General features: G+C 46.2%; 50 protein-coding genes and 2 pseudogenes (1 of these 52 running past the window's edge). 40 read left to right on the top strand and 12 right to left on the bottom strand.

Annotation, left to right across the window (positions count from 1 at the left end; genetic code table 11):
* Positions 1-1,066 carry the 3' portion of a non-hydrolyzing UDP-N-acetylglucosamine 2-epimerase gene (wecB, locus tag ACHA8N_RS15970; protein ID WP_393966298.1) on the top strand. The gene continues 71 nt to the left of window position 1, outside the view, so 1,066 of the gene's 1,137 nt are visible here — the last part of the coding sequence; the start codon falls outside the window, past its left edge; it ends in the stop codon at positions 1,064-1,066.
* A gap of 84 nt (positions 1,067-1,150) precedes the next feature.
* On the opposite strand, the gene ACHA8N_RS15965 is transcribed toward wecB, so the two are convergent.
* On the bottom strand, positions 1,151-1,939 hold the full coding sequence (locus ACHA8N_RS15965; protein ID WP_393966297.1) for a pentapeptide repeat-containing protein: 789 nt from the start codon (positions 1,937-1,939) through the stop codon (positions 1,151-1,153).
* Between the two features lie 685 nt (positions 1,940-2,624).
* Here ACHA8N_RS15965 and ACHA8N_RS15960 point away from each other — a divergent pair.
* The 14 genes from ACHA8N_RS15960 (at position 2,625) to ACHA8N_RS15895 (ending at position 14,420) form a co-directional block, all read left to right on the top strand.
* Complete coding sequence (locus ACHA8N_RS15960; protein ID WP_012371548.1) at positions 2,625-2,843, top strand: AtpZ/AtpI family protein; 219 nt, start codon at positions 2,625-2,627, stop codon at positions 2,841-2,843.
* Positions 2,840-3,226 carry an ATP synthase subunit I gene (locus ACHA8N_RS15955; protein WP_147510255.1) on the top strand — a complete coding sequence of 129 codons (387 nt, stop codon included), beginning with the start codon at positions 2,840-2,842 and terminating at the stop codon, positions 3,224-3,226. The genes ACHA8N_RS15960 and ACHA8N_RS15955 overlap by 4 nt, the downstream gene beginning before the upstream one ends.
* Before the next feature lie 8 nt (positions 3,227-3,234).
* Positions 3,235-3,978: a F0F1 ATP synthase subunit A gene (gene atpB, locus ACHA8N_RS15950; protein WP_026827347.1), complete on the top strand. Its 744-nt coding sequence runs from the start codon at positions 3,235-3,237 to the stop codon at positions 3,976-3,978.
* A 75-nt stretch (positions 3,979-4,053) separates the two neighbouring features.
* A complete protein-coding gene (gene atpE, locus ACHA8N_RS15945) occupies positions 4,054-4,266 on the top strand; it encodes a F0F1 ATP synthase subunit C (RefSeq protein WP_012371545.1) in 213 nt (70 codons plus the stop codon).
* 132 nt (positions 4,267-4,398) lie between these two features.
* Positions 4,399-4,932, top strand: coding sequence for a F0F1 ATP synthase subunit B (atpF, locus tag ACHA8N_RS15940; protein ID WP_147510256.1), 534 nt, complete (start codon positions 4,399-4,401; stop codon positions 4,930-4,932).
* Complete coding sequence (locus ACHA8N_RS15935; RefSeq protein WP_393966296.1) at positions 4,932-5,465, top strand: F0F1 ATP synthase subunit delta; 534 nt, start codon at positions 4,932-4,934, stop codon at positions 5,463-5,465. The genes atpF and ACHA8N_RS15935 overlap by 1 nt, the downstream gene beginning before the upstream one ends.
* A 19-nt stretch (positions 5,466-5,484) precedes the next feature.
* Positions 5,485-6,993: a F0F1 ATP synthase subunit alpha gene (gene atpA, locus ACHA8N_RS15930; RefSeq protein ID WP_014971399.1), complete on the top strand. Its 1,509-nt coding sequence runs from the start codon at positions 5,485-5,487 to the stop codon at positions 6,991-6,993.
* Between the two features lie 57 nt (positions 6,994-7,050).
* Positions 7,051-7,902 carry an ATP synthase F1 subunit gamma gene (atpG, locus tag ACHA8N_RS15925; protein ID WP_147510258.1) on the top strand — a complete coding sequence of 284 codons (852 nt, stop codon included), beginning with the start codon at positions 7,051-7,053 and terminating at the stop codon, positions 7,900-7,902.
* Between the two features lie 35 nt (positions 7,903-7,937).
* Positions 7,938-9,356 (top strand): F0F1 ATP synthase subunit beta, encoded by a 1,419-nt coding sequence (gene atpD, locus ACHA8N_RS15920; protein WP_147510259.1) that lies wholly within the window; start codon positions 7,938-7,940, stop codon positions 9,354-9,356.
* A 26-nt stretch (positions 9,357-9,382) separates the two neighbouring features.
* Complete coding sequence (locus tag ACHA8N_RS15915; RefSeq protein WP_147510260.1) at positions 9,383-9,796, top strand: F0F1 ATP synthase subunit epsilon; 414 nt, start codon at positions 9,383-9,385, stop codon at positions 9,794-9,796.
* A gap of 319 nt (positions 9,797-10,115) precedes the next feature.
* A complete protein-coding gene (locus ACHA8N_RS15910; protein ID WP_147510261.1) occupies positions 10,116-10,349 on the top strand; it encodes a DUF1146 family protein in 234 nt (77 codons plus the stop codon).
* A 234-nt stretch (positions 10,350-10,583) separates the two neighbouring features.
* Entirely contained in the window at positions 10,584-11,888 is a 1,305-nt protein-coding gene (murA, locus tag ACHA8N_RS15905; protein WP_147510262.1) for a UDP-N-acetylglucosamine 1-carboxyvinyltransferase, read from the top strand.
* Positions 11,889-12,055: 167 nt separating this feature from the next.
* Positions 12,056-13,039 carry a rod shape-determining protein MreB gene (mreB, locus tag ACHA8N_RS15900; protein WP_393966295.1) on the top strand — a complete coding sequence of 328 codons (984 nt, stop codon included), beginning with the start codon at positions 12,056-12,058 and terminating at the stop codon, positions 13,037-13,039.
* A 184-nt stretch (positions 13,040-13,223) separates the two neighbouring features.
* Entirely contained in the window at positions 13,224-14,420 is a 1,197-nt protein-coding gene (locus ACHA8N_RS15895) for a multidrug efflux MFS transporter (protein WP_147510264.1), read from the top strand.
* Between the two features lie 59 nt (positions 14,421-14,479).
* Here ACHA8N_RS15895 and ACHA8N_RS15890 read toward each other — a convergent pair whose 3' ends face one another.
* Positions 14,480-17,320, bottom strand: coding sequence for a sensor domain-containing protein (locus tag ACHA8N_RS15890; RefSeq protein WP_393966294.1), 2,841 nt, complete (start codon positions 17,318-17,320; stop codon positions 14,480-14,482).
* Positions 17,321-17,551: 231 nt separating this feature from the next.
* Between ACHA8N_RS15890 and ACHA8N_RS15885 the strand changes: the two genes are divergently transcribed.
* Positions 17,552-18,352 (top strand): flagellar hook-basal body protein, encoded by an 801-nt coding sequence (locus tag ACHA8N_RS15885; RefSeq protein ID WP_393966293.1) that lies wholly within the window; start codon positions 17,552-17,554, stop codon positions 18,350-18,352.
* A gap of 15 nt (positions 18,353-18,367) precedes the next feature.
* On the top strand, positions 18,368-19,147 hold the full coding sequence (locus tag ACHA8N_RS15880) for a flagellar hook-basal body protein (protein WP_393966292.1): 780 nt from the start codon (positions 18,368-18,370) through the stop codon (positions 19,145-19,147).
* Positions 19,148-20,056: 909 nt separating this feature from the next.
* Here the strand turns inward: ACHA8N_RS15880 and ACHA8N_RS15875 are convergent.
* Positions 20,057-22,600, bottom strand: a complete 2,544-nt coding sequence (locus ACHA8N_RS15875) for a HAMP domain-containing sensor histidine kinase (RefSeq protein ID WP_393966291.1) — start codon at positions 22,598-22,600, stop codon at positions 20,057-20,059.
* A 284-nt stretch (positions 22,601-22,884) separates the two neighbouring features.
* On the opposite strand from ACHA8N_RS15875, the gene ACHA8N_RS15870 reads away from it, so the two are divergent.
* The 3 genes from ACHA8N_RS15870 to ACHA8N_RS15860 all read left to right on the top strand — a co-directional run bounded on the left by ACHA8N_RS15870 (position 22,885) and on the right by ACHA8N_RS15860 (position 25,170).
* Positions 22,885-24,042: an AI-2E family transporter gene (locus ACHA8N_RS15870; RefSeq protein WP_393966290.1), complete on the top strand. Its 1,158-nt coding sequence runs from the start codon at positions 22,885-22,887 to the stop codon at positions 24,040-24,042.
* Between the two features lie 73 nt (positions 24,043-24,115).
* Positions 24,116-24,439, top strand: a complete 324-nt coding sequence (locus ACHA8N_RS15865) for a winged helix-turn-helix transcriptional regulator (protein WP_147510270.1) — start codon at positions 24,116-24,118, stop codon at positions 24,437-24,439.
* A 107-nt stretch (positions 24,440-24,546) separates the two neighbouring features.
* The gene (locus ACHA8N_RS15860; RefSeq protein WP_393966289.1) at positions 24,547-25,170 is read left to right on the top strand and encodes a hypothetical protein; all 624 of its coding nucleotides are present in this window, start codon (positions 24,547-24,549) and stop codon (positions 25,168-25,170) included.
* 30 nt (positions 25,171-25,200) lie between these two features.
* On the opposite strand, the gene ACHA8N_RS15855 is transcribed toward ACHA8N_RS15860, so the two are convergent.
* Both ACHA8N_RS15855 and ACHA8N_RS15850 read right to left on the bottom strand, forming a co-directional pair.
* Positions 25,201-26,130 (bottom strand): class F sortase, encoded by a 930-nt coding sequence (locus ACHA8N_RS15855; protein WP_393966288.1) that lies wholly within the window; start codon positions 26,128-26,130, stop codon positions 25,201-25,203.
* Between the two features lie 92 nt (positions 26,131-26,222).
* Positions 26,223-27,593 carry a copper amine oxidase gene (locus ACHA8N_RS15850; RefSeq protein ID WP_393966287.1) on the bottom strand — a complete coding sequence of 457 codons (1,371 nt, stop codon included), beginning with the start codon at positions 27,591-27,593 and terminating at the stop codon, positions 26,223-26,225.
* A 305-nt stretch (positions 27,594-27,898) separates the two neighbouring features.
* Here ACHA8N_RS15850 and ACHA8N_RS15845 point away from each other — a divergent pair, with 305 nt between their 5' ends.
* From ACHA8N_RS15845 to ACHA8N_RS15835, 3 genes are read left to right on the top strand one after another with little or no spacing between them, the layout of a single operon-like run.
* Complete coding sequence (locus tag ACHA8N_RS15845; protein WP_147510273.1) at positions 27,899-28,195, top strand: DNA-directed RNA polymerase subunit beta; 297 nt, start codon at positions 27,899-27,901, stop codon at positions 28,193-28,195.
* A gap of 28 nt (positions 28,196-28,223) precedes the next feature.
* Positions 28,224-28,646: a 3-hydroxyacyl-ACP dehydratase FabZ gene (gene fabZ, locus ACHA8N_RS15840; RefSeq protein WP_012371522.1), complete on the top strand. Its 423-nt coding sequence runs from the start codon at positions 28,224-28,226 to the stop codon at positions 28,644-28,646.
* 7 nt (positions 28,647-28,653) lie between these two features.
* Entirely contained in the window at positions 28,654-29,076 is a 423-nt protein-coding gene (locus ACHA8N_RS15835) for a hypothetical protein (RefSeq protein WP_147510274.1), read from the top strand.
* A gap of 50 nt (positions 29,077-29,126) precedes the next feature.
* Here ACHA8N_RS15835 and ACHA8N_RS15830 read toward each other — a convergent pair whose 3' ends face one another.
* Positions 29,127-30,689, bottom strand: a complete 1,563-nt coding sequence (locus tag ACHA8N_RS15830; protein ID WP_393966286.1) for a S8 family peptidase — start codon at positions 30,687-30,689, stop codon at positions 29,127-29,129.
* Between the two features lie 158 nt (positions 30,690-30,847).
* Here ACHA8N_RS15830 and ACHA8N_RS15825 point away from each other — a divergent pair, with 158 nt between their 5' ends.
* Positions 30,848-32,281 (top strand): SdrD B-like domain-containing protein, encoded by a 1,434-nt coding sequence (locus ACHA8N_RS15825; RefSeq protein WP_393966285.1) that lies wholly within the window; start codon positions 30,848-30,850, stop codon positions 32,279-32,281.
* Between the two features lie 378 nt (positions 32,282-32,659).
* The gene (locus ACHA8N_RS15820) at positions 32,660-33,088 is read left to right on the top strand and encodes a helix-turn-helix domain-containing protein (protein ID WP_393966284.1); all 429 of its coding nucleotides are present in this window, start codon (positions 32,660-32,662) and stop codon (positions 33,086-33,088) included.
* A gap of 67 nt (positions 33,089-33,155) precedes the next feature.
* Here the strand turns inward: ACHA8N_RS15820 and ACHA8N_RS15815 are convergent, their stop codons facing one another.
* Complete coding sequence (locus tag ACHA8N_RS15815) at positions 33,156-33,398, bottom strand: hypothetical protein (RefSeq protein WP_147510277.1); 243 nt, start codon at positions 33,396-33,398, stop codon at positions 33,156-33,158.
* Positions 33,399-33,514: 116 nt separating this feature from the next.
* Here ACHA8N_RS15815 and ACHA8N_RS15810 point away from each other — a divergent pair, with 116 nt between their 5' ends.
* The 7 genes from ACHA8N_RS15810 (at position 33,515) to ACHA8N_RS15780 (ending at position 42,917) form a co-directional block, all read left to right on the top strand.
* Positions 33,515-34,756 (top strand): UDP-glucose dehydrogenase family protein, encoded by a 1,242-nt coding sequence (locus ACHA8N_RS15810; RefSeq protein ID WP_393966283.1) that lies wholly within the window; start codon positions 33,515-33,517, stop codon positions 34,754-34,756.
* Positions 34,757-34,821: 65 nt separating this feature from the next.
* Entirely contained in the window at positions 34,822-35,235 is a 414-nt protein-coding gene (locus tag ACHA8N_RS15805; protein WP_393966282.1) for a hypothetical protein, read from the top strand.
* A 158-nt stretch (positions 35,236-35,393) separates the two neighbouring features.
* The gene (locus tag ACHA8N_RS15800; protein WP_393966281.1) at positions 35,394-38,072 is read left to right on the top strand and encodes a glycoside hydrolase family 70 protein; all 2,679 of its coding nucleotides are present in this window, start codon (positions 35,394-35,396) and stop codon (positions 38,070-38,072) included.
* 885 nt (positions 38,073-38,957) lie between these two features.
* A complete protein-coding gene (locus ACHA8N_RS15795; RefSeq protein WP_393966280.1) occupies positions 38,958-41,651 on the top strand; it encodes an Ig-like domain-containing protein in 2,694 nt (897 codons plus the stop codon).
* A 163-nt stretch (positions 41,652-41,814) separates the two neighbouring features.
* A complete protein-coding gene (locus tag ACHA8N_RS15790) occupies positions 41,815-42,126 on the top strand; it encodes a hypothetical protein (RefSeq protein WP_393966279.1) in 312 nt (103 codons plus the stop codon).
* Positions 42,127-42,206: 80 nt separating this feature from the next.
* Positions 42,207-42,467 (top strand): hypothetical protein, encoded by a 261-nt coding sequence (locus ACHA8N_RS15785; RefSeq protein WP_393966278.1) that lies wholly within the window; start codon positions 42,207-42,209, stop codon positions 42,465-42,467.
* 315 nt (positions 42,468-42,782) lie between these two features.
* Positions 42,783-42,917 carry a hypothetical protein gene (locus ACHA8N_RS15780; protein ID WP_393966277.1) on the top strand — a complete coding sequence of 45 codons (135 nt, stop codon included), beginning with the start codon at positions 42,783-42,785 and terminating at the stop codon, positions 42,915-42,917.
* Positions 42,918-43,048: 131 nt separating this feature from the next.
* Here ACHA8N_RS15780 and ACHA8N_RS15775 read toward each other — a convergent pair whose 3' ends face one another.
* Both ACHA8N_RS15775 and ACHA8N_RS15770 read right to left on the bottom strand, forming a co-directional pair.
* Positions 43,049-44,125 (bottom strand): YheC/YheD family protein, encoded by a 1,077-nt coding sequence (locus ACHA8N_RS15775; RefSeq protein ID WP_393966276.1) that lies wholly within the window; start codon positions 44,123-44,125, stop codon positions 43,049-43,051.
* 311 nt (positions 44,126-44,436) lie between these two features.
* Positions 44,437-44,676: an integrase core domain-containing protein gene (locus tag ACHA8N_RS15770; protein WP_393966275.1), complete on the bottom strand. Its 240-nt coding sequence runs from the start codon at positions 44,674-44,676 to the stop codon at positions 44,437-44,439.
* Positions 44,677-44,824: 148 nt separating this feature from the next.
* Between ACHA8N_RS15770 and ACHA8N_RS15765 the strand changes: the two are divergent.
* Positions 44,825-45,131 (top strand): annotated as a pseudogene (locus tag ACHA8N_RS15765) (transposase); the annotation flags it as partial.
* Between the two features lie 204 nt (positions 45,132-45,335).
* On the opposite strand, the gene ACHA8N_RS15760 reads toward ACHA8N_RS15765, so the two are convergent.
* Positions 45,336-46,568, bottom strand: a complete 1,233-nt coding sequence (locus tag ACHA8N_RS15760; RefSeq protein ID WP_393966274.1) for an McrC family protein — start codon at positions 46,566-46,568, stop codon at positions 45,336-45,338.
* Between the two features lie 40 nt (positions 46,569-46,608).
* Positions 46,609-48,129: an AAA family ATPase gene (locus ACHA8N_RS15755; protein WP_393966273.1), complete on the bottom strand. Its 1,521-nt coding sequence runs from the start codon at positions 48,127-48,129 to the stop codon at positions 46,609-46,611.
* A 1,383-nt stretch (positions 48,130-49,512) separates the two neighbouring features.
* Between ACHA8N_RS15755 and ACHA8N_RS15750 the strand changes: the two genes are divergently transcribed.
* The 7 genes from ACHA8N_RS15750 (at position 49,513) to ACHA8N_RS15720 (ending at position 56,664) form a co-directional block, all read left to right on the top strand.
* The gene (locus tag ACHA8N_RS15750; protein ID WP_393966272.1) at positions 49,513-51,057 is read left to right on the top strand and encodes a dynamin family protein; all 1,545 of its coding nucleotides are present in this window, start codon (positions 49,513-49,515) and stop codon (positions 51,055-51,057) included.
* Complete coding sequence (locus ACHA8N_RS15745; RefSeq protein ID WP_393966271.1) at positions 51,054-51,779, top strand: hypothetical protein; 726 nt, start codon at positions 51,054-51,056, stop codon at positions 51,777-51,779. The genes ACHA8N_RS15750 and ACHA8N_RS15745 overlap by 4 nt, the downstream gene beginning before the upstream one ends.
* A 24-nt stretch (positions 51,780-51,803) precedes the next feature.
* A complete protein-coding gene (locus tag ACHA8N_RS15740; protein ID WP_393966270.1) occupies positions 51,804-52,556 on the top strand; it encodes a hypothetical protein in 753 nt (250 codons plus the stop codon).
* Positions 52,553-53,167 (top strand): hypothetical protein, encoded by a 615-nt coding sequence (locus tag ACHA8N_RS15735; protein WP_393966269.1) that lies wholly within the window; start codon positions 52,553-52,555, stop codon positions 53,165-53,167. Before ACHA8N_RS15740 ends, ACHA8N_RS15735 begins: the two co-directional genes overlap by 4 nt.
* A 179-nt stretch (positions 53,168-53,346) precedes the next feature.
* The gene (locus tag ACHA8N_RS15730) at positions 53,347-53,961 is read left to right on the top strand and encodes a dTMP kinase (RefSeq protein ID WP_393966268.1); all 615 of its coding nucleotides are present in this window, start codon (positions 53,347-53,349) and stop codon (positions 53,959-53,961) included.
* Positions 53,930-54,436, top strand: coding sequence for a GreA/GreB family elongation factor (locus tag ACHA8N_RS15725; RefSeq protein WP_393966267.1), 507 nt, complete (start codon positions 53,930-53,932; stop codon positions 54,434-54,436). The genes ACHA8N_RS15730 and ACHA8N_RS15725 overlap by 32 nt, the downstream gene beginning before the upstream one ends.
* On the top strand, positions 54,433-56,664 hold the full coding sequence (locus tag ACHA8N_RS15720; protein WP_393966266.1) for a riboflavin biosynthesis intermediates N-glycosidase: 2,232 nt from the start codon (positions 54,433-54,435) through the stop codon (positions 56,662-56,664). Before ACHA8N_RS15725 ends, ACHA8N_RS15720 begins: the two co-directional genes overlap by 4 nt.
* 267 nt (positions 56,665-56,931) lie before the next feature.
* On the opposite strand, the pseudogene ACHA8N_RS15715 reads toward ACHA8N_RS15720, so the two are convergent.
* A pseudogene (locus tag ACHA8N_RS15715) lies at positions 56,932-57,208 on the bottom strand (IS3 family transposase); the annotation flags it as partial.
* Between the last annotated feature and the right edge of the window lie 463 nt (positions 57,209-57,671).

The following is a 57,671-nucleotide window of genomic DNA, read 5'->3' as shown; positions in this document are numbered from 1 at the left end:
CTTAAAACAAAATCCTGCGTTTGATGTTCATGTCACGATCACGGCGCAACACCGGGAAATGCTTGATCAAGTATTAGAGCTGTTTGAGATTACACCCGATCACGATTTGAATATCATGAAGCCCCGCCAAACGTTAGTCGATATCACGACGCGTGGTCTCGAAGGATTGGATGCGGTCATGAAAGAAGTCCAGCCCGATCTTGTGTTAGTCCACGGCGATACGACGACGACGTTCGTCGGAAGCCTTGCCGCTTATTACAATCAAATCAAAGTCGGGCACGTCGAAGCCGGACTCCGTACATACGATAAATATTCACCGTTCCCGGAAGAAGTGAACCGGCAGTTGACGTCGACCTTGGCTGACCTGCATTTCGCACCAACCGATCAGGCGGCAGCGAACCTCGCGTCAGAAAACCGGAAGACGGGTGTCTACGTCACGGGCAATACGGCGATTGATGCCTTACAGACGACGGTCCAACCCGATTATGTCCATCCTGTGCTTGAGACGGTCGGAGACAGACGTCTTGTTTTAATGACGGCGCACCGGCGTGAAAATCAGGGCGTGAAAATGCATCAGATGTTCCGTGCGATCCGGCGTCTTGCAGATGATTACCCGGATATCCATATCGTTTATCCCGTCCATTTAAATCCGGTTGTCCAAGAAGCAGCCAAGGATGTGTTCAAAGGGCACGACCGGATCACCTTGATTCCGCCGCTTGATGTCTTCGACTTCCATAACTTCGCCAGTCGGGCGCATCTGATTCTGACTGATTCCGGCGGTGTCCAGGAAGAAGCGCCGTCGCTTGGTGTTCCGGTTCTCGTCTTACGCGATACAACGGAACGTCCGGAAGGCGTGACGGCAGGAACACTGAAACTCGCGGGCACGGACGAAGACACAATCTACCGTCTCGCGAGCGAGCTGCTGGACGATAAAGTCGCCTATGCGGAGATGGCACATGCTTCAAACCCATATGGGGACGGTCATGCCTCGGAACGAATTGCAGCGGCGATTTTAGAACATTTTAACCACAAAGCGACGTTTGAACCGTTTCAGGTAAATAACTGAATGTCGTATGAACAGCCGAACCAAAAAACTACCCGTTTCTCGCACTCCGGCAAGAGGTGCATGAAACGGGTGGTTCGCGTGTCGTTACGACCAGTGTGACGGTCGAAGCAATCGTTCCGGAAGACGTGTTCCGGCGTCTCCTTGAGCGGCATTGATTTGGGCCTGCGTTAAAAACAGGGCATCCGTCAGGTCGGCGCCCCGCAGATTACAATCACGCAAGTCGGCGCCGAGGAAATTGACGCCGCGTAATTGACAGTGCGACAGATTCGTTGCCAGTAAAAACCGTCCCCGAAGGCTACAACCGGATAAATTCTGCCGGGAAACGTTTTTACCAATCCAGTCGTTTGGAAGTGTCCGTGGCTTTTTCCGGTACGGCGCTTGGACAAGTGTTTCGATTTGCGCGAGGAGCGGCAGGATCGTCGAGCGGAGATGGTCGACGTCGAGTGTGGCAAGTTCAGCCGGAGGTAACCCGGTCTTCACATTGAGTTCCTGGAGTTTTGTTTCCAAGGCATCATGAATTGAACGGGTTTCCGGTCGGATACCGTCGGTGAGATACCACATCATTTCCTGAAGGTGGACCATCTTCGGATAGAGGGTGTACATGAGTGGTTTCGTTGAATCGTCATAGACGCCTGAGAACGTCACTTGCGAAATCTGTTGACCGGCTCCGAAACAATCATAAACGGTGCACCCTTTATAGCCGCTTGGACGTAGTCGGTCATGAATCTTGCACCGGTAATCGGCATCGAGGTTCCGGCATGGGGTTGCTTCCGGCTTATCGTGTCCGAAGTCGCTGGATGCGGAAAATGCGAGTGCCGTGCAGCATAAGCCAAAACAGTCGGTGCACCGGACGCGAAAACGTTCTGTTTCCATTTTTTCACTTCCTTCTGATGTTCTGTCTTCTTTTTACCATAACGATCCGTCTGTCGACAATCGTCCGAAAACGTTATTGTTGAAACGAATTAACCGGACGACCGATAGGGCAACTCATCTAAAAAAAAGCGTGAGAATCAAAACAGTCGGGTGAAATGTATGGTTTTTGTTAAAAAATCAACTGCCGGATGACCTCAAAACGATGAAATCAGATCTGACATTTTGGGCTGTGACAAGGCACACACGAGATGAATTGGAAATCGCCTGCGGTCTTTGTTACAAACAGATGTCAAAGGCGTTTTTCTGTCCCAAAACGAAAGCGTTTACAATTGTGAATAAAAATTGTTTTTTCACAAAATCGACACAAATCAAATTTAGGCGGCTTGTTTCTCATTACAAAACACGATATAACGTTACTGTTCAATGGTTTTGTTCACCTAGTGAACCATCTCGATAAACGTTGATAGCACTACATATTTTCTTCACATCTTCGTGAAAAGAGTGGCACGGGATACTTCTGTGAAAACCTTATCAATTGTTGATATACAATGGTTTCGACGGTCCATTTTAATTGTGAATTCATTTGACTATGAAATGGTTCTCATTGTATTCTTGACTAGTATGAAAATCCGCAAATTGTGGGAAAGAAAAAGAACTCACAACTGGGAAAAGGGGGTCGTCTCTAGTGCGCCAAAAAGGGCTCGCGACGAGTATGGTTATGGCCTCGCAAATTTCGACGGCACTGGCCGCACCGATCGTCATCGGCTTTCTTGTTGGGAACTATGGGGAACAGCAGGACTGGTGGCAAAAAATGGGGGCGACGTTTGCAGTGTTCATCGGGATTTTCATCGGCATTCTCTGCATGATCGCAATGATCAGGCACTTGTTAGGAGACAAGACATGAACATCATCCTTCAAGATGCGTTGTATCGTGCGTACTTAAGATGGTTCGGACTCTATTATGGAATCCTTGCCGTCCTGTTACTTGTCGGTTATCCGAGTGATCCAGTGATTTATGGGCTGGCATTAGGTGGGGCAGGTAGCTTCATGATTCTGACGCTGCAACGATTAAGCGTCGATCGAATGTATCGTGTAATCGAACGTGGGCGCAAGCCGATGTCTCGAGGGACCGTATCACGCATGGCGGTCGCGGTACTTTGTGTGATGATCGGTTTGAAGTACGAGACCGAATTGTCATTAACTGCGGTGGTAATAGGCCTTCTCGCCGGCCACGTCATACAATTTTGTGAGTATTTTACTCACGAACTTAAGCGGGAAAAGAGGTGAATAGTCAAATGAACCACGAAATGCCACTTTACGAAATCCCACTCTGGGGCGACTTCGTTCTGTACGGTAGCTGGACAAACTTGATCACAGTGCTGATTGCAGCTGCTCTCGTTTTCCTGATTGCCGTGGCCGGTACGCGACGTCTTGTGATGAAGCCAACCGGTGCTCAAAACGTGATGGAGATGTTCCTCGAGTTCGTTCGCGGAATCATCAGCAGCACGATGGATTGGAAAACAGGGGGTCGCTTCCTAACTTTCGGAATGACACTGTTCCTATTCATCATCGTGTCCAACTTAATGGGTCTTCCCTTTAACGTTGTAACGGGTCACTACATTTGGTTCAACTCACCAACTGCAGATCCGTACGTGACACTGGCACTTTCATCTATGGTAGTGGTCATGAGCCATTATTACGGTGTGAAAATGCGCGGCTTCGGCTCGTATGCGAAAACGTTTATGACGCCGATGTTTATTATTACCATCATCGAAGAATTCGCAAACACGTTGACACTAGGTCTTCGTCTTTACGGTAACATCTTCGCGGGTGAGATCATGATTGGTATCATTCTCTCGATCGGTATCATCTCTGGAACGAACGATTTCCAATTCCTCGGACCAGTCGGTGTGATCCTGTCAGCGATTCCAATGCTGATCTGGCAAGGATTCTCGCTCTTCATCGGAGCCATCCAAGCGTATATCTTCCTTATCTTAACGATGGTTTACATCGGGCATAAGGCAGCGCACGACCATTAATTCGAAGGTAAAGCATCTGCTTTTCCGATAACCGCACGACCAAATTTCGAACACAATCTAGGGAGGCAATTCATAATGGAACTTATTGCAACAGCGATCATCATCGGACTCGGCGCACTCGGCGCAGGTATCGGTAACGGTCTTATCGTAAACGGTACAGTATTAGGACAAGCACGTCAGCCAGAACTCAAAAACGAACTTCGTCAAACAATGTTCATCGGTATCGGTCTCGTTGAGGCACTTCCAATCATCGGTGTAGCGGTCGGTTTCCTTCTCCTCAACTCTTAATCCGTATTTTACGTATCAAGAACTGAGCTACATAGGGCGTTATTCGTTCCATTAGAGTGAACCGTCATGGGGGCTACGGCTCCCTTATGTAGATACTAGAAGTAGGACCAACCACGAGGGGAGTGTAATCGAATGAATCTCACGTATCTTGCGGCAGAAGCAGGCGGCGAAAGTAGTCACCTCTTACTTGCTAACATGATCGTCACGATCGTCGTTTTCCTCTTGCTCCTCATCCTCTTGAAGAAATTCGCATGGGGCCCGCTCGTCAACATGATGAAAGCGCGGGAAGAGCATGTGGCTAGCGAGATCAATTCGGCTGAAAAAAGCCGGAAAGACGCTCAAGTCTACGTAGAACAACAACAAGCAGAACTCAACAAGGCACGTACGGAAGCACGTGACCTGTTAGAAGCATCACGCCGTCAAGCTGAGGCAGAACAAGCACGTGCGATGGAGCAGGCACGTGTCGAAACAGAATTGAGTAAGGAAGAAGCCCGCCGTGCGATCGAACGCGAACGCGCTGAAGCACAAGCTGCTTTGAAGAACGATGTTGCTCTTCAAGCAATCGCTGCAGCACGCCACGTCATGAAAACACAGCTGGCGACAGACGAAGCGGCACAACGTGCACTCGTCGACCAATTCCTTGCTGACACTAAGGGCACGAACTAATGCGTGACCACGTAGCGGGACGCTACGCAAAAGCGCTCTTCGATCTTGCACTCGAACACCATGTGCTCGAACAAGCAGAAGCTGATGTGCGAACGCTCGGCGAAGTGCTCCACGCAACACCAGAGCTCGCATCGGTGTTAGAAAACCCATCGATTTCTGCAGAAGAGCTGAAGCAAGTCCTTCATACGAGCTTCACAGGCTTCAATACGATTGTCTTAAATACGATCCTCGTCATGGTCGAAAACGACCGGGCATCGGAAGTATTGGCATTGCCGGGGCATTTCATCGCGTTGTTGAACGAATACCGTAACGTGGCGACAGCAATCGTCACAAGTGCATACAAACTGTCGGACGAAGAACTCACGAACGTGAAGGAAACGTTTGGCCAAAAATCAGGTAAAACGCTTGAAGTAGAAAATGTTGTGGATACGAATGTAATCGGTGGACTTCGTGTTCAAATCGGTTACACGACATATGACGGCACGATCGAAACGAAACTAACGCGACTTGAGCGTGAGCTGTTAAAAGCGTAAGAAAATAGGGGTGAAACGCATGAGCATTAGAGCTGAAGAAATCAGCGCCCTGCTTAAAGCGCGTATCGCGCAGTACGGTTCTACGATGGAAGTGAACGAGACAGGTACAGTCATCCAAATCGGTGATGGTATCGCTCGTGCACACGGACTCGACAACGTCATGTCGGGAGAGCTCGTAGAATTCGCTAACGGCACAATGGGCTTGGCGCAAAACTTAGAAGAAGGCAACGTCGGTATCATCATTCTTGGTGACTACCTTGAAATCAAAGAAGGCGACTCTGTTCGCCGTACGGGGCGCATCATGGAAGTACCAACAGGAGACGCACTCCTCGGACGTGTCGTCAACCCGCTCGGTATGCCGATCGATGGTCTTGGTCCAATCGAAACAGAACACTATAACCCAATCGAGCGTAAAGCTTCTGGTGTTATGGCACGTAAATCGGTTCACGAACCACTTCAGACGGGAATCAAGGCAATCGATGCCCTCGTTCCAATCGGTCGTGGACAACGTGAGTTGATCATCGGTGACCGTCAGACGGGTAAAACGTCGATCGCCATCGATACGATCATCAACCAAAAAGAAGAAAACATGATCTGTATCTACGTCGCAATCGGACAAAAAGAATCAACAGTCCGTGGTGTTGTTGAAACACTCCGTAAAAACGGTGCACTTGATTACACGATCGTCGTTTCGGCAGCTGCTTCACAGCCGGCGCCACTTCTTTACCTCGCACCATTCGCTGGTGTAGCGATGGGTGAACACTTCATGGATCTCGGCAAGCACGTTCTTGTCATCTATGATGATCTTTCGAAACAAGCAGCGGCATACCGTGAGCTTTCGCTTCTTCTGAAGCGTCCACCAGGCCGCGAAGCCTACCCGGGTGATGTCTTCTACCTTCACTCACGTCTCCTTGAGCGTGCAGCGAAATTGAACGACGGACTTGGTGGCGGTAGCTTAACAGCACTTCCATTCATCGAGACACAAGCGTCGGATATCTCGGCTTACATCCCGACAAACGTTATCTCGATCACGGATGGTCAAATCTTCCTTCAATCGGATCTCTTCTTCTCAGGTGTCCGTCCAGCGATCAACCCGGGTCTCTCGGTATCGCGTGTAGGTGGTTCGGCTCAAGTAAAAGCGATGAAGAAGGTAGCGGGTACGCTCCGTCTTGACCTCGCCTCTTACCGTGAGTTAGAAGCCTTTTCACAGTTCGGATCTGACCTTGATAAAGCGACACAATCGAAGCTTAACCGTGGTGAGCGGACAGTAGAGGTTCTGAAACAGGATCTCAACCAACCGTTGACTGTCGACAAGCAAGTCATCATCATCTATGCCTTGACTCGTGGTCACCTTGATGATGTTGCTGTTTCGGATATTCGTCGTTTTGAAAAGGAACTCAACCTTTGGCTCGATCAAAACCGCAAACAACTTTGCGACGAGATCCGTAAAACAGGTAACCTTCCAGCTGACGAAGAAATCGTTACTGCAATCTCAGAATTTAAGAAAACGTTCCAACCGACGGTCTAAGAGATTTCTCTTAGACTCGGTCGGACGCTCTTGATACTAACAAGGTGGTGAATCGAAATGGCATCGTTGCGCGAGATACAAACGCGGATCAACTCGACGAAAAGTACGAAACAGATCACGAAAGCGATGAACATGGTTTCGGCGTCGAAACTGAACCGCGCTCAAGCACATAGCGCGAAGTTCCAGCCTTACATGCTGAAAATGCAGGAGGTGCTCGGAACCATTGCGAATGGCACGACAGGTGCTAGCCATCCGATGCTCGAAAAACGTCCTGTCAAAAAGACAGGCTATATCGTCATCACATCGGATCGCGGCTTAGCTGGTGCATATAACGCCAACGTGCTGCGTGAAGTCTACCGGGAAATCAAAGAAAAGCATACTACGGACAGTTACGTCTTGTTCGTGGTCGGTAAAGTCGGTGTCCAGTTCTTCCGTTCACGCGGAATTACGGTCACGGATGCGATCACAGGACTAAACGATTCTCCTTCGTATGTCGATGTCGCAGAAATCGTGAAGCGTACAGTGAGTGCGTTCACGCTCGGCGAAATCGACGAACTCAAGCTGTGCTACAACCATTTCTTGTCTGTCATCAGCCAGGAAGTGAAAGTCGAAACCCTTCTCCCGCTCGGAGAAATCGAAGCTTCGTCTTCGACGACTTATGAGTACGAGCCAAGTGAGGAACAAATCCTCTCTGAACTCCTTCCGCGTTATGCGGAGAGCTTGATTTTCGGTGCGCTTCTTGACGCGAAAGTAGCAGAACATGCGTCACGTATGACAGCAATGCAAAGTGCGACAGATAACGCAGATGACTTGATCGGTCGATTGACTCTCGTCTACAACCGGGCTCGACAAGCTGCAATCACGCAAGAAATCACAGAGATCGTCAGTGGAGCCGCTGCCCAGCAGTAAGCCACTCGGCGTAATGATAGCTAGGAGGAAACACGATGAACGAACTCGGTTTAAAAGGCCGCGTCGTCGCGGTCATGGGACCTGTCATCGACGTTAAGTTCGACGGACACTTGCCGAACATCTACAACGCGCTTCGTATTCAATATACGCCGCAAACAGTAGAAGAAGTGGCTATCGACTTGACGCTTGAGGTCGCCTTGCACCTTGGTGACGACGTCGTCCGTACCATTGCGATGGATTCTACGGATGGTGTACGCCGCGGAGTGGAAGTACTGGACACTGGTGCTCCAATCTCGGTACCTGTCGGAGAAGCAACGCTTGGTCGCGTCTTCAACGTACTCGGTAACCCAATTGATGAAAAAGAACTCGATGCAAGCGTGGAACGTCTTCCGATCCACAAAAAAGCACCGACGTTTGATAACCTTTCAACAAAAGTTGAAATCCTCGAAACAGGAATTAAAGTCGTTGACTTACTCGCTCCTTACATCAAGGGTGGTAAGATCGGTCTCTTCGGTGGTGCCGGTGTAGGTAAGACCGTCCTCATCCAGGAATTGATCAACAACATCGCCCAAGAGCACAGCGGTATCTCGGTATTCGCAGGTGTTGGTGAGCGGACGCGTGAAGGTAATGACTTGTACCATGAGATGACGGATTCAGGCGTTATCAAACAAACGGCGATGGTCTTCGGTCAGATGAACGAGCCGCCGGGCGCACGTCTTCGTGTTGCCTTGACTGGTTTGACAATGGCGGAATACTTCCGTGATGAGCAAGGACAAGACGTTCTTCTCTTCGTCGATAACATCTTCCGTTATACACAAGCAGGTTCAGAGGTATCGGCCCTTCTCGGTCGTATGCCGTCTGCCGTTGGTTACCAACCGACACTTGCAACAGAGATGGGTATGCTTCAAGAGCGTATCACGTCAACAAACAAAGGTTCGGTTACATCGATCCAAGCGGTTTATGTACCAGCCGATGATTATACTGACCCGGCTCCTGCGACGACGTTTGCTCACTTAGATGCAACGACGAACCTTGAGCGCCGTCTCTCTGAGATGGGGATCTATCCTGCCGTGGATCCACTTGCGTCGACATCACGCGCCCTTTCACCGGAAATCGTCGGGGAAGAGCACTACGGTATCGCGCGTCAAGTTCAGGAAACACTTCAGCGTTACAAAGAACTTCAAGATATCATCGCGATCCTCGGTATGGACGAGTTGTCTGAAGAAGACAAATTGACTGTACACCGTGCGCGTCGTATCCAGTTCTTCTTGTCGCAGAACTTCCACGTAGCTGAGCAGTTCACAGGACAAAAAGGATCGTACGTTCCAGTTAAGGACACGATCCGCGGCTTCAAAGAAATCCTCGACGGAAAACACGATGATTTGACGGAAGAAGCATTCCGTCTTGTCGGTCCGATCGAAGATGCGATTGAAAAAGCGAAGACGCTTGTCTAAGTGACAAAGCATAAGGGGGACTTGAGATGAACACACTTCATGTCAATATCGTCACCCCGGATGGCGAAGTGTATGATGGCAATGTCCGTATGGTCGTTGCGAAAACGATATCTGGTGAAATCGGGGTCCTCCCGCACCACGTACCGCTCGTAACACCACTCGACATCAGCATCTTGAAGTTGCGCCACGAAGATGGCGGACGCACGTTGATCGCTATCAGCGGTGGCTTTATGGAAGTGCGCCAGGATACAGTGACGGTTCTTGCTGAAACGGCTGAAGCGGCGGAGAAGGTCGATTATGACCGTGCCTCTGCTGCGAAAGTCCGGGCAGAACGTCGCCTCCAGGACACGAAATTATCAGATCTTGAGTTCAAACGCGCTGAGCTTTCATTGAAACGCGCAATCAACCGTCTCAACCTAAAAGAGTACGGTCGCGATTGACCCAAGTCAAAACCCCGGTTTCCGTCATGGAAATCGGGGTTTTTTTGAGTGAAGGTCAATGATTAACAGGAAGACAACCGTTTTCCCACAGGATTCAGGAGATTCATGTTTAACATAGGTCAAAAATGTAAAAGTACATTATATGTGTCCTCTTCTCACATTTTTTAATCTTATTATGCGAAATTTACCATAATCCTCTTTCCATAATATATTTTATACGCTAAAATAAATTATCTTGTGTCTTTTTGTTTGCGCAATCATTCATTGTATGAAATCATAGTAAGGTTGGAAAAACCTAAAAAGAAGAGGTGCAAGAGCAGTGACGTCAATCGGTTTAAGTGCATTAATCAGTATGCTCGTCTATTTGACGGCCATCATTTTTGCCTGGTGGGCACTCCTTCCGGTGAAATGGGAAAAATTCCTGCAACATCCTAGAGGGGCACAAGCTGTCGTATTGCGTGTGTTACTGGCCGTTGCGCTCGGTTCACTCGTCGCCCGCTTTTTCCTCGACTATTCCGGATTCGCGCAGCGTCTCCAGTTCTTAGTCGGGTGAACTTGTAACTTCATTGTAAACCCTAAATCGTCAATCTGATTTAGTATGGAACAGGATAGTATTCTTATAATGAAGAAACATCATCATCGTCAAGCTGAAAAGTCGTGTTGGATTCAGAATGAGAGATCAACTACAGGGTGTTTCTCTTCTATCATGCGTTGGGCTTCAACTATGATTCACACCAATCGCGAATTAAAATAATAGAACAGAAACGAAAGCAGAGGAGTATGCGTAATGGAAAAAATTGTTGTCCGTGGCGGACGTAAATTAGCTGGAACAGTAAAGGTCGAAGGTGCAAAAAACGCAGTCTTAAAAACATTGGTCGCAACATTGCTTGCTTCAGAAGGAACATCGGTCCTTCAAAACGTCCCACGTTTGGCAGACGTCTATACGATTAATAACGTCTTGCGGAACTTAAACGCAGAAGTCACATTCGATGCCGAAGCAAACACTGTCTCGGTCAATGCAGAAGCAGACTTAAAAGATGAAGCACCACTTGAATACGTTCGTAAAATGCGTGCGTCGATTCTCGTCATGGGACCACTCCTTGCACGTCTCGGTCGTGCGCGTGTCGCAATGCCGGGTGGTTGTGCTATTGGTTCCCGTCCAATCGATCTTCACTTAAAAGGATTCGAAGCGATGGGCGCGAAAACAATCATCGGCAACGGATTTGTGGAAGCACACGTCGACGGTCGTCTCCAAGGTGCTAAAATCTACCTCGACTTCCCGTCAGTCGGAGCAACAGAAAACATCATGATGGCTGCGACACTGGCTGAAGGCACAACTGTCATCGAAAACGTCGCGAAAGAACCGGAAATCGTCGACCTCGCCAACTTCCTCAACGCGATGGGCGCAAAAGTCCGCGGTGCGGGAACAGAAACGATTCGCGTCGAAGGTGTCGAGAAGCTTCACGGCGGCAACCACTACGTCATCCCGGACCGGATTGAAGCCGGTACGTTCATGATTGCAGCAGCGATCACAGAAGGCGACGTTGAAGTCATCGGAGCAGAACGTGAACACCTCCGTCCATTGATTTCAAAAATGGAAGAGATGGGTGTTAAAATCTCGGATACAGAAGAAGGTCTTCGTGTCATCGGACCAAAGAAACTCGTTGCAATCGACGTGAAGACAATGCCGCACCCTGGTTTCCCGACAGACGTTCAAGCACAGATGATGGCGTTGGTCTTAAAAGCAGAAGGCACATCCGTCATCACGGAAACGGTCTTTGAGAACCGCTTCATGCATGTCGAAGAATTCCGTCGTATGAACGCTGACATCAAGATCGAAGGTCGTTCATCGATCATCACAGGCGGGGTCCAACTCCAAGGAGCAGAAGTCCTTTCAACGGATCTCCGTTCAGGAGCAGCACTCGTCACGGCTGGTCTGATTGCAGAAGGCGAAACACGTGTCGGTGCGTTGCATCACATCGATCGTGGATATGTCGATTTCCACTTGAAATTACAAGCACTCGGCGCAGATGTCGAGCGCATTACGGAAGAAACAGTTGCCATCGAAGAGACGGCAGCAACGAAGCTTTAAGCTATCATTTCATTCCAATACATTCTTGACGACTTTCTTAAAAGAAAGTCGTCTCTTTTTGTTCCCCTGTGCTAGAATTGAAAGGTATGTATACATAAATGGGTTAGACGTCCAAACGACGTACTAAATTTTGGAATAAAAGCCAGCGGACAAAGGAGATACACGAGATGTTTTTAACAAAGGATATCGGAATTGACTTGGGGACGGCAAATGTCGTCATTCACGTAAAAGGAAAAGGCATCGTACTGGATGAACCATCCGTCGTCGCCATCGATAAAGCAACAGGGAAAATTCATGCGGTCGGAACGGAAGCACATCAAATGGTCGGTCGGACACCGGGAAACATCGTCGCGATTCGTCCGTTACGTGATGGTGTCATTGCAGACTTTGAGATGACGGAAGCAATGCTGCGTCATTTCATTGATAAAATCGACGTCCGGAGTATGTTCGGCAGCGTCCGGATGCTGATCTGTACACCAGCCAGCATCACGACAGTCGAGGCGAAGGCGATTCGTCAAGCCGGTGAAAAATCAGGCGCTAAAACCGTATTCCTCGAAGTCGAGCCGAAAGTCGCGGCTGTCGGAGCAGGCATGGACATTTGGATGCCGGCCGGACACATGGTAATCGATATCGGCGGCGGAACGACGGACGTCGCGGTTCTCTCGATGGGAGACATCGTATGCGGAGAAACGATCAAAGTCGCGGGAGACCGGTTTGATCAAGACATCATCCGGGCAATCAAAGACAATCATAAATTGATCATCGGCGAACGGACCGCTCAAAACGTCAAAATGACGGTCGCAACCGTGTCAAACGAGGGACGTCAAGAAGAGATGGACATTCGTGGTCGTAATCTCGTGACGGGACTCCCGGACAACATCACGATTTCTTCACAAGAGATGCATGAAGCGTTGAGAGAAGCCGCAATGGAAATCGTCGAAACGACGAAACGAGTGCTTGAAAAGACGCCACCTGAGCTTGCGGCGGACATCATCGACCGTGGGATCATCCTGACGGGCGGCGGAGCCTTGCTTGACGGTATTGATCAATTACTCGCGAAAGAACTCGGACTTCCCGTTTTGATCGCAGAAGATCCGATGTTATGTGTGGCACGCGGAACGGGTGTCATGCTCGATAATTTAGGAAAATAAACGATCATCTGATCGGTATGACTGCAGACGACATCTAATTGTGGATTGTCGTCTTTTTGTGCGGAGGAAGGCATGGAGAAACGGAGCAAATCAATTCAAATCCTAGACATTTCACTTTGTGAAGTGTATATTAGAAGTTGTTGTATTGAAACGGAATTACCATTAAAAAGGAAGTGATGCCACAATGCCATTGTGGAAACGAAATTTAGTTGTTGTTTGGATCGGTAGTTTTTTGACCGCTGCCGCCTTAAGTTTAGTCTTACCGTTTTTGCCCTTATTCATTGAAGAACTTGGCGTCGATGGACGTCAGGAAATCACGACCTGGTCGGGTGTAGCATTTGGAGCCACGTTCCTCGTCGCGGCAATCGTTTCACCGATATGGGGACGATTGGCGGATAAAAAAGGACGGAAGTTGATGTTACTGCGTGCCAGTCTCGGTATGTCGATCGTCATGTTCTTGATCAGTTTCGTTCAAGATGTGTATCAACTTGTGTTTTTACGACTCGTCATGGGAGCTGTTTCCGGATTCATTTCTGCCGGCATCACCTTGATCGCGTCACAAACCCCGAAAGAGAAAAGTGGCTGGGCGCTCGGTACCTTATCAACCGGTGGGATTGCCGGTGGATTACTTGGACCTCTGATTGGAGGATTCCTTGCCGATATGATTGGGCTTCGACCCGTTTTTCTCTTTACGAGCATTCCGCTCTTCCTAACGTTCCTCGTCACGTATTTTTTCGTCAAAGAAGAATTTGTGCCTCTGCAAACGAAGCAGATGGCGTCAGCGAAAGAAATCATTCAGTCATTACGTCATCCGGAGCTGATTTTAAGTCTCTTCTTGACGACGTTTTTGATTCAGTTTGCGGCACAATCGATCAGTCCGATCTTATCGTTGTACGTCCGGGAACTCAGTCCCGGTACGGAACGCTTGGCGTTACTGTCCGGTATCGTTGCATCCGCACCCGGAATCGCGGCATTGATTGCAGCGCAACGGCTCGGTCGGTTATCGGATAAAATCGGGGCAGAACGGGTCTTGTTCTTCGCCTTACTGGTGTTCGCCGCCTTCTTGATTCCGCAAGCGTTCGTGACGGATACGAGTCAATTGATTGTCCTGCGGATGGGAATCGGCTTTGCGACTGCGGCCTTGATGCCGTCGGTGCAGGCGTTACTCCGGAAACATACACCGGCGAATGCTTCCGGTCGGATTTTCGGGTACAATCAGTCAGCCCAGTTCATGGGGAATTTCCTCGGACCACTCGCGGGTGGTCAGATTGCCGGTCACTTCGGTTTTGAAGCATTGTTCCTGTTTACCGGTCTGATCGTCATCACGAACGCGGTACTTGAACGGACCCAAACGGCTGTCCTCAGCAAAAAACATTCTTAAGACACGTTAAAAATGCGGTGTCGCCTCATCAGGCGGCATCGCATTTTTTTTGAGATGAGTTAAGACAGCAGGAAGACATCATCGAGTTTCAATTGCTCGGAGTGTTCAAGAGCTTTGATGACATGTGCGGACTGTGCCCGGACTTTATAATCCGCCGCATAATGGAACAAGCCGTTATCGAGTTCGGTCAGGCTGAGCGGCTCGATTAAAATTCTCGGATGCACGACATCCGTCAGTTGCAGGGACAGTTCGATTTGATGATTGATCGGCAAGCGGATCGACGCATAAAAATGAACAGACCGGTTCGTACTGCGCGTGATCAAAACAGATGACGCACCGACCGTAATAGCCTTTCCATTCAGACGGGTGATGGAAATGTGCCCGTGGAGTGACAGCAACGGTTTTTTCGGCGGCTGATGAATTGCTTCCATCGGTTGAAGGGTCGATTGTGTCAACAGCGGAGCGATTTGGTCGGCATGGACCGGACGGCTGAACAAATAGCCCTGAACCGCATGACATTCCAGATCGCGAAACCGATCGAGCTGTTCCAGTGTCTCGACCCCTTCGGCGACGACGAGTAGATTCAGCTCTTTCGCAAAGTAGGTAATGCCTTTGATGAAGGAGCCGACAGCCGGATCTTCTGTGAGCCGGGCAGCAAAGGAACGATCAAGTTTCAGACTGGTCAACGGATAATCAAACAGACTCGTCAACGACGAAACACCGCTCCCGTAACTGTCCAATATGATTTGAACACCGGCTTGATGCAGGTGTCGTAACGTGTCTTTTACGAGCTCAGAGTCGTGCAACAAGGCATGTTCCGGAATCTCGAGCTTCAACAGCCGAGACGGGACATGATGATGCTGCAAGGCTCCGATGATCGTTTTGGCGAACTCACTGTGCAACAACTGTTTCGGAGAAACGTTAATGGAAATCGGAACGACCGGCAAGTCGTCGCGCAAGAGCTGTTGCAGCAGGGAACAGACGGTTTTGATGACCCAGTTGCCAATCGGCTGATAGCAGTCGCTTTCTTCCGATAAGGGAATAAAATCTTTTGGCGGAATCCGTCCCCATTCCGGATGCTCCCAACGAATCAATGCTTCAAATGACAACAGACGACCGTTCCAAATATCGACTTTCGGCTGATATTCGAGGAACAGTTCTTCCCGTTCAATCGACTGCTTCAGACTGACTTCAAGCTGATGACGGCGGTACATCTCAAGGTTCAGCTGTGACGTATAGAACTCATAACCCGGTCGTTTGTTCAGTGTCGCCCGTGTCAAAGCCCGGTTCGCGCCATGCATCAACTCGGAAGCGGACGTTTCCGTACCGTCAAAATGATTGATGCCGATCTTTAAGTCAGGCGAAATCGTATAGCCGTCAATGGCAATCCGTGTCTCATTGAGTGCAAGCAGTTTCTGACAGAGCAGCTTCAAATGGGATTCGTCAAACGGATCGGTCAGGAGAAGAGCGTAGTGATCGCCGGAAATCCGGGTACAATAGGCGTCCGGAAGATAGTCTTGCAACAGTTCCGTTGTTTTTAAAAGCCACTGGTCCCCGATCGTATAACCGATGTGCGCATTGACTTGATCCAGCTGGTTAAAATGGAGTGCCATCAGGGTGCACGGGGATTGTCTTAAAATCCGGTGTTCGAGCTCTTCCAAAAACAACAGCCGGTTCGGCAGTCCGGTCTTTTGATCAAACGACGAGAGTGTCCGAATTGTTTCTTCCTGTTGCTTGAAGACGGTGATATCGGACACGATGCCTTGATGCCCGGTTGTGGCGGTGTCCTGTTCATTCCGTAACGGCATTCGGATTTCATCCAACCAGGTCCACTCTTGATCAATCAGAAAACGATACGTCAATTGGACCTGTTCACCCGCGAGGATCTGTTCATTGGCATCAGCGAGCTTCGGCAGATCATCCGGATGAATGAGTTCATGGACGGTAGAAGGACGATTTTGAATCTGTTCCAGTTCAGACGGGTGGGTTTGTAAAAAGCCGTGAGCAAAAAAGAAGAACTGTCCGCTCTCATACTCTGTTTGATAAATGGCGGTCTCGACACGCGAGAAAAAAGAATGCGAAGCGGCAGGCGGTGCGGAAGACGGGTGAAGAAGGGGCGGGCTCGTATGGAAGATGAAGCTGAATACGTCCTGCTGACCGTCTTGAAACTTCAGTCCCTCGCATTGCACGTATTTGGAATGAAGCAGCTGTTGATTCATGCGTAACTGACAGGAAACCGGCACAGTGCCGCCCTTTTTTAACAGTTCAATTTGTTTTTTAAACAGATGCCGGTCGTCGGGATGGATTTCTTGAATAAATTCTTCATAATTCATGGAAGTGAGACGGTGTTTGGATACATCGAGCAGTGAGGCGAAGTGCGGTGACAGGAAGATACGATTCGTCGACGGAACATAATCCAAAAAAGCGATACTGTGGATCGATTCCGTCAGTTGTTGTTTCATGGATAACTGCATGTGTTGAAAACGCAGCTGAATGTGTTGCGTAATATCGCGGGCGATGCCGTAGACGCCGATGATGACACGATTTTCATAGATCGGAATGTTCGTGACGTTCATCGTCAAGAGGTGTCCGTTCCGGTGCGAGACTTCTGCCGTAAAATGAACGGTTTCTCCCTGCAAGGCCTGTTGTTTGAACGGTGCAATCCGAGCGGCTTCCGCCGGGCTCAGGAAATCACTGAAATGTTGCTGGTGCAGCTTCTTGCCTTCATACCCGAGCAGAAGCGAGAGCTTTTGATTAAACGAGACGATATAACCGTCCAGATTTAACGTATAGACGGCATCCGGATGATTTTCTAAAAAATGAGTGGCATCTACCAGTTGTTTAAAATCGAGTGAGCCGTTGATGAAGGATTCCGTGTTCTTCTTCTTAAAGAAGGGCATGCTGTCACCTCATATCTACATCTTTTTTAAAATTATAACAATTTATGGGATTCGCGCCTATCAATCCTCTTGAAATTTAAGCAAATGTCTTTTGAAACAAAAAGGCTAGGTCTTTCGATGCATCTCTCTCGGGCATTACCTTTTTTTTCAAAAAATATTCATTTTGATTAAAATAGACCGATATACTGATAGAAGAGAATTGAACATGAAGTCAATAAGGAGCGAATATAGATGCTACGAGGAATGTATACGGCGTCCAACGCCATGCAAGCGTTACAACGGCAACAAGAGATGTTGAGCAATAACCTGGCGAACGTCAGAACACCCGGTTTCCGAGCTGATCAAGCGTCTCTGCGGACATTTCCGGAGATGTTGATTCAGCAATCGGCGGTAAATGAGCGGACGGGTGTCCGGTCAAAAGGAACGGTCGGTACACTGGCGACCGGTGTCTTCATGCAGGCAGCGACACCGAACTTTGCCCAAGGATCGATCACGGAAACCGGTAATGCGACGGATTTACAGATCAGTTCAGAAACAGGCACACCGATGTTTACGGTATTCCGTGAGAATTTACAGGAATTCGGAACAGCCGAACGGGGAGAAACCCTTTATACGACGAATGGCCAGTTTTCTGTCGGCACGGATGGTTTATTGCGGACGACGGATAATGAGTTAGTGCTCGGTGAAGACGGGAATCCGTTGAATGTCGTCAACGAAGATTTTATCGTGAGTGCGGACGGTGCCGTCACGGACGGGAACGGACAAGCGATCGGCCGATTGGGACTCGTTGTGACAGGAAACCCGGAAGAATTGGAACGGGTCGGGAATGGACGTTACCGTTCACCTGAACCACTTGAGGCAGGGGCTGTCAAAGTCGATCAAGGTGTACTCGAACTCGGAAATGTAGAAGTTGAGCAGACGATGGCCGAGATGAATGCCGGTCTGAGACAGTTCGAGGCGAATCAAAAAGTTATTCAAGCGTATGACCGGACGGCAGAGAAAGCCGTCTCGGAAATCGGACGCGTCCGTTAATCTGAGGAGGAATTCATGCAATCACTCTATACATCCGCGAGCACGATGGCGCAGCTTCAAAAGCAACTCGATACAACGGGGCATAATCTGGCGAACGTAAACACGAACGGCTATAAACGCCGTGATGCCCAGTTTAACGAGCTGCTCGTCCGTAACATCCAAAATCAGCCGCCGGGACTGACGACCGGTCCGTTGACGACACCGCAAGGATTGCGGTTAGGGGTAGGCGGATATGTGGCGAATGAAGCGACACGTTTTACGAACGGGACGTTTAAAAAAACGGATCGTGCACTTGACGCGGCACTTTCGAATCCGCATCACTTCTTTATCGTCAATGATGGTGGAGTTGCAAAAGCGACGCGCGACGGCAATTTCCAATTGTCCCCGCAGGACAATGGTCAGATTCTGTTGACGGATGATGCCGGTCGTTCGGTGTTAAATGCGGCGAATGATCCAATCGTCTTACCGGCAGGAGCGACCGGTGTGGAACTCAATAAAGACGGTAACGTGACGGGAATCGTCAACGGAGAACGACGTGTCCTCGCACGGATTGGCGTTGCCTACGTCGAGAATCAGGATGACTTAACGGATGTCGGCGGCGGTTTATACACATCCAATGCAGAGTATCAAGAAGTCCAGGGGAATCCATTGACGGTCGGGACACTGGAGACATCGAACGTCGACATGGGAACTGAGATGACAAACTTGACGCAGATTCAGCGGGCGTACCAGTTCAACTCGAAAGCCTTGATGACTTCCGATCAGATGATGGGGATCGTCACATCGCTTAAATAATGCTGTTACTTTTCAGGTATGAGGTTTTAAAAAAGAGCGGGCAGAATCGGGTTTTAATCGATTCTGTCCGCTCTTTTTATGAAGTGACATAATTTCGATTGATCCAGTGATGGAAAATGATTTGTTTGATCTTCGATATTAGAAGAGCAAACAGGGTAATGGTTAATGAATAGAAATATTCTATTTACTAGTTTTTTTCTTTCCTGTATGGTGCGGCACGGATTATACGAAGCAGAGGCAAAGGGAATAATCAGGGTTCATATTCCGATTTTTTTAGGATTAGCAGATGAGACCGATGTCTGCTTCATGAAATTGGTCGGTAAGCACCCAATCACACTCCGTCAATGTATAACAGATCATCATTCGATTTGGGTAAGTGAAGGGAGGGACGACGCATATGATTACTCATGAGAGAGCGGTATTCGTTCGTCAGTGTATCTTCGATTATTACCATCGACTGAACATCAACTGTCGAGTGACGATTTTTACGGAGCAACCGTTACAGTTATTATTAGATTTCGATTCGAAGAGAGAAGAATTATTCACACCACGACGCCGAAGTCACTCTTGCCGTCATCTTCATGCTCACCTCGTCTCCGCGTTAATTACCTTTGATGAGTTTTATACGCATGTGTACATGACGAAAGCTCCTTTTTCATCCATGACACGTTATTGTCTCTTGGTGGTTTGATGAATGAACAGGAGACGTCTGCTCATTTTCAGGGGAAGAACATTCAGGGGTCTAATTGAATGCTTGGATTAGGATCGTATTTTCCATTCTTTTCGGGCATGTTAAAGGAGTAAACCGCAACCGCGTCAATCAATCTTTTTTCAGCTCTTCTCTTACACTCATCTTATACTGCTATACAAAAAACGTGCCCTGTCCATTGCGACAGCGGCACGTTGTGTTTAATCTTCGTACGTTAAAATCGTTGAGATGACAGCAATCGGGAACCGGATCGTAAAGGTGGATCCGAAACCGACTTCTGATTCGACGTCGATTGTTCCGTTATGATGCTTGACGATTTCTTTACAGATCGACAAACCGAGTCCGGTTCCACCGATCTTGCGTGTTTCTGAATTGTCGACACGGTAAAACTTATCAAAGAGTTTGGACATCGCTTCTTGCGGAATTCCGATACCTTGGTCGCGGATTACGATTTCAGCAAAGCCATCTTGATTTTGAATCTGGATCGTGATGTCACCGCCATCCGGTGAATACTTGATCGCATTACTGAGCAAGTTGTTCAGCAACTGCTTGATTTTTTCCGCATCGGCGTCGATCATGATTGGACCGATTGCTTCGAACGACAGTTGATGGGTCGTATGAGACGCATCGTGGAAATCAATCAGTTCACTCGCCAGCTGGACAAGATCAAATGTCGCCATCTGATAACGCTGTTCACTCGATTCCATGCGCTGGACGTCGAGGAAGTCATTGACGAGTGTCGTCAACCGACCGGTTTCCGAGTGGATCGTCGTCAAGTATTTCCGTTGTTTCATCGGATCAATTTCCCGGTTGAGCATCAGTTCCGTAAAGCCGAAGATGGACGATAACGGAGTCCGCAATTCGTGCGAGACCGTCGAGACGAATTCTTCTTTCATCCGGTCGGCTTCCGTTTCTTTCGTGACATCCCGCAAGACGAGCATCGTACCGACCCAAATCTGATTGATTTGGATTTTCTCGGCATAAATCTGGATGAACGCACTTTGCGAGCGGATCGAGACGACGAGACTGTCTTTCGGTAAGGTCTGTTCGACGATTTGTTCGATATACTGCTCAAACGGTTCCGGCTCGTCCATGATCGCGGACAGGGCGGACATCGCCTGACGGAAGGACGACAGGTTGCTTTCGTCCTGATATTCCGTCTGGACTTCCGGGAACAGTTTCATCAACGGATCGTTGACGAGCAGTTCATCCGATTCGTGTTCGATGTAGACGACCGCTTCACGGATCGAGTTCAGGAGTTGACCGGTCTTGTTTTTCTCGTGCATCATTTTTTCATAAATCCCCATCCGCATCAGAGAAAGCGACAACTGGTGCGAGAACGACAGGATATCGCCCATCTGTTCCGGCGTGAAGGCATCGCGGTAACGGACGAGGTAGACGCAGGCGATAATCTGTTCTTCGTTCGGATCCAGAATCGGAACGGCGACTTCATACATATAGTACGGATACGGCAACGGACTGTCATGAGCGACCTGTTTCGACGAATGGACCGGACGCTTCAGGACACGTGCCCGGTGGAACAGGGACTGGTCGTCTTTGACGAGTTGACCGACCATATCTTCCGTCATTCCGTATTCAATCGTCGACCGGACATCATGCTGATCGAGGAACAGCAAGGCTCCGATTTCCGAGTGCGTGATCGAGACGAGTTTTTCAATGATTTCCGGATAGGCAGTCAATGTCTCACGTGACGCGAGTGTCTCGGTCAGTTCGTTGCGGTACTTAAGATGTTGTTCGCTGCGTAATGTGATTTCAAGCGCTTCTTCCAGTTCTTCTTGCTGCGCCTGTAATTCTTCCTGCTGGGCGACGAGTTCTTCCTGTTGGGCTTGGAGCTCTTCGTTTTTCGCCAGCATGTGAACCTTATTGTCGGCGATTGACGCGGCCATTTGGTTGAACGATGTGGTCAACGTATGCAGCTCGTCGTGACGCTTCGGCAACGGAATGGCATGGATGTCTTCTCCGCCTGCCAGCAGGGCACTGTCACGGGATAACGTATTGACTTGCTTCGTCACGCGGCTAATGAACGGGCGGACGAGTAACAGTAAGATGAGGATCAGGACGGCAAGATTCGACAACCAGATGAATTGGGCAGTCCGCATTTCACCGAGCAGGCTGGTTTTAGCTTCCGTTTCCTTGTCCTGGATCAACGTCAAATAATTGGCGAGCAATGTATCGATCCCGGCTGCGTCGGCATCCGTCGTCAAGCGGCTGTTGGAGCCTTTTAGCGTGCCATTAGCATTAAACAAATCATCTCCGCTCGATAAGGCGGCGAGTGTCTTTGGATCCATAAACGTTTCGTCGATCGATCCGTCCTTTTTTCCGGCGACGTATTCCGTCAAGAGCGGCAGTGCCGTCCCGAAGTAGTCGTTATGGAGTGTCCGCGTCGCGCGGGCGTACTCTTTTCCTTGTTCATAGATGGCGTATTTTTCGAACCAGGTCGTCAACCGGTTGATTTCACGCTCATTGGCTTTGATCGTGTCGAGCATTTCCGGTGTGCCGAACAGCACATACGATTTCACATTGCTCTGCACAAGTGTCCATTCGTTGGCTAACGAATTAGCGTTTGTCCGGCGTTCCCGTAAATCATCGAACGTCGCGTTCGTCTGATCGATTTTTCGTTCTGTATACGTGTAGACGATGGCGGACGTCACACTGAGGGCAATGAAGACCATATAAAAAGCGAACATTAATTGTCGACCAATTTTTTGATTAATCCATTTCACTTTTTTTTATCCTCCATATGTAATGTTGTAGGGTACAAAGAATGACTCCAGTATTTCTATCTTACTTAATTAAACAAGCATTCATCAAACTTTAACACGCAAACATGTAAAAAAGATATTTTATTTACTGGATTTTCAGCCTAAAAAAACAAATCGTTCCTATTCTAGTCAGTTTATAAAAAATAACGCTTCAACTATTTTTTGAAAATAAGGATTAGAAGGGGCAGGGAAGAGGGAAACTAAGGAAGGAGATGCACTTATTTTAATCATAAGGAAGTGACACGATGCAAAAAATGTTTGAAAACAAATGGTACCGCGGTGCCTGGTGGATTATGACGCTGCTTGTCATCGTCTGGATCGGCAATCACGTGACGTTCCTGTTCCGACCGGTTGCGATCTTACTGCAAATGGTCGTCCCGCCGCTCGCAATCGCCGGTATTCTGTATTATGTCCTGTTGCCGATTGTCGAGTTGCTCGAGAAAAAGATGAAGCGGCGTCCTGCTGTCATCATCGTTTTGGTAGGTTTGATCAGTATTTTGACGACACTCGGATTCATTTTTGGTCCGATGTTGTCCGAACAGATCACACAGTTCGTCAACTCGATTCCGACACTGGCGTCGCAGTTCCAGCGTCAACTGGTGGACGTCCGGGATCAGCTGGAAAGCAGTGCCTTCTTCTCCCGTTTCCTCAGCGGACAGGATGATCTGTTCAACAAGTTCTCCGGAAATATCTCGGAATATGCGTCATCGTTCCTGAAAAACATCGGAACCGGAGTCGGCGGCTTCGTCAGCGTCATCACGACGACGGTCGTCACGATTGTCATCATTCCGATCATGTTGATTTACATGTTGCTAGACGGGGACAAACTGAAAGGTAATCTCGTCAAGATGATGCCGTTTGAGTACCATAAGGAAACGAAAAAGATTCTCCATGACGTCCACTTGACGATCATGAGCTACATCCGGGGGCAGGTCATCGTCAGTATCGGCGTCGGAATCATCGCCTATATCGGTTACTTGATCATCGGGATTGATTACGCACTGTTGCTCGCCTTGTTTGCGACCTTGACGAATATCATTCCGTTCCTCGGACCGGTCATCGGTGTTGTACCGGCATTGATTGTCGGATTCATTCAGGATCCGATTCTCGCGATTTACGCCGTCATCGTCATGACGGTCGCCCAACAGATTGATTCGCACATCATGTCACCGCTCGTCCAAGGGAAAACACTGGATGTCCATCCGCTGACGATCATCATCGTCTTGCTGGTCGCCGGAAACATCGCCGGATTCTTTGGTGTCTTGCTCGGTGTTCCATTCTACGCCGTCATGAAAGTCGTCATCTTGAATATCCGTCGTCTGTATCATCTGCGGTCGCAAAAGAAGATGGTCATCGCCGAAGACGATAAGACGTTTAACACGATTGTGACGACAAAAGACTGACTTTTGAATTTTACAGGCGATTGCGTCATACTGAAAGCGTAGCCGATTGTGTCATGAAAGGGGTATGTGTCAGATGGATCAACGTCATGTAGAAGAACAGGCTGATTTATTGGCTCTCCAAAAGTTTCAGCATAATTTCGAGAACAGCTTAAAATCGAGTGTCATTTACATCCTGCGGGACGGTGCGTTGACGATTGGTGAGATCGAACAACGTCTCGATCAGTCGCACGGTCAGATTTTGGAGCAATTACAAGAGTTGATTGAAGACGGTCTCGTCTTGCAACAGATGTCGGAAAAGGTGCATGGTTTGGCCTACTCCTTAACCGGTCCGGCGGAACAACTCGTCCGTCAGTTTAAAGAATCAATCACGTGGAGTAAGCAACACATTACGTACTAACCCATTCGCCCTTTTGAGCAGCCGCTCGAAAGGGTTTTTTTGACGAATACAATTGTGGAAACATGTATAAATCTTGAAGCGAAACCGACATAATGAAGGAAACTGACATGACGTCAAAACAGAAAGAAGTGACCGGTATGAAAAAGGTGTTGCTGTATGTCCTGATTCCAGTATGTCTGGTATTCGTCGTCATCAAGTGGGTTATTCCGACGGTTGACGGCGGAGCGGATCCACCGTCCGTCAAGCAGAAATCCGTCGCCGTCCTTCGGAAGTGGGATGAAGGTCAACTGAAACAATTTGACCGGGAAGACCGGGTCGGAACGACTTATACGCTAGGTGGGCTTGAAGTCGAGACACTGAAGGTCGAGCCGCGGGATACCGTCCGGACCACTTCCTTATTGCGCGTATCAGTTTCAAAAGAAAAGCTGGTGCAAGTCGGAACCGGATCAGAACGGTTTCTGGCTTTAACGGTTACGATTCAAAATCAATCGGCCGATCCGCTCGAAATCTCAAAAAAACTCGGCGAATATGAAACAAAGGGGGAACGGACGGCTGTCATCCATGAAAACCATCCGCTCACCGGTACGTATCGGGCAGAGGAAGAGCGTACCGGCATCTTATTCATTCCGACGAAGCAACGTAAGTTGACGTCCGGGTATCTCGATCTGGCATACCAAACGAGATCGGGGGAACAACAAATTCGTATTCCGTTAAATCAACAAAAAAACTGACCGGATCGCATAACGATTCGGTCAGTTTCATTATTTTTGGACGGAGCTGAACGATTCTTCTGATTCAATACCGGCTTTGTTGACAGCAGTAACAATAAAACGTCCTGTCGCATCTTCAGGCAGCGGGAAGGCTTTTCGTTCAATCGATTCGGTTGAACCTAATTTTTTCCGTTTCCCGTCCTGTTCTTGATATACATTGTACTGAACGACTTCTTCGTCCGTCGAAGCGTACCAGTTCACGAATCCGCCTGAGACACGGACATTCGTCGCTGGTTTTGGCGGTGTCTGGACGGGGTCAGAAGCTTTTTCATCCAGTTCCGTGAAGACGACGAGACGGTTGTCATATGTGCCTTCATTTTCGTCATAGACTCCGATACAGGTGATCAGATTCAAATTCCGTTGATCGGAAGCACCAAAGATTTTTTCGAGCGGTGCATCGAGGTGTCCGTATTCGACAAGCTTTTTAACACGGAAGACGAGTGTACGGCCTGATGCATCTTTGATTTTGATGGTCTCGCCCTTTTTCAGTTCATTCAGACGATTGAAGACGGCAGGACCGGTCTTCGTATCGGTATGACCGTCGATGACAGCATTTCCGACATCGCCCGGACGGGGACCGAACTTGTACCAACCGACTTGTTGTTCGTTTTTCGGTGTTCCCATGGCCCCTTGTTTATCGAGACCAACTTGTTCGACTTTTGATTTAATATCAAGCGAATCAATCGTCAAGGTCTTCGGGAGCTCGACTTGATTCGTGGACAGACTCTTAAATTCTTTTTTAAAGATTTCCGACGGTTTCAGAGGATCTTCCTTTGTCTCGGAAGTTGCCGCTTCTGTATCCGCATTCCCTTGAACGATCGTGGTTTCCGTTTCCTTCGAATTGCCGAACAGAAGGAAAACTAACGTTCCGACGGAAACGAGCATCAAGAGCACACTGACCGGTAATAACCATTTTTTCATTATACGTCACTCCTTTCCGAGACAAAGTCTCTTACACCTGCACAGAAAAAGGATAGTGCCGAGGCGCTATCCTTTTTAGTATACCCGAATTCTTATGCGTTTTGACGTTTGCGGGCAAGGACGATTCCGGCTGCACCGAGTGCGAGACCGAAGAGTGCGATTGCGCCTGTCGTTGCTGCTGTGTTGTTGTCGCTCATGCCGCCGTTACCTGTGTTTGGCATTGAGCCTGGTGTACCGTCCATGAACTTCTCTGGTGATTGTTTGACGATTGCTTCACCAAGGTTTGCACCCACGCCGTACATGTAAGCGTAAGACTCACGGAACGTATCAACTGATCCTTTGTAGTCGCCTTCGACATACTGCATGAACGTATCTTGGACATACGTTTCGTGGCCGGATACGGCTTCTTGTGCTGCTTTTGTCGGAAGGTTTTCTTCCGTTGCTGCACCAAGGAACGCACCGAAGTCATTTGAGAACATTTTGAGCATCTCTTGTGCGTCACCCATCAATTTCTTGTCATCGTTGATTGCTGCTGTGACAAGGTTAGCTTGCGCTTCGATGTGGTTTTTCGTCCAAACTTGCTCGAACTGATCCGCACCTGCTTGACCGTAGACCGATTTCATTGCCGCTTTGAAGTCAGCTGTGTGCATGTCTTCTGCCCAGTTTGCTGCATCGTAGTCTTTTGCTTTGTCGACGCCTGCCGTCATGCTGATGTTCGCCAGTGCGACGTGCTCAGCTGCGAGGCTGTTGAGTGTTGACCGGAGGTCAGCTGCTTTTGTATCCGCTTTTGTGTTGTCGAACTTCTCAGGCATTTGAGTTGTAATCGCGACTGAGAGTGCTTTCGAGATGTCATACATGCGGCTGTATCCTTCGCGGAACGTGTTGTACGATCCTTCGTAGTCACCGGCTGCATATTGTTGAAATGTTTTATAGACGTCCGCTTCATGGGCACGGAGAACTTCTTCCGCTGCTGCCTTCGGCAGTTTACCTTCTGTTGCTGTATCTAAGAAGCTTGAGAGATCTTGAACGAACTCTTCCGTTTCTGCTTTTGAAGCATTGATGCCGTCTTGGTCGTCCGCTTTAACGGCTTTGACGAGATCGGTTGTGTATTTGTTGTGGTCAACGAAGATTTTTTCGAATTGTTTTGCGCCTTCGTCGCCGTAGACAGAAGCAATCGCTGGTGTCATGTCGAGTGCGTTCTGTTTAAGTGCCGCTTCGTAATACTCCGCGTCTTTTGATCCGTCATATTGTTTTTTCATGTCCATGACGGCAAGCACGAAGTGCTCAGAGAGTAATTGATCAAGTGTTGCACGAAGGTCAGCGGCTTTTGTTTTGACCGTGACGTTTTTCGCGCCGTCCTCATGTTTCATGTCGTCCCCGCCACCGGAAGCGAATGCTGCCGTTCCTGGTAATACGAGTGCTGCTGCCATTGCTGTTGCTGCGAATTTTTTCGTGTTTTTCATTTTGTCTCATCCTCTCAAATTTGGGTGTAGTGTATCAGGTGTTTGGTAGTGGTTGTCTGTAGCGTTCTGAACAGCATACGCGCAAGGGATTTGTTTGGATTTAAAATTCGCAAAAGTTTTTTTGCAGGACCGGCTGAAATTGGTTTTCTTCCTTATATACAATTATCAAAGTTTTTTTTACAGGTTCATGGTTTTGGCATGTTACACTGAAAACAGGAACCGAATATAGCGGGATTGCAACTATTTAATACCAGGTACTAATATGCTATACTGTTCTTTAGACTGAACCATGAAAGGTGATCAAGATGGTACAAAATCAAGCAGGAACAGACCAACCGACCCGTGAACGTCTGAAGCGTCACCAACAGACGAAAAACGGTCAGCAGCAGGAGCAGGAACCGAAGCAGCGTCAAAAAATGCGGAACTATTCATCACGTCGTGTTCCGATTGTTGCCCGTTTATTGATTGTTCTTCTTTTAGTTGCCGTTGCCTTAGTCATCGGTGCGATGGTTGGGTATGCGACACTTGGTGGTGGCGAAGCGTTGGATGTCCTCAAGCTCGACACATGGACCCGCATCACCGATTTTTGGTCGAAATCTTAAACTAACCAGTGATTGGAGCTGTGTCCATATGTATACGATTGAACAAATCAAAGAAGTGATTCCGCACCGTTATCCATTTTTGCTCGTCGACCGGATTTTGGAAGTCGAGGAAGGCAAGCGGGCAGTCGGCATCAAGAATGTCACGGCCAATGAAGAATTCTTTAACGGTCATTTTCCGGATTACAACGTCATGCCCGGTGTGTTGATTGTCGAAGCATTGGCTCAAGTCGGTGCGTTTGCGGTCCTCAAGATGGAACAGAACCAAGGGAAGCTGGCCTTTTTCGCAGGTATTGAAAATTGCCGTTTCAAGCGTCAAGTCGTCCCCGGTGATCAACTTCGGCTCGAGGTCGAATTGACGAAGCTGCGTGGACCGATCGGTAAAGGACGTGCCACAGCAACAGTCGACGGGGAAGTCGCCTGTACTGCTGAACTCACTTTCGCGATTAAGTGAAAACGTAATGAAGCGCTGGTTGATTCCTCTAGCGATTTCGCTGCTGATCATTCCCGGTTGTCAGCGTGCCGATAAAGTGGAGACTGCTTCCCCGACAGTCATCCTCGATCCTGTCAAACGCGCCGGACAAGCTGAAAACATTTCGGCTCAGATTTCAACGATGGACAAGGACCGGATGCGTTTAACGATCCGGACTTCCAATGATCTTCGACTCGATGATCAACAAGTTGATATCCGACTGGACGTCGCCAACCAATCGATTCCATTCCCGTTCGTTTCCTTCACGGCAAAAAAGATGGGGGAAGTCAGAACCTATACGTCGGATACGACGGTCGAAGAGCAGGTCTTCGATGAAAAGCGTTTACCCGTCCTCATCATCGATGCTGGAGCAGGGCGCGGAATTGAAATTCCTCTTGAAGTGGTCAAATAAAAAACAAGCAGATGGTCTCTTATGCATCAAGAGACGATCTGCTTGTTTTTTTATTTGACGGCGCGGACGGCCTGATTGGCATTGAGTCGACCGTATCCGTATGTTTGATCGTAGCCCTTTGCACCAAGATCGACAGCGGACTGCTTTAAAATCGTTTCGACCTGTTTCGCTGTCAATGAAGGTTTTAGACTGAACAGCAGGCTCGCGACGGCCGTGACGTGTGGAGCAGCCATCGACGTCCCGCTCGAATAGGCGATTTCACCGTCGTGGATGTAGCTCGGAATCATCACACCGGGAGCGACTAAATCGAGTCCTTTTCCGTAATTTGAAAACGATGCCCGGGTGTCTTTTGAAGTCGTCGCTCCGACGGCGACGACCGACGCGAGTCGTGCCGGATAGTTGAGCGACGATTTCGCTTTGTTTCCGCTGGCGGCGACGAGGACGACATTTTTACTCTTGGCATAGGCGACTGCTTCTTCGAGTGCTTTTGACGATTCGGACAGAACGAGACTCATGTTAATGACTTTTGCCCCATTCTTAACGGCATGCAAAATACCGCGGACGACATCCGAGTTCCGTCCTTCTCCGCGATTATTCAAGACCCGGATCGGAATGATCTCGGCTTGCGGATTGATGCCGGAGATGCCGAACGCGTTATTGCCGGTCGCAGCAATGATACCGGCGACATGACTGCCGTGACCATTTTCATCCCAAGATGTTTTCGTCTTCCGGATGAAGTCGTATCCGAGGTCGGTCCGGATCCGTCCGCTGAAATCCGCATACGTGGCGTTAATCCCCGTATCGATGACGGCGACGCGGGTTGTCCGAAGTGTTTTCGTCTGAATGTATTTCTGCATCGCCGTAAACTGGATATCGGCTCCTTTTTTCCCGTTCTGTTGTCCCGTATTGGTCAAGGACCACTGATACCGGCGGAATGTATCACCGGCGCTTTGGACGGGCAGGTCATACTCGGCATAGGCGACGTTTGACGAGGCCCGGAGCCGTTTGAGGGCCGCTGCCGCCAATCGTTCGGAAGGAAATTTCAGCTGTTCGACGGCGGTCCCGGAGGTGAAGGGAAGCGGAAGCCGTTCGGCTCCTGCCGTCAAAGATTGTTTCAGGCTTCCCGGATGTTTCAACTTGACGATCAGACTCGTCGATTTGGCTGTCGAAGCAGCCGTCTTCATCGGTTGAAGCGGTGTCAGCGACCGGAGATGGATCGGCAACTTGTACGTGGCACCCGGTGTGCCTTTTAATTCGAGATACTGCTTGCCGGACCAGCTGAACGGAAAAATCAGGGCGGCATCTTTGACGGCGTAATAGTACGGATAGACCTGACGTTTTATGTAATCGGTCTGGCTCGCGAAGACGGAAGCGGAAAATGACCGTCCGGCATCAAATTCAATATGGGTCGTCTCTTTGGCATAATCTTTTGATTCGAACACCCACGTCGCTTTTCCGGAAGCATCAAACGTTCCGGTGACGGTCCGCTGTTTCGTCTTTAAGGAAATCGCGGGAAGTGTTTTGACGCTGGAAGGACTTGCTGCGTCGACAGTCGAAAAAGGAGAAGACAGGCTGGCTGTCAACAGGCTGAAACAAATAAGCGTTTTATGCATAGGACATCACAATCCTTTTCTACAGGTTAAAAAAGCTCTATTTCCTATTATGGGTTGTTTTGGTCGAAGGCTCAAGAAAAGAATGTACTGGTGTAATTTGTCGATATTGTTTAAAATTTAGGTATCCTTTTTTTAGAAATGGAGCTGGACTTTACATAATGAGAAAAATAGGAATTTTACTGCTCGTGAGCAGTTTCTTGATGAGCTGGGTGCCGCCTGTTCAAGCCGAAACGAATTGGGATGTCACGGCGAGCGGCAAGAATCCGTATACGCTGTCGTTCACAGGAAGTGGAACGGTGACGGTCACGTCCGATGTCGAGTTATCGTCGGAGACGGATTTGACGGAACCGATTGACATCGAACAGACACCGACGGTTGATTTTGAGGCAGCGACTGCCCCACATGTCACCGTCATGGAAGAAGAAACGGGAAAAGCAGTAGCACTCGTTTTCGGGCAGGCGCCGGAAGATGAGACGGAAGAACCGGCTGTTCCGCAAGAAAAGCCGCCGGTCACGACGGACGATACACCGGCTGTTCCGAAAGAAACGAAGAAAGTGCAAGTGAAACAAATGCCGGTTAAAAACCCGGACGCCGTCACCCAGTCGACGGGTCCATCAATCGGATCAATCAACGGAACCGTCTGGTACGATCAAAATGAAGACGGGATCCGGCAAGAGACGGAGCCGTTGCTTGACGACGTTAATGTCTTTTTGATGAATCCGAATCATGATGTCTTGGAAGCAGCCATCACGTCCAAAGGCCGGTACACGTTTTCGTCCGTCCAACCGGGGACGTATCTCGTCAAAATCGACGGATATGAAATCGGGCTGTATACGTTTACGAAGAAACAGCAAGGCGACGATCGGATGCTTGACTCGGACGTTGATCAGTACGGTGGAACGGGTGTGACGATGAAGAATCGTGACGTCGTGCTGGATGCCGGGATGACGGAAGGGAACGAAGACATCGCGGAATCTCACTTCCTGACGGTGACGAACTTCATTGACGAAGACCACAATCAGTTGCCGGAAATGAACGAATCGTCGGTCCGTGCGACCTACAGATTGCTCGATACGATGACGGGAGAAGTTCTGCCGGCGGAAACGGTGGAAGCGGAAACGGCATTGAACCGCGAAGTGCCGCTTGGTACATACATCTTAAAAATCGAGCTGCCCGCCGGTTACCGTGCGCGGGCAATCCACCAAGCAAACTACGACAGTCTGGAAGCAGAAGACGGCAGTGTCATGGAACAGTATGAACAATTCGTCAAAGGCTTGAAGCGGACGCCATCGGACGCTGTTCTTGACCTGACGCAAAACCGTCAAGGGACGGTCGTCGTCGTGGAAGTCGAAGCGGAAACCGTCGCACCGACGGTCAAGCCAAAACCAAAACCGGTCGAACAACAGAAACCGGTACAGGTGACCAAATCAACGAACGTCGCACCGGCTGAGAAGAGTACCGCGCAGTCGGAAACACCATCACGGGCAGAACGGTTACCACAAGCCGGCGAAGAAGAACCGTTCCCGTACGCGCTGGCCGGAACAGGTCTTGCCACAGTCGGACTGTGGTTGCTCATGCGACGGAGTGCGTAACAGAATATAGAATCTTGGCTTTAGCAGGGAATGGATGTAAAAAAGAATCTCTCTTTTCTTCACCTGTTTTTTCATGAGCGACACAAGACCCGATTTTCTTCCGATACAGGCAGAGAGTCGGGTTTTATATGTCTTTGACGGGTCTCCGTTCGCTAAGGAATCCTTCGTTCTTTCACGCGCTTTCGTCAGGGATAAGTAAGACCCGGCAAGACGCATGTCATGCGGGTTGTCGCGGCTTACTCCCGCCCGTGGAAAGCGAGGATGGCAGAACCGTCCGTTTGGATCGACACAAGCAAAAGTGATGTGTGTCTTCTTTGACACACACGCACACACATGTGTATAATGAGAATAACCAATCCAAAGAAATGAGGGATGAACATGTTGACGACAAAACAAATCAGTGAATTGCTGCGCGTCTCCGAGGAAACGGTCCGCCGCTGGATCCGCACCGGGGAATTACATGCGGAACAGGATGGAAAAGGGTATTTGGTCGATGAGCTGGCGTTAAAACGTCTGGTCGATGAAAAATCACAGATTCCGGGTACGGCGATGAACAAGATTTTACCGATCATCAATGACATGTTTGGTCCGGAAGCGGCAAAGTTCGCCAAGTCGAACCTGTTTGATCCGCTCCGTCAATCGATGGATCAGGCAGTCCCGAATCAGGAAACGAACTCGGAATCCATCACGGAGGAACTCGCTCAGCTGAAACGGAAAAAACGCCGTTTGGAACTGGAACACGAGCTGAAGTTGCTTGAAATCGAAGAAAAAATCGCGCGTCTTGAACAACGTATGAAACAGATCTAAAAAAACATCCGTTGCCCACCTGCTCCTCTACCGGAACGGGCGTCTGCAACGGATGTTTTTTTATGCCTCAAGAGACAGTCGGCGGTTTCGCCTGCTGTTTCTTTTTTTTACGCCAAAACCAATAGCCAAGCCCGAGTGTGATCGGAATGGCGGCAAGGTAGGGATTGGCTTCTAAATAACTGATGATCTCAAACAACGCGAACCATCCCGAGAACAAACCAAGGATGAGTAAAATCGTCCGAATTACTTCAGGAAGCCGGCGGATACGATACGCGAAGAGGCAGATGAGACTAAAAATGATGATCGCCATGTGCATTCCTCCTCTTTCGTAATTCAGTATAGCGTATCCAAAGAGCTTTTTCGATGCACAAATCTTCCGTGCTCCCGTATAGTAGAGACAGAGAAAACGATAAGGGACGTGATGAGGTGCAGGTAACGGTAATTGGAACAGGGTACGTCGGGCTCGTGACGGCGATTGGACTCGCAGAAAACGGACACGAGGTCATCTGTGTCGATTTAAACGCCGAACGGATGGAACAATTGACGAAAGGAATCCCGCCGATCACGGAACAGGGAATCGAAGAAGCATTGCAGGCGAATGCGGCACGGATGACGTTTACGACCGTCTATCCGGAGTCGGATCTGTATTTGGTCGCGGTCGGAACACCGGAGCGGGCGGACGGGAGCTGTGATTTGACGGCGGTCGAAGCGGTCGTCGCACAAATCAGCCGCTTGAATCCGGAAGCGAACGTCGTCTTGAAGTCAACGGTTCCGCCCGGCACGACGGAACGGCTCCAGCAGAGCTATCCGGAGTTGCGGTTTGCGATGGTTCCGGAATTTCTCCGGGAAGGGACGGCACTAGCCGATAACCGGGCCCCGAGCCGGCTTGTCATCGGGACGCGGGATCACATGCTTGCCGAGCGGCTCGAAACATTGTTTTTGACGACGGCACCGATCGTTCAGGTCGATCCGACGACGGCCGAGCTGACGAAATACGCGGCGAACAGTTTTTTAGCCGTCAAAATCAGCTTTATCAATGAAATCGCCCGTCTCGCGGACGCGGTCGGCGCGGATGTCGCCGAAGTCGCGCACGGGATTGGTCTCGATCCACGAATTGGACCGGCCTTCTTACGGGCGGGCGCCGGTTACGGCGGTTCGTGTTTCCCGAAAGACATCGCCGCCTTGACGGCACTGGCGAAAACATATGAGACACCGCTTCACGTCATCGAAGGCGCGGATAAGACGAACGAGGCACAACTCGATTACGTCCTGCAAAAAATCCGTCCGGTCAAAGGGCAACGGATCGCCCTGCTGGGTCTTGCCTTTAAACCGGGAACGGATGATTTACGGGATGCACCGGCGTTACGTCTCGCGGAACGTCTGGAAGCGCTCGGGGTCCATATCACGGGATACGACCCTGCAGCGAAGACATTGCTGGATCAAAAACCGACACTGGACGAAGCGATCACCGGAGTGGACGCTGCCGTCATCATGACCGAGTGGGACGAGATGAAACAACTCGAACCGGAACGGTTGCAACGTCTCATGCGGACACCTCGTCTAATCGATGGGCGCAACTGTTGGGCATATGCCGACCGTCCGCACGGCGTGGAATATGAAGGCATCGGCCGTTACAACCAAACATTTACGAACAATCAGATTCGTTGACCTGTCATATAGGGTGGAACCGTTTGCCGGTTTCACTCTATTTTTTTTGACGGAGGAGCGGACAGATGAACATCGACTACTTTGCAGTTTTACCGAGCGGACCTAAAGGTGCGTTGCAGACACATTGTTTAACGAATGGACCGAGCGATGCTCGACGAGATGAAGACTGGGAACGGGCTGTGCATTACGGAGCGGGCGTGATCCGGGTCCGGGACTCTGGTGTCGAGCTGCGGATTCCGATCGAGTTCGGATTTGGCTACGTCCTGCAATACTTCAAACATTTTTTAGAAGCGGAACAAAAAGAGCGGACGGTCCGGGAACGCCTGCAGGCCCAACTCGACTGGATCGTCCGTGCCTTGCCGGTGCAACTGCGGCAGGCGGGCAAGCAGATTCTCCTTGAAGGCGAAACGACACATCGTTTTCCGCGAGGACCGTTTCTCGAAGCGCTACGGCACACGATGAAGCGGAGTATCATCTAAAAATAGGATGAATCAGAAAAAATATAGTTAAAAATAATAAAAACGAAAAACGAATTGACTTATTATTGAAAAACACTATCTAATAGGAGATGAAAAATGTTAAATTATGTGATGGAAATCGGAAAAAATCATTATATGTGATAAAAGGAGATAGAACTGTGAAGAAAACGAAACAGATTTCAGCTGGTCTACTGGCGACACTCGTCGCGACGAGTGGTCTCGTCTTAACCCCGCAACAGGCGGCTGCGTATACATCGAACGAGAAACTCGACAACCGGGTCATCTTCCAAAGCTTCAGCTTGTTCCAACCATACGAAAGCAACATGTACACGGAACTTGCAAATAAAGGAAAAATGTTGAGCGATTGGGGTATTACCGATGTTTGGATGCCGCCAGCGTACCGCTCATTCAGCATGGCGCGTTATATGGAAGGGTATGCGATCGCCGACCGGTATGACTTCGGTGAATTCCCGCAAGGACCAAACAAGTCGATTCCGACGAAATACGGAAAAGCGGACGAGCTGAAGGCTGTCGTCCGGGCGATGCATGCAAAAGGCGTCAACGTCCAGATGGACCTAGTCCCGAACCAAATGCTTGGTTTGACACAACGTGAGATGGTGTACGTGCAGCGGACATCAAGCTCAGGCGATCTCTTTACGAATCCGTACACGACACAAACAGCTTCGAAGACGATTGCCGTTCCTTACCTTGCCTATACAAAAGGCGGCGGTGAAGGACAGACGAAGTACGGCTACATCAAAGAATGGAACAAAAACTACTTAAACGGAACGTCGTTGCAAGGTCAGGGACTCGGTCGGATCATGACGGACGAAGCCGGTAAAGCCTACCGCTATTTCGGAGCGGATCACCCGAGCAACTATTTGCCGGAGTGGTTGATCGAAGCGGCGAAGACGCAAAGCCTCAATGTCGTCGATACGTATCTTGCGATCGACGGATGGTACGAAGTATCGAAAGACAACTGGAAACCGATGCTGACGCAATATACGAAGGATGCCGGATATTTGGCGTACATGAAAGACCAAGGCTATGCGACGAAAGCAGATATTTTGGCGGAGTCGGATAACGGCAAAGTCGCGGCACTGACGGAAGCTTACGTGAAGAGTCAGGCGAACTACGGCTACGGATCGGAAGAGCGGTCGTTCCAAAACGATAACTCAGGGATCGATACGGAAGATCAATTGTTGTTCGTCGATGAAACCGGTGATCCGGTGCAGGCGTTTAATCGGACGATGTCCGGCAGCGAGGAGTTCCTCGTCGGAGTCGATATCGCGAACTCGAATCCGAAAGTCATCAAAGAACAGAAACACTGGATGAAGTGGATGCTTGAGACATACGGCTTCGACGGTTTCCGGATCGATGCGGCGTCGCATTACGATACGGCGATCCTCAAGGCGGAAGCCCAGCTCGCACGGGAACATTTCGGCGCACGTGACCACCTCAGCTACATCGAGAGCTATAAAAATATCCAGAACGACTACATGAAAGCCCATGACAACGAACAACTCGTCATGGACTCGAGCCTGTACTTCACATTGCGCGGCGTCCTCGGGAAAGCGAGCTCAACAAAATGGTTGAGTGATATCGCGAAGTATTCGACGGTGAACCGCGAAGGTATGGGATCGGCGAATCCACAGGCGAACTGGTCGTTCGTCAATAACCATGATCAAGAGAAAAACCGTGTCAACCAGATCATCCTCGATACGCTCGGGATTAAATCGAATGCCCGTTACGCACCGGGAACAGAAAAATCACTCGATCAGCTGTATACAAAAGAGTTGGAGCAACAAGCACTCAGCATCTACAAAAAAGAGCTGTCGAGTCCGGTCAAGAAGTATTCGATGGACAACGTCGTCTCGCAATATGCGTACCTGTTGACGAACAAAGATACAGTGCCGACAGTCTACTACGGCGACATGTACCAAACGGATGCTCCTTATATGAAGAAAGAGACACCGTACTTCAATGAAATCGCGAACTTACTGCAAGTCCGCAAGAACTACGCGTACGGGAAACAACGCGTGACGAACTACACATCAAACACGACACAAACAGCCGGTAAAGACTTGATCGCGAGCGTCCGTCTCGGAAAAGACCGCAAGACAGGCGTCGCGACGGTCATCGGCAAAAATGCGGCACTGGATACGACGATTAAAGTCGACATGGGCAAAGTCCATGCGAACCAAGTCTTCAAAGAAGCGAGCGGCGTCAGCAAGACGAAACTCGTCACGGATCAAAACGGTATCTTGACGGTACCGGTAAAAGGAATCAAGACGGCAGAAGTCAACGGTTACCTTGGTGTCTTCGTACCGGACGCAGCAAAAGCACCAAGCGTCAGCGTCGAGCAGCCGAACGTCTACCAAGGTAAATCGACGACGGTGAAGACGAAACTGAACGGCACGACGTCAAGCAGCACAAGCGTGTCGCAGACGGTAGCGGATACGAAAATCGCAACGGTTGACGCAAAACAACGTTTGCTCGGCAAAAAGACCGGCAAAACGACGTTGACGACAAAAGTCTCGCTCCAAGACGGATTCGTTCTTTATGCGACGACACCGATCGAGACAAAGGCAAATGCTGTCGTATTAAAAGCGACAAGCCAAACGCTCCGTAAAGGACAAACGACGACGATCGGTTATACGTCAGCGACGGATACGATCAAATCGGTCACGTATGTCTCAAGCAACAAAAAAATCGCCACCGTTTCTGCAAAAGGAACAGTCCAAGCGATCAACAAAGGGAAAACGACAATCAAAATTACGTATACGACGGCCGGTAACCAGACGGTCAATAAAGTCTTTACGGTGACGGTCAAGTAATCACGAGATCTACACACTCAAAACGACTTGTTCTTTTGCATAACGCAAAGAACAGGTCGTTTTTTGCTTTGCTGAAATCGGTACAGAACGGACAACGGAAGCACATGAAATTGTATTTCATTTTAGTATCACGGTACATCGCGGAAAGAAGCGATGACTTATCGTAGGCATAAATACCTATTTAACAACTTGTTTTGAAAAAATCTTAAAAAAAAGCGTTAGGTAAGATTTTATTAAATCGCCCTTTTTTCAAAAACAGAGTGACTAGTACGAAATTAGATTGTAATTTTTCATAAAAAAAAGATTCGACAAACAAATCGATTCGCGTGTCGGGTTTTGTCGAAAAGGCTTACATTTTTAAAATGTGGTAAATCAAAAATTCAATTAACAGTATTCACCATGTAAAAAATTTTACTTGTGTCCATAAGATTGCATTTTTATTACAAAATAAGGGTTGTTGATTTCTGATTCTTTCGGTATATTTATTCTTGTAGGTCGAGACAACTGGTAAACAGTGGGATTAACCTGCAAATTCAAGAAAAGCGATTTTCTTTCAAAAATCGTTAAACATTGGAGTATCGGGTGTCGATAAGGTATATGGAATGACGATTACATAAAGAACAGATGGATCAGGTGAAATGAGTATTCTAATTATTACCTATTTTGTCTCGTGATTTCTATTCGTCAGGACATGCATCTTTTTTCCTTTATCTGACTTGGATTTGAAATACAATCGAAATGTTTAGCATCAACCAAGCACGACGATTTCCATTGTATGGATAGGAAAAGAATAGAAGAAGGAAATCCTGAAGTTTGTCTTTTGTCTTTTATTGGAGACAAGTCGTCAAAACAACTAGCAGTTTATCTAAGGGAGGATTTTTACACATGGGCACGAAGAAATCAAACAAGTTATACGCAGCAGCAGCTGCTCTCGCAGTTACAGCTTCAGCAGTAGCACCTGGACTTTCAGCAGACGCTGCAACGAAAGTCACAGTTAAATCAGTAGTTAACCCAGCAAGCATTTCACACTACGGTGGATACGCAAACTCGGTTAAAAAACTTTCACTTCCTAAAACGGTTAAAGTCATGCTTTCTAACAAGAAAACAGAAAACCGTTCAGTTAAATGGGGCAAAGTCGCATACGACGCGAAATACGTTGGAAAATACCAAACGATCACTGGTACAGTTTCAGGTACTTCGTTAAAAGCAACAATCAAAGTCAAATTAAACAACTACCCAATCGATGTGGTTGAACCGAAACTTGCTCCTGTCGCTGTCGGCGAAGAAGTAAAACTTCCTTCAACAATCACAGTGAAATACAAAGACGGTAAATCAATCGAACGTTCAATCAAATCGTTCACAATTTCAAAAGCGGATACAAGCAAAGCCGGTAAAATGAAATTGTCTTACTCGTACAAAGGATTAAACCTCGAAATCAAAGGTTCAATCGCTTACGAAGTAAAAGCTGCTGAAATCACAAACGTGATGAATGAAGTTAAAGACGACATGCTTTCAGTTTCAGCTGACGTTAAATACCCAGCTAAAGGCGCTAAAGCTGAAGTTCTTGTTTACGCATTCAAAGATATGACAAAAGAGCCAATCAAAGTTGCTGCTGAGCTTAAAGACGGCAAATTGATGGCAAAATCAGGCGTACTTCCAGCTGGAACGCACGCATTCGCAGTTAAAGTCGGTGAAGTTGTTTCACCAGCTAAAGACTTCGTAATCGAAGCTCCAATGGTTAAAGAAGTTAAGGCGATTAACGCTAAGCAACTTCAAGTTACTTTCAACAAAGCTGTAGACAAAGCAACAGTTGTTGAAGAGAACGGTACTTTGAAAGGTGATGTTGTCACAGTTGCTACTGTAACTGGAGACGAAGCAACAATTTCAGATGCTTCATTAGCTTCACTTTCTACAGATGGAAAAGTTCTTACAATCTCTACTAATACAGGTGCTTTCAAAGGTAAGTATGTTGCTAAAACAACTGAAACAGTTAAAACTGTTAAAGGTGAAGTATTACCTGCATACACATCTGATGTATTGACTGTAGAAGATGTTACACGTCCGATGTTTGAAGCAGTTTCTTACGATGCAATCGGAAACGCTACATTCACATTTAGTGAGCCTTTAAATGCATCTACTTCTGAAATTGCAACTGCATTAACAGTTTCTGGTCCAACTTCAGTTGCTGTAGTTGCAGGAAATATCACTATTGCTGATGACAAAAAGTCATTCGTTGTAGCACTTCCTGGAACAATGACATTAAACGCTTCATACAACTTCATCTTCACTGGATTAAAAGATTTTGGTGGTAACTTGCTTACTCCAAACCCAGTATCTGTTTCAGTTGTTAAGAAAGATATCGAAACAGTAAAACCAACAGTACTCTCTGTAGAATCTGCTGGTACTGGTAAACTCAAAGTTACTTTCTCTGAAAAAGTTCAAACTGCTGGCGCTACTATTAAAGTTGGATCTGCTACTCAAACTTCTTCAGTAGAAATTGACGAATCTAAAACTGTTCTTACTTTCAGTGACAATGCTCTTGCAAACGGATTGAAAGACGTTACAATCTCTGGTGTTAAAGACTTAGCTGGAAACACAATGGAGAACGTTTCACGCGTTGTAGAAATTAAAGCTGATGGAACTGCTCCTGCATTCGTTTCACAAGAAATCGTTAAAGAAGATACTAAGCAATACTTAGTAGTCAAATATGATGAGCTTGTTGCTGCTAACAATGCATTATCAATTACAGGAACATATGTTGATGCTGACAATGTTACTAAAGACATCACTCCAATTACAGGTGCATCATCAATTACTACTGGAACAGATGGTAAATCAGTGAAAATCTTACTTCCAAATGTTGCTGCTGACTATAAATTGAACCTTCCAGAAGGTTTAGCAGAAGACAAAGCTTTACCTACTGCTAACAAGTCGCTTGCAAAAACAGTAGCTTTCAAATTGAGCCCACTTACTGATACTACTAAACCTGTTGTAAGTACAGTTACTCAAGCTAACGATAAAGTTACAGTTACATTTGATCGTGACGTAACAGCTGCTACTGCACTTAATACAAGCAACTATGTAATTGAAGGTGCAGAAGGTTCAGTAGAAAGTGCTATTCTTAAAGGAAATGCACGCACTGTTGAATTGACACTTAAAAAAGATGCAATTTCTACAAACGGTGAGCGCAATGTTACGATTAAAAATGTAGCAACAGCTGCAGGTTCTATCATGGACACTGTTGTGAAAAAAGTTGTTCTTAAAGAGACAGTTCGCCCAGTTGCACTTTCTGCAAAATTGATTGCTGCTGATAAAGTAGAAATTACATTTAGCGAAAATATTGAAGATGGTACTGGTCTTGGTGCTGTTGCTGGCGATGACGTAGATGTATATCAAGGGACAACTAAATTAACAGAAGCTTCAGCAGAAGTTATCACTGCAAATAAAGTTGTTGTTACATTAACAGCTGGGCAGCTTACATCAGTAACTGGTATTACTGCAAAAGCTTCAGCTAAAATTGACCTTACAGATGCTAACAAAAACGCTATTAACTTCTCTAACGTTCTTTCAGTAAACTAATACTGATTTCTTAAAATCCTATGTCGCTCTATGTGGCATAGGATTTTTCTGTATGTATTGATATAAAAATCAAATATATATTATTACCTTGTAAGAACTATAGAGAGCATTCATTCCGATCCGGAGCGAATGCTCTTTTTTGCGTAGAAAAGGAGGAGATGGAATGGAAAAAAGATTTGGCTTTATTGTTCGGATCAAGAAGCTGTTTGGTAAGGAAGTGACGATCGATGAAGTCGGGATGGAGTCACATCTGTTCGAGCATTCGGATATTGATTCGTCTGTGGCTTCATTGGAACATCTCCAATTACTTCCGGACCCGGTACGGTTCGAGACTTATGTCTACATCGATTCGGAAGGAAAAGAATGGATTCCTGGCATAGGCTATGATACGATCACCTATCGGTTGGTCTATGAGGTATGGCTGTGTGATGGAAGAACGATTGCATACGAACTATACGACGAAACGAAGTCATGATGAAGATTGACTAAGAATGACGACACTAAGTGTATGTAAAAGATGCGATTTCGTGGAGAATACCAAAGGAGGAAATCAGAATGCGGAAGTATCATCGGGTAGTGCTTGGAGGAAAGGATTATTATCGTCAATATGATGAGACGCTAGATTGTTATGAGGGAGAATTATTGACCGAAGAAGATGTCATCGAGCAAGTATTAGAGGATGTCGTACAAGACGTCATCCAAGTCGATCGATCACGTGTCCAACGGAGTATCAAGAACATCATGGATGAAGATGATCGGCTGGTCATCCAGTCCTATGTCGAATATATAGAACGAGTCGTAGAGCTTTTCGAGTGAGAAGTTCTTTTTTATTTGTCCTATTTTGGGACTCGACGTAGTGCGTTATGGAAGTATTCTTGTCTATGACTCCTGACTGTTCATTAAGACTGCTGAGAGTACGAAACGGAAAGGAATTTTTATGTATCAACAGTTTTAGTAGGTGTTCAAAAAAGGAACGAAAGGTAAAAGTAGAACTGCCGGGAGATTTCCCGTTCCCCGATTCTGTTTGTAAATGATATAGAGATGTATCTCCGCATAAAAAAAAACGGGGTTTCGGGGATTTTCGTCTCATCACCTCCGAAACCTCGAAAAAAAGAGAGAGGGGATGGACCCATGACATCGGGAATAGCAAACGGGGAAAACGAATCCTTCCGACGATTTCTCTATGAACAAGGACGACAACCGAGTACGTCAAAGCATGGTGGACAAAAGAATCGGATTCATTTTACAGATGAAGCGACAAATTAAAAAGAAAAAAAGTAGTTGAAAAACGTAATCCTCTCTTCAAAATACAGTTTGAAGAGAGGATTACGTTTTATCTGTTTGAGTAAAATATGAAATTTTCACAACTATAGGTGAGGGCTGATTTTTTTTCTAACTTATTGACCCACCTTGAAGTAGCGACCGTATCGTTGTTCTTTTGGAATAGGTGCGATGGCTGTCGCGACGTGATGCGCAAACGTAATCAGTTCCTGTGCCCGTCGTTCCTCGCGTTCTTCCTTAAAAGCAAATACTTCAGGACCGGTGTTGGCCTCAAAGAAGCGTAACGTCCGTGTCTCGTCAAGCGCAAAATCAAGAGCAAGTTCCGGCAACGTAAAAGGATACAGGGCATCGATGTCTTGTGCGAGCAGTATACTCTGCGCCAACCATTCTTTATACAGCACATCACCGGAAGGATCGAGCTGTTGTAAAAATGGTTCTGCCCGTTCGTTTTTATACGCACTCTGATTCGTGATGAAACGTCCTTTTTTAGCAACATCGGCGATGGCAGCAAGTACGATCCATTGTCCGTCCGCATCGCGGATCAGGTGTGCCCGCAGATGGAATGTTTCTCCGTCCGGTGTCTGCGACTTAATAAAGGGTTGAATGATGTAATTGCCTTGGTCAATCAACGGCTGAATAAAGGACTTAAGACGTTGATATGAATACGTGTGACGTTCGTCGCGGATGGTCAGATAGTATCCAGAACCGGCTGCTTTCGTGACTTTATAGATGCCTTGTCCTTTTGAAGCATCCGTTGGCTTCAGCACCACCGTTTTTTGTTGTTTCAAGTGTTCTAAAAACTGATCGTACTGATCAAGCGTCGTGGTGGGAATCAGAAGTTTGTTCCAAGCACCTGTGTTTTCAAGCTTTTGCTGGAGAACCCATTTGTTATCGATTAAATGAAAGAAACAAGGGATTTCTTTTTGAAGTCGAAGATCTTTATCAAAATCGGTTGCCTGTTTTGGAATGACGCATCGTTCATTAAAAAGTAAGTCTGGAAAAGGAATCGTTTTAGAAATCCAGTCTTCTTCATACACCTCTGCTTCAATCGTTGAGTTCTCGAAATCCACATCTTCAATTGTAAAGCAGGCGACTGTTTCTCCCAGTCGTCGTGCTTGATCCAAATAAAGTTGCATCCGTTCTTGTGGCAGAATTTCACGAGGGGAATACCGATTGTTGTATATAGCGATCATAAAAGCAACTCCTTTAGTTATGTATGTTTCTCCAAATGTGAAACAAGATTTTTTTTCTTCTAAGAATAGTATAAGATATGAAGGGCACAATTAAGTATTTTCTTCTGATGAAATGTAATATTTAGCGCAACACTTAAAAAAACCGTACTAGACGCAGGCTGATGCAAGGCGTACCGTTTCCGGATTGCGGTATGGAAAGCAGGAGAAGTCATAAGCGTGTATGCAGAAGACGCTGCGAAAAACCGTTCAGCAAAAGCAATCAAAGCTGAACTGCTCCCCGTCAAGTAGACAAGCAAAATAATAAAAAACTTTTAAACGGCTTGAGCCCTTAATTCCAGCGGACTCAAGCCGTTTAGTCGTTCTTGATATCGTTCTTCGTTATAGAATCGAATGTATTGCTGAATCGCATGACGGAGTTCGTCGAACTCCTCGAACTTATGTAGATAATAACTCTTACACTTCACTGCGCCCCGAAACGATTCCATCGGACCATTATCGATGCATTTACCGACACGAGACATACTTTGTGTAATGCCTGCTGCTTTCGTCATTCGACGGAAAGCATGCGACGTATATTGAAACCCACACGATCGCTATGTAGAAGAGACTGACTCTCTGGTGCGCCCTGAAGAGCGATTTCAAGCGTATCGAAAACGAGTTGATTGTTATTCGAATGACCGATGACGAATGAACGGATGGATCCTCCATTACGACCAGGGTTGGCATTATCAATACCGAGCGTTCATCGGTACGCTCCGCGAACACGGCATCACGCAAAGTATGTCCCGTAAGAGCAACTGTCTCGATAACGCAACCATCGAAAGCTTCTTCGCTGTGCTCAAGTCCGAGTTCCTGTATCTCAATCTCAAAGAGTTCGATGACATGGACCCACTTCAAATATGAGCTCAAGCGTTATATCGAGTACTATAACCATCGTCGCATCAAGAGACGACTAAAAAACCTGAGCCCGGTGGAATACCGGACCCAGATCCTAAAGGTCGCCTGACGAATCATTCATTGTCTAATTTTTTTGGTTCAGTTCAAAAGTAGACAGTTTTTGTGTTTCGACTGTCTACTTTTTGGATACGATATCAGTAACGATGACAATTCCTTCTTTTCTTTAGAAGTCGACTAGTTATGTCCCAGCCTCTTCAAAATCATTTAAATTTTTTCAATACCTCGCACAATACCGGAATTATCTCATAGTAACTTAAACAATAGTAGGAATAGAATAGGTTAAAATCTGATTCAACTGCTCAATTGTGCGCCATCTATCAAGAAGATCAATACGATGTACACGAATCTGACGCGATGGTTGATCCTCCAGATGCCAGACGTCATCGGGAAGAGTAATGTACTCGTCATCGAACAAAGGATATAACAGGATGACGGTAGAGACATCTGTAAAACGCGTCAAATACGCATACATCTGATAGATGTCGTTACGTTTGACGTCACTGTTCGTCTCTTGTAGTGCGAGACGTTTCCACTTCGTATCAAGTATGAGTGAATCGTTAGGACCGTCCATTAAAAAATCAGGACGAAGCGCGAGGACGTCCTTTTGATGTGCTCGGTGCAAGAGATGTGTTGTCGTCTCAGGTCGTTTTAGCTGATAATTAGAAATCGAGTAGCGCAGTAAAGAACCGATGTAAGATTCGTAGATACGTGGCATGCTGAAGAGAAGGGAGATGGATGCATTTGAACCGGAAACGCTCTCCGCTGAATGACCGAACATGATCTGTTTCGAGAGTTCTAACGCTCCATGGAAACGTTGCTCGGTCCGATCTGGTGTGACGCCTTGAATCTGTTCTTTTGTCCATGTTACATATGTGACATCGTCTAAGAGATGATTCATTTGATGTAACAGTTGTTGTGTTTCCATCTTTTTACACATACGACGCAAAAGGTGATTCGTACTCAAGAACAAACGATTCATGTCGTGGTCTGTTACGCGTTCCTCATACTCGCAAACTGCATGATGCCCCTGATTTCTACTCATCAGTTCCTGAATGTGCCGGTTAACGAGTAGTCGACCTTTAAGAACGGGAGAAGTTGTTCGTAATGTTTGATAACGCAAGGCGGGTCCTTGTCTTAAAGCCGTTGCGAGTTCTTTTGCATAAGCGTAGCCGAGTATTTCATGTAAGGGTTCATCAAATAACGCATACTGTTCAATTGGATTCACCTGAATAGGTAAAATATCCGATTCGAAGAGCATATTGAGAAGTGCACGTCTCGTCATTGTATGATCTGCATCGGAAATTTTCGGAAGAATTTCAATTGTGAACGTCTCACATTGAATGAAACCGACGAAATCAAGAATACGTAATGAATTGAATCCCCATACGAAGTGACGAGAAGGATACTGTTGTTGTTGTCGATGATTTTCTAGAAATGCTGCCTCTTCGTAAGTCAATCCTTGCGTTCCATCATTCGATATTTTCAAAGAATCGAAGTTTTCAATAAGCGTAAAAACACGTCGTGTATTAGGCATAGACTCTTCTCAGAGCTTCAACAGTCGGATATTTGACCATTTCATACCGGATCTTTTCTTCACGCATTCGTGAGGAATTAGGAAACAACTTCTGGGCATGTAACGACTTGGTACGTAGGAAATAGGATGAATCATTCAGATCGTTTGTTGCACCTCCAAGAACGAAGGCGATTTTCTCGAAATCATCATAAAAATATTCTTGTAACAGTGGGACGACTTTCGTTTGCATGATATGTAACAAAGATTCTGTCGTCAAGCTTTCATTAAGAAAGAACCCATGACCAATCATATGATCGCGATCGTAGAGATATTCAATTCGATCGTTCATTTTTGTTAAAATCGCCTGAGCATTGATTCCTTCAATATCTTGAGGAAGTAAGAAGGGATCAGGTGCTAACTCTATAAACTCAAAACGGCGACGAAGAGCAGTATCCATCAAGGTGATAGAACGGTCAGCCGTATTCATTGTCCCGAGAACATGGAGATTTGCAGGAATGCTGAACGACTCTTGCGAATAAGGAAGTGTGACGATGATTTCATTGATTGCACCACGGCGTTTATCGTCTTCGATCAAGGTAATTAATTCACCAAAAATACGTGAGATATTTCCACGATTGATTTCATCGATGACTAAGACAACGTTATTCGATGAAACGTTTTGTATGATAGACGGTGAACTCCCTAGAAAGAGAGGTAGTTTTTCTACTTTAATCATTTCATGAGAAAGTGGATAAAGAGGAATTTGAACAAAATTACGCTTAAACAGCTCGTGGGTAGGAATGACCGAATCAGCAGCACGATGGAATAACCAATCAACTTTACGAAAATGTGCATATGGAATCGGAGTTGTAGAGTTGTAATAGTAATCTCCTGTGACGACGCCGATAGCTCGGAAGTTATGATTTCCGTGTGAGGCGATGATGATATCGCCAATTTGAATATCAAACTTTAACATGTTGATTGAGCGGTTGACGGTATCGAAGTTTTCAATGGAATCGTCCGCGATGATTTTTGCTTCGATGTCGTTCTCATCATTACAATCCGTGAAATCAATCTGACTACCATACCCGAGTGTGATGACTGATTCTTTTAAACAATACTCAAAGATTTTTTCTTCCTGTTTTCGTCCGAGTGACATTTTGTAGACTGAACGCTGCTCTAAATCAAGTGCGGGAGCGACTTGTGCGACTGTTTCTTCGCTTGAATCAATCAAAGAGGCGGTTGTACATACTTGTTTAAAAATTCCATCCTTTGGTTCGAAACCGCCTTTCCCATCACTTCTAAGACCTTCAACAAAGTCTTCATACGAAAATGACTGATGAAAAGTACAAAATTGGATTCGATTTGCTTCGACGTGAGATTGATACAAACGAGTCCACTCTTCGCGAGGTGCATGTTGTTCTTTTAGGCGTCCGAATCCTTCTGGATCAACAATAGCTAATGTTTTTTCGACGATAGCATACGTTTTTCCGGTTCCTGGTGGACCGAATAAAATTTGATTTTTAGTAGTCATAGATAAGAGAGTCCTTTCGCGCTAAGTTATTTTTAATGCGGACAGATATAAAATAAGTAATATATAGAAGAATCACAAAAAGAAAGATGCTAAAGATCATTAAAGCAAGAGAGAGATGAACTGTATCCTATAATTCATGTAGAGTAGCTCCTTTTAATTTGATAATAGAAAAAGAATCGATTTAAAACCATATAATGCAACATATTTGATTTTAAAGGAATATTAATTTGGGAATGAACCTATATTGATTTTTTATGGGAATATGTTTTTGATTGACTCATTTATTAAAATTAAGCGAGAATAGTTTCGCCTCTAAACGTGGATTTTCAACGCTAAACTAGACAATTTCCTTAAGAGACAATTGTTTGTAACGGACGGAAATTTGATGATTTGACGTATCGTGTATGCGAAGATATTTTAATCAATATATATAACCCTAGGACTAACGTTCCGATACCATTAAACTCAAGAAGATTCATTTTTATAGAATTCTGATTTGATAATTTTATACATGGTCTCCGCGACTGTATTATCATGCGGACACCCCTTTTCGCTCAACGAGAAACGAATTCTGAATGTATGAAGTGTATTCTTGATCCATGGGAAACATCCGAATACGACGCAAATCACTAGAAATGAAAGCGAAAGTATGATGGATTAGTTGGGCATCCTTTCGCTCGCCCATAAGATGTCAGATGATTTCTCGGTTAAAGGGATCAATAAATACACATACATAATGCCATTTTTAACGAATTTTGATGTACGTCAGGCTATTTACGACAATGGAGATTTCTTCTTCTTACTTGAACGCGAGGTTCAATTCATTGGCTGCCGTCGACTCGTTGCCCACTTCTTTTTTATGCTTGAACTGCAGCATCTTATACGTAGAAACTAGGTCTTCCTCTTGCATGATCCGACTGATTATCCTTTGCTTTTCATAATTTTTCTTAAACTAAATGGACTTGAAATTTATGTTTAGCTAAGCGTAGACCATGTATTCCATTAATGATCCAAACGAATGCTTTTGCAAGTTCAGTAGAGTCTAATCTTTTTAAAATTGATTTTATTTGAATATAATTTACAAATAAATCTCTTCACACTCTTATTATCCACATATTGTGAAGGGGAATAAAAATCGTGAATTACATCATTGGTATGCCTAGCGCATCACGAATCCATTTATTTATGCTCTACTTTTGCAGACGGATATCAAAGAAATATTACTTTAAATGTTTAAGGGTTCTATTATTCTACAAAAAAAGAGGAACCTAGCGTTTTTTTTTGCATACCTAATGGTAAAAAAAACTATATAATACCTTTATAAGTATTTAATTAATTTTAAATACCATTTTTAATTTACTGAAAATAGGAGGCTTTCATATCATGCAATGTCAAAAATGTAAGGGTCACATCAATCAAGAGGTTTTATTTTGTACGGAATGTTTTTTGATTAACCAGTCGTACGTGTTTCGTGATGACAAGATCCAGTCGGATTTCAAGATGAAGATGAAAGTGCTCGACGAGGTACTCGTAAAAGAAGTGTCATCAAGTGACTATTTGTGGGATGTTTCGGTAGCTCGCTATGCGACTAGCATCGAACGTGCGAAATCAATCTTGGAGTCAGATGAGATCAAGCCGCAAGTCACGAGAAAAATGTTTTCGGACATGGAAGTATTGTTGAAGCGATGTAAGTCAGCAGAATTTCACATCGCACTCGTCGGAGCAATCAAAGCCGGAAAGTCGACATTAATCAATGCCTTACTCGGATATGATCTCGCTTCCACACGCGTCACACCAGAGACGGCATCGCTAACGAAATTTAGACGTTCTTCTACAGGACGGGACTTTGTGAAAGTCTCTTTCTATACGGAAGCAGAATGGAAAAAATTATGGAAGAGCGTCAATGAATCTAAGGCGAAAGTATTTCTTGAAGAATATGAGGAGCTGAAGGCAGAGAGCATCAAGAATGAATGGGTAAATCGAGAGACGATGACGCAAGAGTGCGGTTCGCTAGACGATTTAAAGACCGAGATTCATAAATGGACGTCTTCAAAGGAAGCCACACATTACTTTGTAAAGGAAGTTGAGGTCGGACTTGTCGATTTTGATGTACCAGAAGGGGTCATCTTCGTCGATACACCGGGACTCGATGACGTTGTAGCATATCGTTCGAATATTACGCGCGATTACATCGATCGTGCAAACGCGGTTCTTGTATGTGTGAAATCGGACTCGTTAACAGGACCGGAGATGGCGACTATCTATAGTGTCTTTGCCAATACACGATACAACCCTGAAAAGGTTTATGTGATTGCGACGCAGCTCGATACATTAAACCGTCCAGAAGAAAATTGGAAGGAACAACGTAAAGAGTGGTTGAAATACTTGACGGACGAAGGGGCATACGGGAACGTTGCTCTCGCAGAAAAAAATCTAGTGCCGGTATCAGGTTATCTCTATTCCCTTATCCAATCCAATGCCGAAGTAGCTGCGGGGAGTGATTCATACTTCGATTTAATGTCGATTCTCATGAAGTTCCGAATTCGTCAGGAAGAACTTGGAGAACATGAGCGACGATTGATGGATTTCACGGGTATAGACCATCTGAAGCGAAAGCTTGAAAAAGAGGTAATCGATAACCATAAAGCGTTACTTGTAGAAGACATCAAAGAGTCCTATCTTGTCTGTAAAGAGGAGATTTTACGTTTCGCTGAATCTGTCAGACAAGATCAACTAGAAATCATCAACATGAGCGAAAAAGGCATCGATGAGATTCGTGCTGAACAAAAGAAACATGAAATCGAGCTCAAACAAATTAAAATTGAGAAACAAAAATTAGAAGACGCTTTATCTCAGATTGAGCGGAGTACGAAGGAACGGGTTCAGCAGCTTGCGACACAGATTAAAGGTCTGGTGGTCAATAAATGAAAGGATTCTTGAGCAAAATGTTTCCTTTTCCAATAAAATGGCCAATGAATGAAATTTTTGATATCGCTATGAAATTTGCAACTGAGTGGATGAATAAGAAAGTTAGTGAGAAGAAGCCTGTCACGTCCGAATCATCAGCATCGGAATACCGAGATGTACATCTAGACTTGGAGAAGTTGAAAAAGAAAGTGGAAATTGAGCTAGCACAAATCGAGCTAGTCATCTCCGAGGAAATCACTCAACTGTTCGATCAATACGAATCTCTGATTGAAAGTCTTGACGAAAAAGGTATCTCCCTTTCCTCGGGAAATCGCGCCTATGCTAGAGAACTAAAAGAAACGAGTAAAGACTATCAAGGATTTATCGGTCAGCAGGTTTCGATATCTCTGAGCCTGACGAATCGGAAATTGATGTCGATACTCGCGATGATGCCGGGTGTACGCAAGGAAGAAGCGATGAATCAATTCGTTCGAGAGAGCATTGCAGAAGCGCTATTTGCACTATCTAGTCGATTTGAGACAGATTTCACCCGCCTATCGTTCGATATGACCGACGATATTTCCGAAAAAATTAGTGTGTTGGAACAAGGATATCAGAATCATGCACGTTCGCTCGAACAACTGCTGGATGATCACGTTGACTTTGCCGTTCGCAAAGAGTGCCTACTGACCGATGCATTTTTCCGCATCGTGTTGATAAATGAACTATGTGAATCGATTTAAAACTTAAAAAGGGAGGAAATATATATGGGTTTTTTTAGTTTTTTTAGAGATACAGCTTCGAAAATAGGAAGTGCGATTGGTAAAGGTGTCGAATTTGTAGGTCGAACATTGAAAATTGAGACGGTAGAAAATTTTGGACGGTCGCTGGATGAGTTCTGTGAATCATTCAGACAAGCGCCTTCCTATGACAAAAAGACGGCGTCAGCAACGGAAACCGCCGATATCAATTATTTATTAGTCACTTTCGGGGCAGATTTCGAAAAGAAAGCAGATGAGCTGGAGGAAGATGCTTTGTATGAACTAAGACAGTATTTTTCAGATCTCATCACTGAGATTGAACAATCTGATATGAAGATATCAACGAAAAGATTACGTCGCTCACTTACAATCAGCGAAAAGCAGGTTCAAGGAAAATTAAAGCGATTCATGGCCCGACGATTATCGATCGATGATATGGAATGTCTCCACATTTTATCTTTACCGCCAGGAGACGAAAAATCACGTGAGATGAACAAATTCGGAGAAAAAGTATTAGTTGAGGCATTGGAACAGTTGGCGGACGATGTCATTATTTTTGTGGAAGAGCAAAATGAAGTTCTCGAAGAAGCGATGAGAGAGTTAATGGAGCAGCAGACGACGTCTGTCACTGAAAAAGTCCGCCAACTATCATCCATTCTTGAAAAATCTGATGGAGAACTTTTTGACCGAGAAGGCGCTAAGTTAAAACCTGCTATTCTTCTGCGCAGTATGCAGCATCTTCAGGCGGAACTGGCATGAGCAAGGACTGGTTCGGTTGGGTGAGACGATTGTTTGGTCTAGCAGGAGAAGCAGAAAATCGTCTGATATTAGAAGGCATTGCACGTTTGAATGAAGACCTTGATGCGCAACATCTGACAGTAAGAAATATGTCTGACGCGATGAATAACTTGGTGGCGGATCAAATGGAGCTTCATCAAAAAATCGATATGATCATCTCGACGATTGACCGAATCCATTACACACAAGATGATGGGATGAAGCAAATTGGACTTATATCAAGAGAAGTAAAGAACTTGATGCAGGAATTTTTGGATGATTATGTAGAGTCTGGGCGACAGGAACTTTTGGTGCTGTCGGAAAGAATCGACGATACTACAAAAACCCTGAATCTCCTAGGGGAACAGACTGGTACGCTTGCTGGGGAGATACACGCAAACCATACAGCATCAGTGAATCTCGCCAAAGAATCAAATGGATACATCTATACTGCACTAACTGAAGGAAGCAAGGGAATTAATGAAGCAGCCTTACAATCTAAAAAACGGGACGAAGATTTATTGAAATCATTGCAAGCAATATGGATGGTAGAGCTCAGCAATCAACTTGAGAAGGAAGTCGAGAGAAGATAAGTGCAACGGGGCACGAAAAGGCGTCCAGATCCTAATGTTATGAATCTAGACGCCTTTTTGAATGGATACGGTAAGAGAACATGTGTTTCGTATGAAGATGGATTCAAATTTCCTAAAAATGAATAATATCGAAATATCCTTGTATATGAGCATATACGTGAAAAAGGAGAGTAAACAAAATGGGTAAATTCATCGTTTTAACCGGTCTAGATGGTTGTGGGACGAGTTCAATCGCTCAGAGGCTCAACCAGATGGACCTGGGATCTACATTGTTTAAATCCCTTCCTTTTCCGTACACGGAAGGAAGAGAACTGATCGATCTTCATGTAAGGGAAGTATCCACGGTTGCGCATTATCTCTACTATCAGTCAGCCAATCTTTATCTCTCAGAATTGATCAGGGAGCAAAAAAAGAGAGCAGTTGGAAACATCTATTGTGTGAGGTATCTGCTTGATACAGTGGTCTCGCAGCGAGCCGCCGGACTCGATTTACCTTATTCCTACTTGACCGAGTGGGGGGAGTTAGAAAAACCGGATCATATATTCTATTTGGATGTATCGGAAAGTGAGCGTCAAAGACGACTCATCAATCGAGGGAAAGGATACTTGGATGAGCAACTCGATCAGGAGGGATTACGTGTTCGATTCATCGAAGAGTTTTCTCGACTCGAACAGTATTTCAAGAGAATTGATACTACAGATAGGACGATGGATGACATCGCTAATGAAATCCGAAAACATATGATGGATGAGGAGAATCGGAATGAAAAAGATAGAAAGATATTGGATTTCTGAAGCGGGTTATCAAAAACTAGAAGAAAAATATGACAGATTACTTCAAGAGGAAATTGATATCCAAAAGCAAATCGGCGAGAGTGTCAAAATGGACAATGATTTAAGAGAAAATCCAGATTACATGTCTCTTCAATCGAAGGCGATGTCAGAAATGAAGTTTCGTTTAGCGAAGACAAAGGCGGTTCTAGCCGCCTGTGACATTATCGAGCAATCGGAAAGGTATCTGAACGATGATGATTCGGATGTCTATATCGGTTCAAAAGTGAGTCTCCGCTATGAGGATGGAGCGAGAGAGGAGTACACGATTTTAGGATACGACGAGGGAGATCTCGAAACAGATGTCATCTCCTATCTTAGTCCGTTAGGTTCTGCTCTTCTAGAGCGGAAAATGGGCCAAACATTTCGTTTCAAAAACGGAGACTATGAAGAAGAAACAACAATTTTGAGAATCCAGAAAGGAGGCAGAGAACGATGACCATTTTATTCTATGGAGAGAAGGTTGGCGTATACACGGGGTTCTCTAACTTTTCAAATCATGGATTTTATCTAGATGACTACTTTTGGAAAACGAGCGAACACTTTTTCCAAGCACAAAAGTTCATCGGGCATCCAGAGTATGACTACATACGAAACCTTCCCACACCCAAAGAGGCTGCTTACGAAGGTCGGAAGTTCACGTTGAGAAGCGACTGGAAAGAGGTACGGTACACAATCATGAAGCGGGGAGTCACAGAGAAGCTTCGGACACATCCTGATATACTTGTCCAATTGTTAGAAACGAATATGGAAAAATTAGTGGAGAACAATCCGAAAGATTCCCTTTGGGCGAACGGAGCTGATGGAAACGGTCAAAACCTGTTCGGACAAGTATTGATGGACATCCGCGCGGAGTTCCGCTCGATTGCTATCTTAGAGAGTGAAGGTTCCTATAAATCGGTATCCGTTGAAAATCTTGTCAAAAGACATCAATTGATTGAGCAATTGCGGACAGTACCTGCTGACATGTTTAGGAATTTACGACATCTTCAACCACAAGTCGGATGCTTTAATCGATGTAGCTTTTGCAGCCAAAGTGCCGGAAGTTCTATTTGGTACTTGAACCATGAAGGGCTTAAAAATCTATTTTCTGCTCTCAAGACAGTCGCTATTGATCATGCCAATGCCCACAAAACACAACAAGGGATACCATATCTGAGAGAAAAATTGTACCTAGATGAAAATCAAAAAATCCATGCGGATGTCAAATTACCTAAGTATGGACTTCTAGGATATGGAAGAGATACGCATCGTCCGGGAGTTTTGTACTGCTATCTAGACAATGATATTAGTACTTATCCACATTTCGATAGCTATCTCAAATATGCTTATGAAGATTTAGGTGTGACAATTAGGATTTCCACAGTGGGGTATAGTCGTAGGAACTTACCGTTACAACGAATGCACGAAGAAATAAATCAAACGCTTGGAGCAGCCGTAGCCGGGGTACGTCTTTCGTTGACACCATACACGTACGGATGGACACAGAGCGGTGAACGTACGAAAAAGACATCCCGTGATGATTTTCAAGAGGATGTCGAGAACTTTCTCCGTACGTATCGCCCTTTGGTTAACCGTCTAGGAACAGGACAGCGGACTGCTGGGGTAGAGCTAAGGTTTCCTCCCTTGAGCGAGACGCGAATGCCCTTCCTTGAAGTAACGATTGATGGAATTCATCATATGGCAGTTGGACCATATTTACTACGGGCGAAAGAAAAGGACATCTTATTAGAGACGAGTAAAATCGAGATTGATGATGATCGAAAGATGCGTGTCATCGGAGAAGGGAAACCATATCGTCTTTACGATAGCGATTCTCTTCGATGCGACGATATCGAGAAGCTAACGGCAGCCATCGAATTGCACCTTTCTGAAAAAAAGTACAAGGATGTTCAGTTATATCTGTTTGAGAATGAGGATGGTCCTTACTATGTGACGGATCCTGAGATGAGTAACGATGGTGTGTATACAAAGCATTTCTACCCAGCTACTGCCAAACGACAGTATAGCGGGTATATCGATGCTGAAAGATATTTCTTAAACAGTTTGCTAAAGTATAAAAGAGAAAAAGGAATCATGCTTAGAAGACAACCCTTTACTGAGGCAACCTGGTCAGATGTCAGGTATACACTAAACAAGATGTTAGATGAATCAATTAATTACAATAATCATACGATGCATTATGTCCAAAATGTCATGTCTCCAATGGTGGAAATGTATGCAACTTCACTCCAGTCCGCCGGATATCCAGCATCTTTTTTCTACCTATCAACCTTTACAATTGACACCGGTAGTATTTGTAATTTAGGGCAGGCTTATTATGAATTCAAGGATTTAGCAAGCCGTCCGAATCTTCCATTGACGCCACAACATGAAAAATCCTACGGCGAGAGCGGATCACTCGGAGCAGAGGGGGCTATTTGGAGAATGTCTGTCATCCCGAATGCAAAAGAGGACGCACGTAAGAAAGTAACGGGGGAACGAAACTTGGTCTCGCACGATCCACGAGTACTCATCGAGCGTGAAGATCTAGGCATGCGTTCATTAGGAGGCATCGAGGGAAACGCGGATAGTCGTTTTTCATTCCCGATGGAAGGCATCGAGATGATGAATTTCAAAACGGGGATGGAAGAATATCTGATCATGGGTCAAGCGTCGAATCGTTGAAGTCTGTCGGGTGAGGAGAGGCTGCTTATTCCTCCACTACTCCGAATGTGCTGCCATATCACTGCAATCAATTGTTCTGAAGTGGATTGATTATTTGCTTGAAGAAATAGTAAAACGAATAGAATACCTCGTTGGGAGGACGGTAGATAAGATGTACCTAAAAAGTTATTTTGACAAACCGTCTTCTATTATACGGGTCTCCGCTTCTAAAATAGACCAAAAAATTTAGATAATAAATAGTATACTATACTATACGACCTCAAGCATCTAGGTCCGGTATTCCACCGGACTCAGGTGTTTTAGTCTTGTCTTGATACGACGATAATTATAGTAATCGATGTAGCGTTCAAGTTCACGCTTGAAATGATCCATGTCGTCGAACTTCTTGAGATAGAAAAGTTCAGACTTGAGCACGGCGAAGAAATTCTCCATAGCTACGTTATCGAGACAGTTTTCCTTTCGAGACATACTTTTGGGTGATACCAAGCTCTCATAGTGTTCTGGTGAACGAATGATATTGATAGTGCCATCTCTGATCAGAGTGGGGGATTGATAGTCGTCTAATCTTCGCAACAGCTTGGCTATCGTGTATTGTACATGGTACTCGCATCACAAGATATCCAAATTAACTATAAACGTCTCCTCCGATTGATGCGCAAATACAATACCATCATGGTCATCTGCCGCAAGAATGCTCATCGTCAACTCGCTAAAGCGACTCACGAAAACGGTATCGTATCAAAGTGTCTAGTTTGGCGTTGACAATCCACATATGAACTTTAATAGATGAGGGGATTTTTAATATGGGGGAGTTGGAGCATAGACAAAGGATTGGAGTGCCGCTTGATAAATTTGACTGCAACTGCAACCGATTAAATGTGTTAGCAGAACAGACAGCCTCGAAAAAGGCGATCTTTAGACTGACCTAGCAATATGAGACACACATAAAACACCTTGATTAGGCTGCCAATACACCATATTTTTTCGGTGTCAGTCAGGTAGCCTAA

It is taken from the genome of Exiguobacterium sp. S22-S28, assembly GCF_043359615.1.
In the GTDB taxonomy this organism is placed as follows: Bacteria; Bacillota; Bacilli; order Exiguobacteriales; family Exiguobacteriaceae; genus Exiguobacterium_A.
Note: the sequence above shows the minus strand (reverse complement) of the source record. Positions and strands in the feature narration are given on the sequence as shown.

Coding starts and splice junctions, on each gene's coding strand:
- ACHA8N_RS15965 (WP_393966297.1), bottom strand. CDS start 1,939: ATGGAAACAGAACGTTTTCGCGTCCGGTGCACCGACTGTTTTGGCTTA.
- ACHA8N_RS15955 (WP_147510255.1), top strand. CDS start 2,840: ATGAACATCATCCTTCAAGATGCGTTGTATCGTGCGTACTTAAGATGG.
- atpB (WP_026827347.1), top strand. CDS start 3,235: ATGAACCACGAAATGCCACTTTACGAAATCCCACTCTGGGGCGACTTC.
- atpE (WP_012371545.1), top strand. CDS start 4,054: ATGGAACTTATTGCAACAGCGATCATCATCGGACTCGGCGCACTCGGC.
- atpF (WP_147510256.1), top strand. CDS start 4,399: ATGAATCTCACGTATCTTGCGGCAGAAGCAGGCGGCGAAAGTAGTCAC.
- ACHA8N_RS15935 (WP_393966296.1), top strand. CDS start 4,932: ATGCGTGACCACGTAGCGGGACGCTACGCAAAAGCGCTCTTCGATCTT.
- atpA (WP_014971399.1), top strand. CDS start 5,485: ATGAGCATTAGAGCTGAAGAAATCAGCGCCCTGCTTAAAGCGCGTATC.
- atpG (WP_147510258.1), top strand. CDS start 7,051: ATGGCATCGTTGCGCGAGATACAAACGCGGATCAACTCGACGAAAAGT.
- atpD (WP_147510259.1), top strand. CDS start 7,938: ATGAACGAACTCGGTTTAAAAGGCCGCGTCGTCGCGGTCATGGGACCT.
- ACHA8N_RS15915 (WP_147510260.1), top strand. CDS start 9,383: ATGAACACACTTCATGTCAATATCGTCACCCCGGATGGCGAAGTGTAT.
- murA (WP_147510262.1), top strand. CDS start 10,584: ATGGAAAAAATTGTTGTCCGTGGCGGACGTAAATTAGCTGGAACAGTA.
- mreB (WP_393966295.1), top strand. CDS start 12,056: ATGTTTTTAACAAAGGATATCGGAATTGACTTGGGGACGGCAAATGTC.
- ACHA8N_RS15895 (WP_147510264.1), top strand. CDS start 13,224: ATGCCATTGTGGAAACGAAATTTAGTTGTTGTTTGGATCGGTAGTTTT.
- ACHA8N_RS15890 (WP_393966294.1), bottom strand. CDS start 17,320: ATGCCCTTCTTTAAGAAGAAGAACACGGAATCCTTCATCAACGGCTCA.
- ACHA8N_RS15885 (WP_393966293.1), top strand. CDS start 17,552: ATGCTACGAGGAATGTATACGGCGTCCAACGCCATGCAAGCGTTACAA.
- ACHA8N_RS15880 (WP_393966292.1), top strand. CDS start 18,368: ATGCAATCACTCTATACATCCGCGAGCACGATGGCGCAGCTTCAAAAG.
- ACHA8N_RS15870 (WP_393966290.1), top strand. CDS start 22,885: ATGCAAAAAATGTTTGAAAACAAATGGTACCGCGGTGCCTGGTGGATT.
- ACHA8N_RS15865 (WP_147510270.1), top strand. CDS start 24,116: ATGGATCAACGTCATGTAGAAGAACAGGCTGATTTATTGGCTCTCCAA.
- ACHA8N_RS15860 (WP_393966289.1), top strand. CDS start 24,547: ATGACGTCAAAACAGAAAGAAGTGACCGGTATGAAAAAGGTGTTGCTG.
- ACHA8N_RS15855 (WP_393966288.1), bottom strand. CDS start 26,130: ATGAAAAAATGGTTATTACCGGTCAGTGTGCTCTTGATGCTCGTTTCC.
- ACHA8N_RS15850 (WP_393966287.1), bottom strand. CDS start 27,593: ATGAAAAACACGAAAAAATTCGCAGCAACAGCAATGGCAGCAGCACTC.
- ACHA8N_RS15845 (WP_147510273.1), top strand. CDS start 27,899: ATGGTACAAAATCAAGCAGGAACAGACCAACCGACCCGTGAACGTCTG.
- fabZ (WP_012371522.1), top strand. CDS start 28,224: ATGTATACGATTGAACAAATCAAAGAAGTGATTCCGCACCGTTATCCA.
- ACHA8N_RS15835 (WP_147510274.1), top strand. CDS start 28,654: ATGAAGCGCTGGTTGATTCCTCTAGCGATTTCGCTGCTGATCATTCCC.
- ACHA8N_RS15830 (WP_393966286.1), bottom strand. CDS start 30,689: ATGCATAAAACGCTTATTTGTTTCAGCCTGTTGACAGCCAGCCTGTCT.
- ACHA8N_RS15825 (WP_393966285.1), top strand. CDS start 30,848: ATGAGAAAAATAGGAATTTTACTGCTCGTGAGCAGTTTCTTGATGAGC.
- ACHA8N_RS15820 (WP_393966284.1), top strand. CDS start 32,660: ATGTTGACGACAAAACAAATCAGTGAATTGCTGCGCGTCTCCGAGGAA.
- ACHA8N_RS15815 (WP_147510277.1), bottom strand. CDS start 33,398: ATGGCGATCATCATTTTTAGTCTCATCTGCCTCTTCGCGTATCGTATC.
- ACHA8N_RS15805 (WP_393966282.1), top strand. CDS start 34,822: ATGAACATCGACTACTTTGCAGTTTTACCGAGCGGACCTAAAGGTGCG.
- ACHA8N_RS15795 (WP_393966280.1), top strand. CDS start 38,958: ATGGGCACGAAGAAATCAAACAAGTTATACGCAGCAGCAGCTGCTCTC.
- ACHA8N_RS15790 (WP_393966279.1), top strand. CDS start 41,815: ATGGAAAAAAGATTTGGCTTTATTGTTCGGATCAAGAAGCTGTTTGGT.
- ACHA8N_RS15785 (WP_393966278.1), top strand. CDS start 42,207: ATGCGGAAGTATCATCGGGTAGTGCTTGGAGGAAAGGATTATTATCGT.
- ACHA8N_RS15780 (WP_393966277.1), top strand. CDS start 42,783: ATGACATCGGGAATAGCAAACGGGGAAAACGAATCCTTCCGACGATTT.
- ACHA8N_RS15775 (WP_393966276.1), bottom strand. CDS start 44,125: ATGATCGCTATATACAACAATCGGTATTCCCCTCGTGAAATTCTGCCA.
- ACHA8N_RS15770 (WP_393966275.1), bottom strand. CDS start 44,676: ATGACGAAAGCAGCAGGCATTACACAAAGTATGTCTCGTGTCGGTAAA.
- ACHA8N_RS15755 (WP_393966273.1), bottom strand. CDS start 48,129: ATGACTACTAAAAATCAAATTTTATTCGGTCCACCAGGAACCGGAAAA.
- ACHA8N_RS15750 (WP_393966272.1), top strand. CDS start 49,513: ATGCAATGTCAAAAATGTAAGGGTCACATCAATCAAGAGGTTTTATTT.
- ACHA8N_RS15745 (WP_393966271.1), top strand. CDS start 51,054: ATGAAAGGATTCTTGAGCAAAATGTTTCCTTTTCCAATAAAATGGCCA.
- ACHA8N_RS15740 (WP_393966270.1), top strand. CDS start 51,804: ATGGGTTTTTTTAGTTTTTTTAGAGATACAGCTTCGAAAATAGGAAGT.
- ACHA8N_RS15735 (WP_393966269.1), top strand. CDS start 52,553: ATGAGCAAGGACTGGTTCGGTTGGGTGAGACGATTGTTTGGTCTAGCA.
- ACHA8N_RS15730 (WP_393966268.1), top strand. CDS start 53,347: ATGGGTAAATTCATCGTTTTAACCGGTCTAGATGGTTGTGGGACGAGT.
- ACHA8N_RS15725 (WP_393966267.1), top strand. CDS start 53,930: ATGAAAAAGATAGAAAGATATTGGATTTCTGAAGCGGGTTATCAAAAA.
- ACHA8N_RS15720 (WP_393966266.1), top strand. CDS start 54,433: ATGACCATTTTATTCTATGGAGAGAAGGTTGGCGTATACACGGGGTTC.